Raw genomic sequence first — 56865 nt, 5'->3', positions numbered from 1 at the left:
CCCCGTCACCCCCGCCTTGCCCGGCCAGTACATCAGCGTCAAGGTGGCGCTCCCCGACGGACTGCGGCAGGTGCGGCAGTACTCGCTTTCCGGCGATGCCGGCACCAGCCGCATCTTCACCACCAAACTCGACGACGGCGGCGAGGTCTCCCCCGTGCTGCACCACACCGTCCAGGTGGGCGACGTCGTCGAGATTTCCAACCCTTACGGTGAGATCACGCTCAAGGACGGCGACGGCCCGGTGGTCCTGGCCTCCGCAGGCATCGGCTGCACCCCCACCGCGTCCATCCTGCGGTCGCTGGCCGAATCCGGCTCTGACCGGCAGGTGCTGGTGCTGCACGCGGAAAGCACCCTGGACAGCTGGGCCCTGCGCAGCCAGATGACCAGCGACGTCGAGCGTCTGGACGGCGCGGAACTGCAACTCTGGCTGGAGCAGCCGGTGGACGGCACCAGGCAGGGTTTCATGTCCCTGCGCGAAGTGGACCTCCCGGCCGGTGCGTCCCTCTACCTCTGCGGCCCGCTGCCGTTCATGAAGAACATCCGCAACGAAGCCATCAACGCGGGCATTCCCGCCACCAGGATCCACTACGAGGTCTTCGGCCCGGACATCTGGCTCGCGAGCTGAATCCACCCACGGCCCGCTCCCGGGCCCACAGTACGACGACGGCCCCGCACCTTTGGGGAAAAGGTGCGGGGCCGTCGTCGTACAGATAAGGGGGCAGCTCAGCCCAGGCGGGCCTTGAGGCCTGCCAGTTCGGACTGCAGGGCTTCGGGCAGCGAGCCCCCGAAGTTGGCGAACCAGTCTTCAATGGAGGCCAGCTCGGTAGCCCACTCGGCGGGATCGACCTTGACGGCCTCCTCAACCTGCGCAGCCGTCATGTCCAGGCCTTCGAGGTCGATGGCCTCGCCGGTGGGCACGTAGCCGATGGGGGTTTCGACGGCGTCCGCCGTGCCTTCGAGGCGCTCGATGGCCCACTTGAGGACGCGGGCGTTGTCACCGAAGCCGGGCCAGGCGAAGCCGCCTTCGGAGTTCCGGCGGAACCAGTTGACCAGGAAGATCTTGGGCAGGCGTTCCGGGTTTGCCTTGGCGGACAGGTTTACCCAGTGGTTCAGGTAGTCGCCTGCGTCGTAGCCGATGAACGGCAGCATGGCCATGGGGTCGCGCCGGACCACACCGACCGCGCCGGCGGCGGCAGCGGTGGTTTCGGAGGACAGGGTGGAGCCCATGAAGATGCCGTTGGACCAGCTGCGGGCCTCGGTGACCAGGGGAATGGTGGTCTTTCGGCGGCCGCCGAACAGGATGGCAGAGAGCTCCACGCCGTCCGGGCTGAAGTACTCCTCGGCCAACATGTCGATCTGGTCGATCGGGGTGCAGAAGCGTGAGTTCGGGTGGGCCGCGGGCTTGTCCGAATCCGGCGTCCAGGAGTTGCCCTGCCAGTCGGTAAGGTGCGCGGGCACCTCCTCCGTCATGCCTTCCCACCACACGCCGCCGTCGTCGGTCAGCGCCACGTTCGTGAAGATGCTACTGCCCTTGGCGATGGCCCGCATGGCGTTGGGGTTGGTGCCCCAGCCGGTACCGGGTGCCACGCCGAACAGGCCGGCCTCGGGGTTGACGGCCCGCAGCTCGCCTTCCTTGCCGAACCGCATCCAGGTGATGTCGTCACCGAGGGTTTCAACCTTCCAGCCCTTGATGGTGGGATCCAGCAGGGCGAGGTTGGTCTTGCCGCAGGCGGAGGGGAAGGCCGCGGAAATGTAGTACGTCTTCTGCTCGGGGGAGGTCAGCTTGAGGATGAGCATGTGCTCTGCCAGCCAGCCTTCGTCGCGGGCCATGACGGAGGCGATGCGCAGGGCGTAGCACTTCTTGCCCAGCAGCGCGTTTCCACCGTAGCCGGAGCCAAAGGACCAAATGGAGCGCTCTTCGGGGAAGTGGACGATCCACTTGTCCGGGTTGCACGGCCACGGGACGTCATCCTGGCCCGGTGCCAGCGGCGCGCCCAGGGAATGCAGGGCCGGGACGAAAAAGGCGTTGGTCTCGGTGATCCGGTTCAGGACATCCGTGCCAATGCGGGCCATGATGCGCATGGAGGCAACAACGTAGGCGCTGTCAGTGATTTCCACGCCAAACTTGGGGTCCTCGGCATCCAGGTGGCCCATGACGAACGGGATGACGTACATGGTGCGGCCGCGCATGGAACCGGCGAAGAGCCCGCGCAGCTTGTCCTTCATCTCGCGCGGGTCCATCCAGTTGTTGGTGAAGCCGGCGTCACGCCTGTTTTCCGAGCAGATGAAGGTCTGCTCCTCGACGCGGGCAACGTCGGCGGGATCCGAGAACGCGGCGAAGGAATTGGGGAACAGGTCCTGGTTGAGGCGCGTGAGCGTTCCGGCAGCAACGAGTTCGTCGGTCAGGCGGGTGTTTTCCTCTTCGGACCCGTCAACCCAGTAGATGCGGTCCGGCTGCGTAAGCTCAGCAACCTCTTCGACCCATGCCAGCAAGCCGGCATGTGTGGTGGGTGCTTTCTCAAGCAGCGGCTTCTGCGCCAGATCGCCCATTGCAGTTCCCTTCCTCGGGTTCATCGGTGTGAGCTAAATGCTATGGTCCGGACCACTGGAGTTTTTTGGGAGCTTGACTGACATCTCCGGTCACGAAAAGTGAATTCCGCGGAAATCCAAGGAATTTTTGCCGCAGAATCGCGGATTAAGTGACAAAGGTCACCTATACCGGTCTAGTTGCCGAGATTACAAGGGTTTCGATTTGGCACTACGGCCCCGCCTCGCGTAAAGTAATTCGAGGTTCGGGGAGAGCGGTTCTTCTCCCGGGACGCGGAATGCGCCCATAGCTCAGCTGGATAGAGCGTCTGTCTACGGAACAGAAGGTCAGGGGTTCGAATCCCTTTGGGCGCACCAACAAGGTCCGCACCGGCTCGCCGGTGCGGACCTTTTTTGTACCCTCCAGGCGCCGCGTCCCGGCTAGGCTGTGCACATGATGCCCGAGGCCGCTGAGCGCGAATTTGATGTTGTTGTTATCGGCGCAGGCGCCGTAGGGGAAAACGTGGCGGGCCGCGTGGTCCAGGCGGGCCTGAGCGCCGTCATGGTGGAAGCGGAACTTGTTGGCGGTGAATGCTCCTACTGGGCATGCATGCCATCTAAGGCACTGCTCCGGCCCGGCACCGCCCTGCATGGGGCGCAGACCACCCCCGGCGCCAAGGAAGCCGTCACCCGAACCCTGGACGCCGCAGCCGTCCTGGCCCGCCGCAATTACTTCACATCCAACTGGCAGGACGACAGCCAAGTCAGCTGGGCGGAGGACACCGGCATCGAGCTGGTGCGCGGCCACGGCTGGCTGACCGGGCCCAAGGCGGTTGAAGTGGCGGGCCTGGATGGGGCGCAACACCTGCTGCGGGCCAGGCACGCGGTGGTCCTGGCCACCGGGTCCACCCCCAACAACCCTCCCATCGAGGGGCTGGAGGACGTGCAGGTCTGGGGCACCCGGGAAGCGACCTCCGCGGCTGAGATCCCCGAACGCCTCACGGTCCTGGGCGGCGGAGTCGCCGGCACGGAGCTCGCTCAGGCCTTCGCCCGCCTGGGCTCGAGCGTTACCCTGGTGGCGCGCAGCGGCCTGCTGGGCACCTTTCCGGAGGAAGCGGCGGCGCTGGTTGCGGCGGGATTGCGGGCAGACGGCGTGACCCTCCGGCTGCATACGGCCACCGAACGGATCAGCGCAAACGAGGACGGCACCCTCACCGTCAGCCTGGGCGACGGAACCACCGTCACGGCAGAAAAGGTCCTGGTCTCCACCGGCCGGCACCCGGCGCTGGAAGGCCTCGGCCTGGAAAGTGTCGGCTTCGAGCCCGGAGAATCGGGCCACCTGAGCCTGTCCACGGACACCACCGGCCTCGTGGAAGGGACCCCCGGCGACGACGACTGGCTGTACGCCGTAGGGGACGCCGCCGGGAAGAACCTCTTCACCCACCAGGGCAAATACGAGGCCCGCGCCACCGGTGACGCCATCGCCGCCCGGGCCAAGGGCGGGCTCAAGGGAGCCCCGGGCGACTGGACCAGCTGCGCCCAGACGGCCAACCAGCACGCCGTACCCAGCGTCGTCTTCACGGATCCGGAACTGGCCAGCGTGGGGCGCACGCTGGAAACTGCCAGGAAAGACGGCTACAACGCCTCGTCCGTGGAGCTGCCCATCCAGGTGGCTGGTTCCTCCCTGCACTCCGAGAACTACGAGGGGTGGGCGCAGCTGGTGGTTGACGAAGACCGCAAAGTCCTCCTGGGCGCCACCTTCGCCGGGCCCGATGTGGCCGAGCTACTCCACGCCGCCACCATCGCGGTAGTGGGCGAAGTTCCGCTGGACCGGCTATGGCACGCAGTCCCTTCCTACCCGACCATCAGTGAGGTCTGGCTGCGGCTGCTGGAGAAGTATGGCCTGTGAGTCTTATTTGAACTGACCGGTCAGTTTTGTTAGTCTTGATGCAGACTTCTTCTGCGAAAGGCAAGCCTTGCTCTCAGCACACCAGCTCCAGGCCAAAGGACGCCGGGACCCGCTGCTTCCTCCCACGTCCCTGACGGTTGCGCGTGGCGAGCTGCTGCTCGTTGCCGGCGACCGGCAGGACCAGCGCACCGCGCTGGCACTCCTGCTCAGCGGCAGGATGAAGGCCACCGGCGGCGGGCAGCTCAGCTGGGACGGCAACTCCCGGACCAAGCAGCTCCGCCTCGCCGCGGCTCTGGTGGACTCCCCCGGCGTCAATGAGCCGGAAGAACACCTCAGCGTCCGTGACCTGGTCACCGAGGACCTGGCCCTGATCCCCCGCCGCTACCGTGGCGCCCTGCTCAGCCGGCCCTGGCTCAAGGTCAACCGGTTCGAAGACATCGCGGACCTGTGGACCGAACAGCTCGAGCCGCGGCGGCGGCTTGAGCTGCTCACGGCGCTGGCCCTCGCCAACCCGGGCACCGACCTGCTGGTGGTCGACTCCCCTGACCGGCACAGCGCGGATGACCTCACCTGGCTGCCGCGCCTCCAGGCGTTGGCATACGACGCCGGGCGCCCCCTCGCCGTCGTAGCGGCCGTCAGTGCCGTCCCCGCCTCGTGGGACGGACCGGTCGCCCACATCGGCAACGATGCACCCGAACCCGCGCCGGAACGGATACCCGAAACCGAACCCGATGCCCCGGCCGGCAAGCACTCAGCGGAGTCCGCGCCTGACCGGGAAAACCAGGAAACCGAACTCGAAACCGAGGTTGCCAAGTGACTGTCCTGCGGCTGGCCCGCTCCGAACTCAAGCGCATGACCGGCGGTCTGCTGCCCAAGCTGACCATCCTGGCGCTGACCATGGTCCCGCTGCTCTACGGTGCGGTGTACCTGTACGCGAACTGGGATCCTTACGGGCACCTCAACAGCCTCGACGCCGCACTGGTGGTCGAGGACTCCGGCGCCACCGCTGCCGACGGCACCCGGCTGGAGGCCGGAACCAAAGTGGCGGACAGCCTGGTGGAGGGCAACGTGTTCCACTGGGTTCCGGTGTCCAGCTCAACGGAGGCCGACGCCGGAGTCAGCAGCGGCCAGTACGCCTTCGCCCTGAAGATCCCCAAGGATTTCTCGGCAAACCTGGTCTCACCGGGCAGCTTTGATTCCGCGAGCCAGGCCATGCTGAACGTCACCACGAACGATGCCAACAACTACCTGTTGAGCACCATCGTGGACAAACTGACCACGGCCGTCCACACCACGGTGGCCAAGGAGGTTGGGGAGGAGACCGCCAACCAGCTGCTCACCGGCTTCGGCACCATCCACAGCAAGATGGTCCAGGCCGCGGACGGCGCCGCCCAGTTGGCCGACGGAGTGGCCACCCTCAGGGACGGAACGGTCACCCTCCACGAGGGCACCACCGCCTTGAGCAGCGGCGCCGACCAGTTGTACGCCGGCCAGCTGAAGCTGCGGGACGGCGCCAACCAGCTGACCGACGGCGCGGGGCAGCTCAGCAACGGATTGTCCACCCTGAAGGACAAGACCGCCACGCTGCCCTCCGATACCCAAACGCTTGCCTCCGGCGCGGCTCAGGTGGCTGCCGGGAACGCCCAGCTGAACACCAAGGTCCAGGATGTGGCGTCCCAGCTCGAGGCAGCCGACCAAGGACTGCGCGCCCGGGTGGTGGAGTCCAACAGCAGGCTGGTCGCCTCGGGTGTCCTGACCCAGGAACAGGCTGACAAGGTATTGGCTGATTTCGATGCCGCCGCAGCGTCCAGCCCTGTGGCAGCAGCCAAGGCCAAGATCCAGACAGACGCCGAACAGGTCCAGCAGCTGGCCGACGGCTCCCAGGCGGTCAGCGTCGGCGCAGCCCAGCTGGCTGCCGGGATGCCGGCCCTGAAGGACGCCATCGGGCAGGCATCGGCCGGGGCGAACCAGCTGCACACAGGGGCCGCAGCGCTGGCGACCGGTGAGCAGTCTGCCGTCGACGGCGCCTCCGGCCTTGCGGACGGGGCGCGGAAAGTGGACGCCGGCGCGGCCCAGCTCGCCGATGGTGCGGGCCAGGCCGCCACCGGCTCCCGTACCCTGGCCGACGAGATCGGAAAGGGTGCCGGCCAGGTTCCCAACCCGGACGACACGCAGAAGAGCAACCTCTCCCAGGTGATGGCCGATCCTGTGGCGGTCAGCAATGTCTCGCAGGCCAAGGCCGGTTCCTACGGCGCAGGGCTGGCACCGTTCTTCCTCACGCTCGCCCTGTGGATCGGGATCTTCATGCTGATCCAGGCGATGCGGCCCATCACCCAGCGGGCCCTGGCCTCGAACGCGCCCTCGTGGAAGATCGCGCTGGGCGGCTGGCTGCCGTTCCTGCTGGTCTCGGTGGTGCAGGCGTCCCTGCTGACCCTGGTGGTGGATGTGGCGCTGGGGTTGAACCCGGCGCACCCGGTCCTGATGTGGCTGTTCCTGCTGGCCGCGGCGATGGCGTTCAGCGCCCTTATCCAGGGGATCGTGGCCTTGTTGGGCTCCCCGGGCAAGCTCGTGGTGCTGATCCTGCTGGTCCTGCAGCTGGTGTCCTCCGGCGGCACGTTCCCGTGGCAGACCACCCCGGAGCCGCTGCATGCTGTGCACCAGGTCCTTCCCATGGGCTACGTGGTGACCGGGATGCGGCACCTGATCTACGGCGCGGACCTGTCCATGATTGTTCCCACCCTGGTTGGCCTGCTCGGGTACACGGTACTGGGCGCCGCCCTGTCCACCCTGGCGGTGCGCAAGAACAAGTACTGGACACTCAAGACGCTGAAACCGGAGATTGCCGTATGACCACCGAACCCCAGGCCGGGGCAAAAGCGCTCCGGCCTGCCCGGACCAACGCCACCCGCCAGAAACTCTTCGACGCCTCCATGGAGCTCATCGGCGAACGCGGGGCGGCCAACGTCACGGTGGACGAGATCGCCGCGGCGGCCGGAGTGTCCAAGGGCACGGTCTATTACAACTTCGGCAGCAAATCCGAGCTGATCGCCCAGTTGCTGCGGCACGGGGTGGACATCCTCAAGGCACGCCTGCTTGAGGCCGCTGACGGCGGCAGCGGCCGGGACCCGCTGCTGGCCATGGAAGCGATGATTGGCCAGGCCATGGACTTCATGGCCGAATACCCTTCCTTCGCCCGCCTGTGGGTCAGCGAGAACTGGCGGATCCCCAGTGAATGGCAGGGCACCTTTGCGGTCCTGCGCGGGGAGCTCCTCGCGGTCATCGGCCAGGCCGTGGAAAGCGTGGCCGCGGCGTATCCGGTGGATGGCTCGGTGTCCCGGGGCAGCCTGGAGACAGCCATCTTCGGCGCCTGCTTCGTGGTGGGCCTGGACCGGCAGACCTACAATCCTGAGCGCACCCGTGACCAAAGTGTTGCAGCAATCATGGCCATCATGCGCGGCTACGTCCTGGGGGAGGCCGCTCCTCGGGGATGATGGAGCACATGCGCCATACCGGAAAGAGCGGAAAATTTGCGGTGATCTGCGGCGTCGTCGCCGCCGGGCTCCTGGTGCTCACGGGGATGACCCTTGCGGAGCCGGTGTTCGTCGCGTTCCTTGGCGTGCTGGCGCTGGCGTACCTGGCTGCGGTGGCCGAAATCGTGGTCCGCCGCCGGCGCTTCGCCCTGCTCGCTGCGGGGACCGGAACTGCCCTTGCCCTCGGCTTTTCCCTGGCGTTCCTCAGCACCTGGACGCTGGCGTACGACGACCAGTCCTCCTTCCTGGGCACCCCGCTGCCCACCCGCGACCCGGACAACTACTTCCTGGGCGCCGGGGTTGCGGCCGTCGCGACTTTCGGAATCCTCTTCCTGGGCGCGCTCTGGCCGGGCCGGCGGCGCACAGCACCGGTCCGCAGGCCGGCCGGAACCACCAGGCGCCCGGCGGCCGCACCACGGGCGGGCACCCGGGCCACAACGCAGGGCACCGCACCGCAGCGCAACCCATCGCAGCGGTCCAGTCCTGCCCGCAGCCCGCGCGGTGCCGCACCACGGGCCGGCCAGGCGTCCGGGCCCCACGCATCCGGCATCCAGGCGTCCCCCGGTCAGCGGACGTCGGCCTCCCGCGCTCCCGCCCGCGGGACATCGGCGGCAGCCAAGCGCCCGTCGTCGTCCGCGTCTCCGGCCCCCAAACCGGCACCACGGCCCGGCAGCGGCTCAGCCCCGCGCCGCTGACGGCGCCCGCCCGTTCCGGTGATCACCGCGGTCGCGACGCCGCCCAGGAGAAGCAGTCCGCCCGCCAGTTCCGTTGCCGACGGCACCTCTGCGAGGACCAGCCACGCGGCGCTCATGCCCACCACCGGGACCAGGAGCGTGAAGGGCACCACGGCCGACGACGGGTGGCTGGCAAGGAGCCGGTTCCAAATGCCGTAACCCACCAGCGAGGCAAAGATTGCCGTGTACAACGCGCTGAACACGGTGGGCATCTGCAGGGTGGCCAGCGACTGCCACACCGTATCCGGGCCGTCCACCAGCACGGACAATGCGCCCAGCGGAAGCGGGACCACAGCCCCGGACCAGACCACCAGCCCCAGGCCGGAGGCGGCTTTGGCCTTCCGGGCCAAGACATTCCCGGCGGCCCATGACAAGGCCGCAGCCAGGACAATGACCAGCGGGAGCAGCGGCGCCACAGCGCTGCGTCCTGCCGCCACGACGGCGAGTCCGGCGACGCCCAGCACGACGCCCGCCAGCTGCCGCCGGATGGGGCGTTCGCCCAGGAAGCCCGCGGCTAGGAGGACTGTCAGCAGGACCTGCGCCTGCAGGACCAGGGACGCGAGCCCCGCGGGCATGCCCAAGGCCATGGCCAGGTACAGGAGGCCGAACTGACCCGCGCTCATGAAGAGTCCGACGCCGAGGATGGCCTTCCAGCCGACGTCCGGTTTCCTGATGAAGAAGATCCACGGGAACACCACCAGGACGAAGCGCATGGCGACGAACAGCAGCGGCGGGAAGTCGTGGCCGCCGGCGTGCAGCCCGAGGTCGATGGCAACGAAATTCAGGCCCCACAGCAGGGCGACAAGGACGGCAAGCAGGGAATCGCGCAGGTTCACAATCCATACTCTGACAGGACTAGGGATGAAGCACCAGCGCTGGTTTATACCGCGAATCATGTACCTTTGCTTCATGATTGATATTGGCTCCCTGCGGGCCCTCGCAGCGGTGGAGCAGCACGGTTCCGTCATTGCGGCTTCGGAGGCCATGGGGTTCAGCCCATCGGCCGTGTCCCAACAGGTGAAGAAGCTGGAGAAGGAAGCCGGCTTCGCGGTGCTGGAGCGCCGGGGCCGCGGCGTCCTGCTCACGGAGCGCGGACTGGCCCTGGCGGCATACGGCCGGCGCATCCTGGCCGAACTGGAGGAACTGCAGTCCACGCTCCTGGCAGATCCGGCCAAACCCAGCGGCAGCCTCCGGGTGGTGTCATTTTCCACGGCCTGCCGCGGACTGGTGGGCCCGCTGCTGGCACAGCTCGAAAAGTCAGGGGTGCCGTTGGGTATCTCCGTGCTGGCCGAGGATCCGCGGGAAGCCGTGGCCCGGGTGGCCAATGGGGAGGCGGACCTCGGCCTGGTGCACAATTGGAATTCGGTGCCCTTGGTGATCCCGGAGCATCTGACGCTGGAGTGGCTGTGCGAGGATGTGGCGGACGTCCTGGTGCACCGCAGCCATCACCTGGCGGGGCGCCCTGCGGTTGCACCGGCGGAGCTTGTTGACGAACGCTGGATCAGCACGCCGGCGGGGGCAATCTGCAACGAAGCCCTGCTGCGGATTTTCGCGGATTTGGGCCGGGTGCCGGACATCCGGGTGTACGATCCCGATTTCGCGACGCATATTGCGATGGTGGAGCAGGCGGTGGCGGTGGCGCTTGTTCCCCGGCTGGGGCGGCCGGCACTCCCCCGGGATGTGGTGGCCGTTCCGGTGGTCAACCCGGTCCAGGCCCGCCAGGTTGGGCTCATCCATCGCAAGACCATGACGGCCAGCCCCGGCATCAGGCACGTCGCGGGCCTGCTGCGGGAGATTGCCGCAGGCAGGGTTGCCGCTAGTGGGCCCGGGGAACTTTGAACCGGGTAATCCTGGCGTCCTGCCCATCCAGTTCCGCCCAGGGTTTCTCTGTCTCCAGCACGGTCAGCGCATTGGTGGGGAAGCGGGTGGCGGCATCCATGTAGGCGTCGTGGTCGGAGTCCCGGGAGGCGAGGTGCATTGCCAGGTCCTGCACGCCGGGCAGGTGCGCGATCAGCATCAGCGTGGTCACGGTGTCCGGCACGTGGTTGACCACGGTGAGCATCCGCTGCGCTGAGGCCGCATACAAGCCGTCTTCAAGCTTGGGCGTGGGCGCCTTGTCCCCCAGTTCGGAGCAGACCCAGGTGCACGTCTGCCGGGTGCGCAGGGCGCTGGAGCACAGGATGAAGTCGGGGACGATGTTGTGCTTGAGCAGCCACCGCCCGGCGAGCGGCGCTTCCCGGTGTCCGCGTTCCTCGAGCGGCCGCTCATGATCGGCCACCCCGCCCGGCCAGTCAGCCTTGGCATGGCGCATGATCACGAGGCGTCGAACGTGGTGCGAACTCATGGCCCAAGCCTAGCCAATCCCGTGGGCCCCTAAGATGGTCCCGCAAATTGCTCCCCGCCCGGTGGGGCAGGACGGGTGGAACCCGACGCTAGATGGAGTACTCGGGAGCGGCCCAGACAACAACTTCGGGGTGCTCGTAGAACCGGTAGCCCTGGCCGCGGACCGTGCGGACGGTATTGGCAAGGCGGCCCAGCTTGGAACGGAGGCGCCGGATGTGGACGTCGATGGTGCGCTCATTGGGCACCTCTTCGGCGTTGCGCCACAGCCCTTCGAGCAGTTCGTCGCGGCCCACGGTGCGGGTGCCGTTCTCAACGAGGTAGTTGAGGAGTTCAAATTCCTTGAAGGTGAGGTTCAGGGATTCACCATCGAGGTGGACTTCGCGGCGCGCGAGGTCGATCAGGACACCGGAGGGGCGCGGTTCCTGCGGCTGCGCAGGACGGGCGGCCTCGGTGCGCTGGCGGGAGTTGACCGTGGGGTCGCCGAACGTGGAACGGACGACGTCGAGTGCGGACCCGGGGGTGCCTGCCGGAGCTACCGCAACGGCGGCGTAGCTCTCGGCACCGGAAACCAGCGACTGGGCGTAGGCACGGATTTCCTGGGCGAGCTTGGCGATGGAGGTGCCGGCTGCTGCCGCGGTTTCCTCATCGATCCCCATGTACAGGACGAACCCGCGGGCCACATTGTCATTGGCCACCGGGCGGACAGCATTCGGACCGGCCACCACGGGCGTGGGGGCCGTGACGGGAGCGGCCTCGGCGGGCTGGACGGCGCGGAGCTGGCCGTAGGAGTTCGGGTTGTATCCCTGCGGGGCGTAGCCCTGCGCGGGGAAGGCGCTTCCGGAGGTGGGAGCGAGCGCCGGGCGGGGTCCGAAACCGGGGCGCAGGCCGGAGGGCTGGCCTGCCTTGGCGGCGTTACGGACGGAGATGTGGACGTATCCGGATGCAACTGACATGGAATGCTTACCTCAATGTGAATGGCCGCGTTCGCGGCTCGAATGCTGGATTCCCCGTCAACGCGGACCGGGGAGGGACGCCCGACGCTGGGCTGGGGGGCGAATGCCTAAGAACTTCAGGGGTGCGAAGGTCAGGCGTGCATTCGACAACAGCGCACGTCGGCAGCAGCGGATGTGCTGGGCCAATATTCTGCGGCTGCAGGTGCTGTTGAGTTCTTGTTCACATTGGAAGTGTGCAGCGTAACAATGCCAACTTGCAAGTAACAATGGACCAATTCGTCCACATGGTGAGACAAAACCGTCGATTGTGTTTTAGATCACTATTTCGAGATGGGGAAATAATAACGTTCGTTATCCGGAGGAAAGCCCCGGATAGCCGCCCACCCGGAAGATAATTCGACGGAACGCTAATTCTCCGAATCTCCCTGAAATTCAATCGCTTGACATAGAATCGACTGGACGACGGGAGTCCATGTCCAGTCCCGGTCCTGCCGGCGGCAGATTTTTTAGCCCTGACGGCGGGCGTGGGCCGGCGGCAGGACCTGCCTGGGAGTGGTACGGCATGCCGGGATCAGTTGCTGCTGGTTCCGGCACCTGCCGAGGTACCGGAACCGGCGGTGGCAAGCTGGATGGCTTGGACGGTGTAAGTGTCGCCGTCCTTGAGCGCGGTCACCCGAACGCTGGATCCCGCGGTCACGTTGGACAAGCTAAGCGTGCTACCAGTGGATGTGCCCCCGCGCTGCCTCATCCCCTGGGTGATCTGCACATCGGAGCCCACGGCATAGGTCCGGGAGAAGCCGTCCTCGCTCTTGACCGTCAGCGACGTGGCCGACACATCCGTCACCGTGCCCGCCTGGCCCGCCATGGTTACGTAGTTGGAACCTTCCAGGACCACATACTCGGAGTGGATGGCAGCGTTCAGGCCGGCCGCCCCCATCCCCAAGCCACCGGGGCCCCCGTCCATGCCCATGCCGCCGGCCGTGCCGCCGTTGGTACCGGCCTGGCTGCCCGGCCCGGCCATGCCGTTCTGCCCGCCGGGACCGAACTGGCTGACCGCGCCGGCGCCTTGGGCGTTGGCTGCTGAGCCCGAGCCGTTTCCGGCAGCGTAGGCGCCGGCGCCGGCCGCTGCGCCCAGGACCACGGCCGCGCCGCCAACCAGGAGTCCCTTCTTCGCCGTCCACGCACCTTTCGGCCCGCGGGACGCCGAGGTGGAAGCGTACTGCTGCGGTGCGCCCCAACCAGTGCCGCCGCTGTGCACCTGGCCGGTTGCCGGCGGAGTACCCCACCCTGCCGATCGCGGACCTTCCACGGGCGTTCCCCAACCCTGCGAAGGCTGCTCCTGCCCGACCGTTTCGTATGCTTCCCCGCCCTGGTTGGCCGGGAACTCCCGGTCGTGGGCCGCCGCGCCGTGGCCGCTGCCCTCTGGTGAGCCTCCCCAGACGGGGGCCGGCTGCCGGTTCTGCCCTGATGTGCCCGGGGCTGGCTTGGTGTTGTGCTCGTCCATTGTCATTCTCCAAGAAGGTCGAAACTGCTGGTGGTGATGCTGTCTGTTCCAACAGGCTCTGCCGAATTGCTGTGCAGAGGCTGTGCAGCAGGCCACCACGGCCTGTGACCTGCACGCTTCCGCCTGCACGGGCAGGCTCCTGGCCTCGGGTCCAGGTGGCTAGGCTGGAGCTCACAGCTGGAACACAGCAACGGCAAAGCACCGGCACACCGGTAGATCGGAGAGTTGTCCCATGGCATCCCCGCACTCCATGACCAACAACCTGCCCCAGCTCTCCCATCCCGACGGCTCTCCGATCCGGGCCCTGGTGGTCGATGACGAACCCAGCCTGTCGGAGCTGATGAGCATGGGCCTGCGCATGGCGGGCTGGTCCGTGGCCGTAGCCGGGGACGGGCCCACGGCCGTCAAGCTTGCCAAGGACTTCCATCCGGACGTCCTGGTGCTCGACGTCATGCTGCCGGGGTTCGACGGCGTGGAGCTGCTGGGCAGGATCCGCGCCTTCGCGCCGGAGGTGCCCGCGCTGTTCCTGACCGCAAAAGACGATGTCCAGGACCGGATCGTGGGGCTGGCAGCCGGCGGCGACGACTACGTGACCAAGCCCTTCAGCATGGAGGAAGTCCTGCTGCGCCTGCACCGCCTGGTCCAGCGCTCCGGCGTGGCCGCCATGGATACGGCCGAACTGGTGGTTGGCGACCTGGTCCTCAATGTGGACACCCGGGAGGTCACCCGGGCCGGGGAGGAAATCCAACTGACGGCCACGCAGTTTGAACTCCTCCGCTACCTCATGGAAAACCCCAAGCGCGTGGTGAGCAAGGCCCAGATCCTGGACCACGTGTGGGACTACGACTTTGGCGGCCAGGCGAACATCGTGGAGCTTTACATCTCCTACCTGCGCAAGAAGCTCGAAGCCAACCATCCGCCCATGATCCATACCGTGCGCGGAGCCGGCTACGTCATCAAACCCGCAGACTAGCCAAAGGAAACGCGTGTCTCTTTCCGGGGTTCCCCGGCCCACCGGCCGCTCGTGGTTCAACCCTGCCACCTGGCATCTTCGGACCCGCCTGATCCTGCTCTCCATGGCCCTCCTGGTGGCCATCTCGAGTGCGATCGGCGTGGTCAGCTACGCCTCGATGGACGTGGTCCTCTCCAAGCAGTTGGACGAGCAGCTGACCATGGCTTCACGCGGCCGCCCGCCCGAGGGCAATCCCTCGGGCCGACCGGATCCGCTCGACGCGCGGGGTCAAAGCGTGGGAACACTCAACGCCAGGGTGGTGGGTGGCCAGATCACTCGGGAAGCGGGTTTCCTGTCCGCGGATTTCACCCGCACGCCGCTGACTTCCCGGGACACGGCCACCCTGCAGGCCCTCCCCCGTGACGGCAGCCCGGTTGACCGGGAACTGTCCAACGGCGACTACCGGCTCATGGCGACACAGACCCCTTATGGCGACGTGGTGATCACCGGGCTGCCGCTGGCAACCAAGGAAAGCACCGAGGCCTCGCTGGTGTTGACGATGGTGCTGGTGTCACTGGGCGGCCTTGTCCTGATCGGGCTGGCCGGCACGGCGTTGATCCGCCGGACCATGCGGCCGCTGGAGCAGCTCTCCGACGTCGCCACCAAGGTTTCCAAGCTGCCGCTCGACGCCGGCGAGGTAGCCCTGGCGGTGCGTGTCCCGCCGTCGGCAGCGCATCCCACCACGGAAGTGGGCAGCGTGGGGCACGCGCTGAACCTCATGCTGGACAACGTCTCCAGCGCTCTCGAAGCCCGGCAACGGAGTGAGATGAAAGTGCGCCAGTTCGTGGCGGACGCCTCCCATGAGCTCCGGACCCCATTGACCGCCATCCGCGGATACACCGAGCTGATGCGCATGACCGAAACCCTCACCGAGGACGGCCAAAAGTCGCTGGGCAGGGTGCAAAGCCAGTCTGAGCGCATGACCGCCCTGGTGGAGGACCTGCTGCTGCTGGCCCGGCTGGATGAGGGCAAGGCGACCGAAACCACCGATGTGGACCTCACCCAGCTGGTGATCGAAACCGTCAGCGACGAAAAGGTCATGGCACCGGACCACACCTGGCAGCTGACGTTGCCCGATGAACCGGTAACCGTCCGCGGTGACACCACCCAGCTCCACCAGGTCCTGGCCAACCTGCTCTCGAACGCCAGGAAGCACACGCCGGCCGGCACCACCGTCACCACCGGGGTCATGCGCTCCGCCGACGGCAGCGTGGTGGTCACGGTCACCGACGACGGCCCCGGCATTCCCGCCGAGTTCCAAGGCAACATCTTCTCCCGGTTCACCCGGGCCGATGCCTCCCGCTCAGGCTCCGAAGGATCGTCCGGGCTGGGGCTTTCGATCGTCGAATCCATCGTCGCGGCCCATGGCGGCACCGTGGAACTCGCCTCCCGTCCGGGCAGGACCGAGTTCGCCGTCCGCCTGCCGGCAGCGGCAACCGCCACCTCCTGACTGCGAGCGCCGGCCGCACTTACACAGGCACGTCACAGGTTGCGCCTAAAGCCCTCAAATACGGCGGCGCCACTCTTGAGTCATGACGCTCACCGACTCCACTTCAGGAACCCTGCCGGACGCCGCGGTGGCGCCGGTGGGCATTCCATCCCGGGGGCGCGCCGGACGGCGCGCCCCCGTGGACACCCGCACCACCGCGCCGATCCTGGATGTGACCATCCCGGTCTTCAACGAGGAACGCGACCTGGAGGAATGCCTCCGCAGGCTCCACGCCCACCTGCTCGATTCCTTTCCGCACTCCTTCCGGATCACCGTGGCCGACAACGCCAGCACGGACGGCACCTTGAAGATCGCCGAACGCCTGGCCCGGGAGTTCCCCGAACTCGCGGTGGTCCACCTCGACGAAAAGGGCCGCGGAAATGCACTGCGCAAGGTGTGGCTGGCGTCGCCGTCGCCGGTTCTGGCCTACATGGACGTGGACCTCTCCACCGACCTTGCGGCCCTGGCACCACTGTTGGCGCCACTGATCTCCGGCCATTCGGACCTTGCCATCGGCACCCGGCTGACCCGCAACTCCCGCGTAGTCCGCGGACCCAAGCGGGAATTCATCTCGCGCGGCTACAACCTGATGCTGCACTCCTTCATGGGTGCCCGGTTCAGTGACGCACAGTGCGGGTTCAAGGCGATCCGCGCAGACGTGGCCCAACAGATCCTTCCGTACACCGTGGACAACTCCTGGTTCTTCGACACCGAGCTCCTGGTCCTGGCGGAGCGATGCGGCCTGCGCGTCCATGAGGTTCCCGTGGACTGGATCGACGACCCTGATTCAAGCGTTGACGTGCTGCGGACGGCGCTGGCGGACGTCCGGGGCATGGCACGGCTCACCCGCGACCTGCTCTACGGCCGCATCCCGGTTCCGGAGCTGCGGGCAGCCCTGGCGCGGGGGCCGCTGCCCGCCTCGTCCCGGGCGGCCGAGCAAACCCGCGGCAGCAGCCTGTTTGGCCAGTTGGTGCGCTTCGCCGCCATCGGTGCCGCGTCGACCCTGGCCTACCTGGCGATTTTCGTGTCCTGCCGCAGCTTCATGGATCCCCAACTTGCCAACTTCCTGGCCCTGCTGATCACGGCCGTGGCCAACACGGGAGCCAACCGGCGCTTCACGTTCGGCATCCAGGGTGGCAACCCGGTCCGCCACCACTTTGAGGGGCTGATCGTGTTCGGCATCGGCCTGGTGCTCACCTCGGGTGCGTTGGCACTGGTGCACAGGACGACGACGCCGGACCGGTGGGCGGAGATCCTCACCGTCGTGGCGGCGAACCTCGCCGCCACCGCCGTGCGGTTCCTGCTGTTCCGGCTCTGGGTCTTCCGGGAGCGGGCGCCGCGTACAGCACCCTCCACGCGCCCCGGTCCTTGGACGGGCCCTGGACCGGCAACACCAGCCGCCGGAACCCCCGCAGCTTCGTCCGCCGACGACACGACCGCCACCGCCCCCACAGAAACGGCAGCATCATGACCTCCACCTTTTCACCGGCAGGCGCCGGATCGACCACCGAATCAACCGACGGTCCACAGCACCCGTCAGGTGCCGCGGCTTCCTCTGCCGGCCCCGCACGCACCGGACCGCGCTGGACCCGCTACGCCTTCGGCGGCCAGCCCCGCTGGGTGCGGCCCTCGGCCGCCGGCCTCCTGGTGGCCACGGCAATCCTGTACCTCTGGAACCTGGCCGCCACCGGCTACGGAAACTCCTTCTATGCCGCTGCCATCCAGGCGGGCACCAAGGACTGGACGGCATTCCTCTTCGGATCGCTCGACGCCGGAAACGCCATCACCGTGGACAAGCCGCCCGCCGCGCTCTGGATCCCGGCCCTGGCGGGCCGTATCTTCGGCTTCTCGTCACTGAGCATGCTGGTGCCCGAAGCGCTCATGGGAGTGGCCGCCGTCGGCTTCCTGTACCTCGCTGTGAAGCGGGTTTCCGGTCCGGCGGCAGGCCTCCTGGCCGGCGGCGCCCTCGCACTGACGCCCGTGGCGGCGCTGATGTTCAAATTCAACAACCCGGACGCCATGCTCACCCTCTGCCTGGTGCTGGCGGCGTACTTCACCACCCGGGCCATCGAACGGGCCGGATGGAAGTGGCTGGTGGCGGCGGGGGCCGTGATAGGCCTGGCGTTCCTCAGCAAGATGCTGCAAGGCTTCCTGGTGGTTCCCGCGCTTGGACTTGCCTACCTGTGGGCTGCCCCCACACCGCTGGGACGCCGGCTGGTCCACCTGCTCGGCGCGCTGGGCGGGATCATCGTGGTGGCCGGCAGCTACGTTGCACTTTTCCAGCTGACGCCGGCCTCCGAACGGCCGTACATGGCCGGGTCCACCACCAACAGCTTCCTGGAACTGACCTTCGGCTACAACGGCCTGGCCCGCATCACCGGTTCGGGTGAAGGAATGCCCGGAGGTGGAGCCGGCGGCCCGGGCGGCGGTGCGGCGGGCGGCTTCGGCGGCGGAAATGCGGGATTCGGCGGCGCGGCCGGCCTGCTGCGGATGTTCGGGACCAGCTTCGGCGGCGAGGTGTCCTGGCTGCTGCCTGCCGCCCTGGTGCTGGTGGTGGCAGGCTTGTGGTTCACCCGCCGCGAAACGCGCACATCCCGGAGCCGCGCGGCCTTGATCCTGTGGGGCGGCTGGCTGCTGGTCACGGCGGGCGTCTTCAGCTTCATGAGCGGCATCGTCCACCCCTACTACTCGGTGGCACTGGCACCGGCCATCGCCGCGCTGGTGGGCATCGGCGCGGCGGAACTCTGGCGCGGCCGCGCGTACTGGCCGGCACGGACCACTCTTGCCGTCGTGGTCTTAGGCACCTCCATCTGGTCCTCGGTGCTGCTGGGCCGCGACGCGTCGTGGCTGCCGTGGTTGCGCATCGCCACCATCGTCCTTGGTGTCCTTGCCGCGGCCGCCATCCTCCTCCGCCTTGACGGCAAGGGCGCTGCGGGACGGTTCCGGCGCTCCGGGACGGCCGCCGTCGTCGTCCTCTCCTTGCTGGCCGGGGGCCTTGGAACGGCTGCCTGGACCTTGGCCACCGCCGCGTCCGCCCATTCGGGATCCATCCCGACGTCGGGGCCCGCAGGTTCGTCGGCGGGCGGTTTCGGCAACAGGGCTGCCGGCTTCCGGGACGACGCCGCGCTCCGTGACGACCGGACCGACGGAACGGATGCGGCAGCCGGTGCCGGCGGTTTTGATCCCGCGAACGGAGCAGGCGGCTTCACCGGGGCCCCCGGAGCCGGCGGGGCGGGTGGTCCAGGCGAAGGCACCGCCGATGCAGCCGTGACCGCACTGCTCACCGGCACCACCACGAAGTGGTCGGCGATTGTCTCCGGGGCCAGCCAGGCCGCCAGCCTGGAACTGGCCACGAACACCAGCGTCATTGCCCTGGGCGGCTGGAACGGCGGCGACCCCTATCCCACGCTCGCCGAGTTCCAGGCCATGGTGGCCAGGGGTGAGATCAGCTACTTCATCGAAGGCGGCATGGGCGGCGGCATGGGCGGCCGGGGCGGCAACTCCGAGGTGGCCGCCTGGGTGCAAGCCAACTTCCAGGCCCAAACCGTGGGTAACTCCACGGTGTACCAACTCACCAAGTAGGACCCCATGGCCAGCTCTAACTCCACTCCGGTGCAGGCTCCCTCCGCTCCCGCTGCCCCCGGCCCTGCTGCCTCCAGCCCTGCTGCCGCGGCCGGCGTGCGGCGGGAGCCCCCAGCCCTCCGGCACCGCCTGGAACTGGCAGCCGTGCTGGCAGCTACCGCCGTGCTGTACCTGTGGAACCTCGGGGCATCGGGCTGGGCCAACGCTTTCTACTCCGCCGCTGCCCAGGCCGGATCGCAGGACTGGGCGGCCTGGTTCTTCGGTTCCTCGGACGCCGCCAACTCCATCACGGTGGACAAGCCACCGGCGTCCCTGTGGATCATGGGGTTGTCGGTCCGGATTTTCGGCCTGAGCTCCTGGAGCATCCTGGTTCCTGAAGCCCTGATGGGCGTCGGCACCGCCTGGCTGCTGTACCTGGCCGTCCGGCGGGCCGCGGCACCGGCCACCGGTGACCCGCGCCTCGCCCACCGGGCAGGGCTGCTGGCCGCCGTTGCGCTGGCACTGACGCCCGTGGCCACGCTGATGTTCCGGTTCAACAACCCGGACGCCCTGCTGGTGCTGCTCATGACCGCCGCCGCCTATGCGGTGCTCCGCTCCGTGCAGGAGGACAGGCTGCGCTGGCTCCTGCTGGCAGGGGTTTTCCTGGGCTTCGGGTTCCTTGCCAAGCAGCTGCAGGTCCTGCTGGTGGTTCCCGGGTTTGCCCTCGCCTACCTGGTCGCGGCGCCCGCCAGGCTGGGCCGGCGGCTGCTGCACCTGCTCGCCGCCGGTGCCGCGATGCTTGCCGCGGCCGGCTGGTGGCTGGCCGTCGTGGAGCTCATCCCGGCTGCGGACCGTCCGTTCATTGGTGGTTCGCAGGACAATTCCATCCTGGAACTGACCCTCGGCTATAACGGCCTGGGCCGGCTGACAGGCGACGAGACAGGGAGCGTGGGCGGCGCCAACGGCTGGGGCGTTCCCGGGCTGTTGCGGATGTTCAACAGCGAATTTGGCGGCCAGATCGCGTGGCTGCTGCCCTCCGCACTGATCCTTGCTGCCGGCTTGCTGTGGGTGGGACGCCGGGCGCCGCGGACTGACGCCGTCCGGGCGTCGGTGCTCATCTGGGGTTCCTGGGTCCTGGTGACCGGCCTGGTCTTCAGCTTCATGGCGGGCATCATCCACCCCTACTACGCGGTGGCATTGGCGCCCGGGATCGCAGCCCTGGCCGGCCTGGGCCCGGTACTTCTCTGGCAGCACCGGCGGCAGGCCGCAGCGGCGGTCTTCCTGGCCGCCGCAGTGGCCGCGGCAGCCCTGATGGCATTCACCCTGCTGGGAACCACATCCGCCTACGGCCCGTGGCTGCGCTGGGTGGTGCTGGCGGCAGGCCTTGCGGCCGCAGCAGGAACAGGGTTGAACAGGTTCATCCGCCTGCGCTCCGTGCAACGGACGACGACGGCGCTCGCCATTGCGGCATCGCTCGCCGGCCCGCTGGCCTTCTCCATGTCGACGGCGGCGACGGCGCACAGCGGGGCCATTGTCAGCGCCGGACCGGCGACGTCGTTCGGCGGCCCGGGCGGGTTCGGCGGAAACCGGACCGGCGGGTTTGGCGCGGGCGGCACGTCCCGGCAGTTCAACGGCCAGGCTGGACAAGGCATGGGTGCCGGCCAGGGCGGGGCAGCGCAGGGCGGTCAGGGTGCCACCGGTGGCCGCGCCGGCGGGATGGGCGGCCTCCTGGGTGCGCCCACGCCGTCGGCCGGGCTCGTGGCCGCATTGAAGGACGGTGCCTCAAACTACACCTGGGCAGCGGCAGTAGTCGGTTCGAACAATGCCGCAGGTTACCAACTGGCCACGGAACTGCCGGTGATGGCCGTGGGCGGCTTCAACGGCACCGACCCCTCCCCCACGCTGGAACAGTTCCAAGCGCTGGTCTCCCAAGGCCGGATCCACTACTTCATTGCCGGCGGGACCATGATGTCCAGCAGCGGCTCTGACGCCTCCACCCGGATTGCACAGTGGGTGGAGTCCACGTTCCCGGCGCAAAACATTGGCGGGACCACGGTCTATATCCTGGCGGGATAACCCGGCGCCGGGGATCCGCCTGCAGCAAATCGACGCGCCATGATTCGTGACTTCCGTTACCCAAATGTGACTAATGCGCAATCTTCCTGTACCGTCGATTAGGTGCGGTCCCCGTTCGGGCCGCATATCCCGGGTTGACGCCAAGCTCTGCCGCTTCCCGGATTCCGCTTGAGCAACGGCAGAGGCGGGGGACCCACCGTCCCGGGCAATGATTGCCCTTGGGGTTAAGCCAGCACGTGTTTTTTCCGTGCGGCCGGATGCCCTCATCCGAACCCGACAGCTAACTCCGCAGGTGTGAGAGGCGATCAATCATGTCTAAATCCATGGCAAAACCATGCCTGCAAACCAAGGCAAAACATCGGGCCAAACCCCAGCCCGCCAAAAAGACCACCGTGGGCCGGCGTGTTGCGGTCCTCGCTGCATCATGCGCGGTGCTGGTTGGCGTTGGCGCGGCAGGCCAGGCGACCAACAGCATGACCCAGGCGTCGTCCACCGGGTCAAGCGCTTCCACGTCGGCGGCGGATGCCCAGATGAGCATCGAGAAGAGCGAAATCCGGTCCAACCCGGCCGCAAATCCTGCTCCTTCCGCCATCAGCGTGGCACCGCAGGCCGCGGAGCCGGCCCCCGCGCCCGCTCCCGCCGCCCCGCCGGCTGAAGCACCCGCACCTGCGCCGGCCCCCGCGCCTGAGCCTGCTCCCGCCGTCGCGGTTAACGATCCCGCGGGCGCCCAGGCCTACGCCGCCAGCCAGCTGTCCTCCTTTGGCTGGGGACCGGACCAGATGCAGTGCCTGCAGACGCTGTGGACCAAGGAATCCGATTGGACCACCACCGCCACCAACGCCAGCAGCGGCGCGTACGGCATCGTCCAGTCGCTGCCGGCGGAGAAGATGGCCAGCGCAGGCGCCGACTACCTGACCAACTACCGCACGCAGATCAACTGGGGCCTGGACTACATCAAGAAGAGCTACGCCTCGCCCTGCGGTGCGTTGAACTTCCACCTGGCACACAACTGGTACTAGGCACCACCAGCACCGGGCGCAACGCAAACCGCGGGCCGCATCATGTCGATGCGGCCCGCGGTTTGCGTTAACCGGCGCCCTGGACGTCGCCCGGCCCGGCGTTCCGCCAGGGGATGTACTGGACAGACCACTTGTTGCCGTCCGGATCGGCGAAGTACAGGAAGTGGCCCCACTGCTGTACATCCACGTCGCTGACGTCCACGCCGTTGCCCTTGAGCTGGCGGTGGGCAGCCTCGATGTCGCTGACCACCAGCTGGAGGTTGGATCCTGTGCCGGGCGGAGCGTCGGTGAGCCCTTCGCCGATGCAGATGGAGCAGGCGGAGCCGGGTGGCGTCAACTGCACGAAGCGGATCGACTCCGACGGGCGTTCGTCGTAGTCGGCGTTGAAGCCAACCTTGTTAACATAGAAATCCTTGGCGCGGTCCACATCGGATACAGGGACAAAGACGAGTTCTAGTTTCCAGTCCATCCGCACAGGCTAGCGGCGGGAACGGTTTTGAAAAAGGGTGGAACCTACCCGGCGATCCCGTACAGGCGGTCGCCGGCGTCGCCGAGGCCGGGAACAATGTAGGACTTCTCGTTGAGCTTCTCGTCGATGGAGGCCAGGACGATGTGCACGTTCGCGTCGCCCAGTTCCTCCTCCAGCTTGGCCAGGCCCTCCGGGGCTGCCAGCAGGCAGATGCAGGTGACGTCGGAGGCGCCGCGCTTGAAGAGGAACTTGATGGCCTCACGCAGGGTTCCGCCGGTGGCCAGCATCGGGTCCAGGACGAAGACCTGGCGGCCGGTGAGGTCCTCGGGGAGGCGCTCGGCATACGTGATGATGTCCAGGGTTTCCTCGTCCCGGGCCATGCCCAGGAAGCCCACCTCGGCGGTGGGCACCAGCTTGGTCATGCCTTCCAGCATGCCCAGGCCGGCGCGCAGGATGGGAACTACCAGCGGCGTGGGCTTGGTGAACGCGGTGCCGACCGTGGTGCTGACGGGCGTTTGGATGGTGACGGGCTCGGTGCGGACCTCCCGCGTGGCCTCATAGGCCAGGAGGGTCACCAGCTCCTCCGTCAGCTGGCGGAAGACCGGCGACGGCGTGTTTTTGTCCCGCAGGACGGTGAGCTTGTGGGCGACCAGGGGGTGGTCAACAACGAGAGTGCGCATCCCCTAAAACTATCATCCGGCGCTGCCTTTGCCGGGTCCGTAGTGTTCGCCGTCGTGCAGCTCCTCGGCCACCACGTCCCGGACGATGGGACGGTCGAACGACGGCGCCGCACCCACGTGTTCCCGCCTGCGGACAATGTGGAACAGCCGGTGGGCCATAATCACCACACCCACCCAGGTGAGCCCCAGCAGCCAGCCCGCCATGACATCCGTGAGCCAGTGGTGGCCCAGGAAAACCCTGCTCAAACCCATGGCGATGATGAACACCGCGCCCGCCGTGATGGCCAGGACCCGGACGCGCATGGCGTGGAACTGGAGGCAGATCAGGTACACCACCAGGCTGATCACCACGGTGGTGTTCAGGGTGTGCCCGCTCGGGAACGACGGGGAATCCTCATACGGCGGAACGGCGTCTGCGTGATCCGGGCGCGTGCGTCCCACCAGCTTCTTGCCGAAGGTGGTGGCGGTAATGGACACGGCAGCGGCTCCGCCGATCAGGACCAGCGGACGCCAGTTGCGGCTGAGGAAGGTCAGCCACGCGGTGAGGATGCTGGCCAGGATGGGCATTCCGATGCCACCGCCGATATTGGTGAACCCGGTAACGAACGCGTCGAGCCCGGGGCTGCGGAGGCTCTCGGACAGGGCCAGCGCCGGCTTGTCCAGGTTGGCCAGCCCGGCGGAGTCCACCACGTCGTCATACACCTCGGCGCCCAGCAGGGCGAGGGAGACGATGACAACACCGCCCACGAGGATGGTGAGGACCAGCGCCGCGTAGGGTTTGAACCAGGTCCCCAAGCGGTCCCGAAGCGTATCCATGGTGCCTCCCGGCATCGGTAAGTAACCTGAGTATCCCCGAAACTATCATTGAGCCATGCCGTTGCCCGAAAAGAAACACGACGCCTGGATGGGCCTTGCCATCGCGGAGGCGCACCGCGCCCTCGCCACGGAGGACGTGCCCATCGGCGCCGTGGTCATTGGGCCCGATGGCGGGGTGCTGGGTTCCGGCCGGAACCAGCGGGAGGAGCTGGGTGACCCAACAGCCCACGCCGAGGTGGTGGCCATCCGGGAAGCTGCCGCCCGGTTGCAGGAACGGCCCAGGCTCGACGGCGGCCGGGGCGACGGCTGGCGGCTCTCCGACTGCACGTTGGTGGTCACCCTGGAACCCTGCGCCATGTGCGCGGGCGCGATCGTCCTGGCCAGGATCCCCCGGGTGGTTTTCGGGGCGTGGGACGAGAAAGCCGGCGCCGCAGGATCCGTGTTCGACATCCTGCGCGAACGACGGCTCAACCATTGGGTTGAGGTGTACCCGGGCGTCCGCGAGGAAGAGTGCGCCCGGTTGCTGCGCGAGTTCTTCGCGGCGCACCGCAGCAGCCTTTAGCGCGTCCGGCGGCGGGCATCTTTACCGCGGCCGGCTTCGGACAGTCCGCGGCCCGTTTCAGGCAGTCCGCGGCCCGTTTCAGGCAGGCCGCGGCTGCCCGTTCCCTCGGTCGCCCGCTGCCACTACGGCCAGCAGGCCCTGGGCCGTGCTGCTCCAGCCGGGGAGGTCCCTCCGCGCCTCGGCTGCGGCTGCGCGCCAGCCCTCGCGGACCCGTGCGTCCCCGAGCCACCGCCGCAGGACCGCAGCCAGCCGGCCGGGACTCTCCTGGCCCCCGACGGGCAGGGGAACCGCTGCCCCCGGAAGTCTTGGCCCGCCGTCGGACGTTTCCAGTCCGGCGAGGGTAAGCGCCTCCACCGCGCCCGTGCCTGCCCTGACCAGCGCTGGGATGCCGCGGGCCAAGCTCTCGGTGACGGCCATCCCAAACGCTTCCGTCCGTGACACCAGCAACGTCAGGTCGGTCCGGGCCCACTGTGCTTCCAGCGGCTCGCCGGTGAGTTCGCCGGTCAGCCACACCCGCTCCTGCAGACCGTTCCCGGCAACCGCAGCCTGGACTGCCTGCGCATACACCGGATCGGCCCGGTCCGACCCCACGAACGATGCAGTCCAGTCAAGATCCCTGATCCGGCCCAGGGCCTCGACCGTGAGCAGCTGGTCCTTGTTGGGCAGGAGCGCCGCAACGACCGCCAGGTGGGGCGGCGTGGAACCGGCCGCCAAAGGTGCCGGCTCCACGCCGGGGAGTACAACCCGCGCTTGCGGGAGCCCCCGTTTGCGGAGCACGTTTGCCGCCGACGTGCTGGTGCAGATGACCCCGGTTGCGGCGCGCAAAGCCCTGGCTTCGCGTTCAAGGGCCTGCGTGCCTGCATCTTCCGGCACGGGCATATGCACCAGGACCCATGTTTGCCGGCCGGCTTTCGCAGCGAATTCCAGTTCGTCCGGAGCGCCCACGGCCACCAGTCCATCCACGATCGCCACCGGCTGCCCGGGATGTGTTTCCGGGTCCCACGCCCCGATGAGGGCGCCCAGCCGGCGTCGTTCGTGTGCGCCGGCATCCGGCCAGGTGCCCTCCACGGCAATGACCTCAACCCCTGCACCCAAGGCCTGGAGGCCGGCAACCAGGCGCGCGTTGTAGACATTGCCGCCCGAGCTGTGGCGGATATTGCCCGGGACGAGCAGCCGAAGGGGGCGCATGGTCAGTCGGACAGGTCCAAGGCGTAGGTGGCCCAGGCGTCCGGATTTTCCCGGAGGGTGACGTCGATTCCCGCCAGCTCGGGGCCGTCTGCCGTGTCCTTGATCCTGGCCGCCACCTTCTGGGCGATGTACTCGGCCAGCGCCTCCGTGGTGGTGAGCTTGCCCTCGAAATCCGGGTGCTCGTCCAGGTTTCGGTAGTTCAGGCCGCCCAGCACGTCCTCGATGATGGTCCCGGCGGCTCCAATGTCCAGCACAATCGCGTCCGAGTTCAGGGCAGGACGCCGGAAGCTCACCTCGGCGACGAAAGTTGCGCCGTGCAGTGCTTGCGCAGGCCCGAATGCTTCGCGCGGAAGGCTGTGGGCGATCATGAAGTGGCGGCGGACGGTCAAGCTGAACATGGGCTACCTTACGTTTCGGAGTTGTGGGTTGCTTGGCTGGGGGCCGGGTTGCCGGAAGGGTATTCGACCACGTGGCACAGGGCTTCCAGCGTGCCGTCGGACAGGCTCTGGACCACCTCGGGAAGGTCCTCGAACCGGGACGAACCGGTCAGGAACGCATCGAACACGGGGTCCTTGAGCAGCGATACGGCAAGGTTGAGGCGGTCCGCATTGGTGCGGCGGTGGCGCCGGGACCGGGCCACCATGCCTACCTGGCTGGCCCTGATGGACAGCCTGCGCGCGTGAAAATCCTCGCCCAACGGTATGGTCACCGTCCGGTTGGCGTACCAGGACATCTCGATGACATCACCGTCGTCGCCGACGAGCTGGAGGCTGCGTTCCAGCCCTTCCTGCGAGGCCGAGCAGTGGATGACAATGTCGCAGTCGGCCAGGGCCTCGTCGGGGTGGGCGAAGTCGACACCGATCGCATCGGCCAGCTGCTTCCTGCCCGGATCCAGGTCCACCAGTTGCAGGCGCTGCAGCGGGAATGTGCGCAACAGGGTGGCGACCATGCCGCCCACCAGGCCCGCGCCGACGACCGCAACCCGGTCCCCCAGGCGCGGCCCAGCCTCCCACAGGGCGTTGACTGCGGTTTCGACCGTGCCGGTCAACACCGCGCGCCGGGACGGGACATCGTCCGGGATCCGCGTCAGGGACTCCACCGGCACCACATAACGGTCCTGGTGCGGGCTCAGGCAGAACACGCGTGCGCCCTTCCAGTCCTGGGGCCCCTCCTCCACAACGCCAACAGAGAGGTAGCCGAATTTTACGGGCCCGGGGAACTCTCCTTCCTGGTGCGGGGCGCGCATCTGCTCAGCGACCCGGGGCGGAACAGCGCCGGCGTGGACCACCATTTCGGTGCCCCTGCTGATGCCGGAGTAGAGGGCACGGACCAACACCTCGCCGGGACCGGGTGCGGGCATTTCTTCGGGCCTGAGCTCGCCGTGCTGCTTTGCGGTGGTCCAGTATGCGGTTGCGTGGATCGGAGGCTGTGGATTCATCATCTTGCTGATGAATCTAGCCGGACGGGCAGGCGCTGGGAAAGTCCGATGGCGGCCGGCGGCGTTTCCGGTCACCGTTCCGTTTGGGAAGAGGCGGGTGAACGGCCCGGCGGACCGAGTGCGCACAGAGTGCGCACCGCAGCTTGGGCGTGGGGCCGCTTGCTGCCTAAGCAGAGGGCGGGTGGAGAATGCGGTCCAGGCACGCTTCGGCCAGCGAGTAGCCGATTCTGCTCAGGTCCGCGACGCCGAAGGGCATTCTCTGCAGGGGCCTTGGCTCTGCTCTTTCCAGCTCCGGCGCCGTCCTGTCGTGGTCGACGAATCCCGGTGGCCACACGGGTGGTTGCCAGTCTTGGTGTTCGCTGTGGTAGTGGCGGCCGGCCGGTGAGGTCCAGCCCGGTGGTTCGGTTTTGCTGGCCGGGGTGGGTTTCCAACCGGTGGTATGCCGGAGCCGGTGGTGTTTCGGGCAGGGCTGTCCCAGGTTGCTGACTCCGGTGGTCCCGCCGTTGGCCCAGGCCAGGATGTGATCGGCCTCGGTATCCAGTGAGGAGTTGCTGCAGCCGGGGAACGGGCACTTACCATCCCGGAGCCGGAGCCAATACCGCATCGCCTTGCCCACCCGGTAACTCTTCCTGCCGATCTCCAACGGTGCCCCGTCCCGCGGATCCACAAGCACCCGGTAAAACGAGCCCGCCCCCTCAGCGACCAACCGGCGCGCCATCGAAGCCGGAATCGGCCCATACCCATCCAGCACCGCCGCCTCATCCGTCACCCCCAGCAACGAAAACACCGGCACCGTCACCAACACCTGCGCCCGGACCGCATCAGGCGGGACATCGGCAGGCCTCTCGAGGTCATCGGGGCTGGTGCAACCTTCGCCTGGCCCCGCGTTCCTCCCGGCAGCCTGTCCCGTGCTCAGACCGACGGTCAGAAGGGACGTGGCAAACACATCCGCCCGGAGCTGGGTGAGGGTCCTGGCCTCGCCCGGGCCCTGCACGCCCCGGGCAACAGCGGTCAGCCGGTTCCACCCCGCCGCCGCCTGGTCCGCGGGCAGATACGCCCCCAGCCAGGCCATCCCGTCCCGGTCCGGCCGGAACTCCACCCGCCGGTCCACCACCCCCTTGGCGTGACGCTGCTCAATACTCCCGGCATGGTGGCGTTCCCGCCAAACCCTGGCCTTGGCCCGGAACCGATGCGCCGGCAACTCCCCCACCGCACACCCCCGCACCGCATCCGGTGCACCGGGGTCCAGGAAATGAGCCTCCAACCCCGCCGCCCCCGCAGCATCCAACCCGGCCGTTTCATCGGCCAACACCGTGGCGTGCTGCCAGGAGATCACCCCCGCCTGCAACGCCGACAAGGTCAACGGCAACCCCTTGACCACAGCCTGCGAGGTGGCCAGGAACGCCCCCGCAGCCCGCGGACCCAGAGCCAGCACACACCCAACCTCCGCCGCGACCGCCATCTCCTGCGCCACCACCGGCACCCCCGGCCCCGCCACAACACCGGCAGCATCCGCAAACGCCACCGCAGCCCGCGCCTTCAAACCCGCGACCCGGGCCTCCACCTCCCGGACACCGGCCAGAACATCAAGGCAACCATCCGCCAACCCAGCCAACGGATCAGCCACCGAAAACGGCTCCGCACCACACCCGTCCACCTCGGCAACCAACACCGCAAGGGCAGCACGAATATCCGCCAACGCCCCCACCACCGCCGCTTTCCCCATAAACCCATCATCACAAGGGGGTACGACATTCAAGGGGCCGGTCACGACAACCGGTCACCCAAAGAAGGCAGATTGAGTTTCGACAAACCAAACCACCGGCAGGCCCGGCCACCGACAAGCGCAACGACCGGCGCGCCCACCCACCCACAGCCCACCCACCGGGCAAACCGACCGGATCCGGCTTCGTTTTGGGGATGACGGCCTCGCTCCGGTACCCTATTGAGGTTGGTGACGTGTCCGAGCGGCCGAAGGTGCAACACTCGAAATGTTGTTTGGTGTAAAAGCCAACGTGGGTTCAAATCCCACCGTCACCGCCACGTAAAAAGGCCCGGGTTCCCTGGAAACAATGGAACCCGGGCCTTTCGCTTGCCCCGGCCGGGAGGGGGTTCAAATCCTCCGGCGGGAACGACTCACCCGTACCGGCAGCTGAAGCTCCGCACCCCGAAAAAGCGTCAGCGGCTCGGATCGATCATGGTCATGCCCGCGACGTTTGCGCTGTCCAGCCGGGGCAGCATCTCTGCGGCCTCTTCCAACCCGATGACGCGTTCAATAAGCTTCTGCGGCTGGAGTGCGCCGGATTCGATCAGGGCGAGCATTCCAGGGTAATCCGCCGCGGCCATCCCGTGGCTTCCGAAAACGTCCAATTCCCACGCAATAACCCGGGCCATCTGAACGCGCGGGTGGCCCTCAACCGGCGGCAGTAGCCCGATCTGGACGTGCCGGCCACGTCGCCGGAGGCTCAGGATCGCGTCGGCGCAGGTCTGCTCGCTGCCGACGGCGTCGATGGAGACATGGCTTCCTCCCGTCAGGGCCTGTACCTTCGACGGAATATCAGAACCATCGGCGACCACTACGTGATCGGCCCCGAGGGAAGCCGCCACATCAAGGGCGGCCGCGTTCCGGTCCACGGCAATGACGTTGCCGCCCAGTGCCTTGGCGATCATTACGGCGCTGAGGCCAACACCGCCCACGCCAACAATGGTGACCCATTCACCGGCGGCCAGGCGTGCCCGGCTTGTCAGGGCCCGGTAGGCGGTGGCAAAACGACAGCCCAGGCTGGCCGCCGCTTCAAAGCTGACCCCCTCGGGGATCGCCACGAGATTGGTGTCCGCCGCATGGATCACCACGCGCTCAGCGAACGACCCCCAATGCGTGAAGCCCGGCTGCTGCTGGTCCGGGCATACCTGTGCATTGCCGCCCAGGCACCACTCGCAGGTCCCGCAACCCTCCACGAAGGGCGCCGTCACCCGGTCACCCACCGCCCAGCCGGTTACTCCGGGACCAACCTCAACAACGACGCCGGCGAACTCGTGCCCGGGAACGTGCGGCAGGGCGATGTCATCGTGTCCGGCCCACGCGTGCCAGTCGCTGCGGCACAAGCCCGTGGCGATGACGGAGATCACCACGCCTCCTACCGGGGCCTCAGGCTGGTCTACGTCCTGGACGGTCAGCGGTCCGGCGATCTGGCGCATGACAAGGGAACGCACGGGCTCTCCTTCGGTTTGATTGTCCAGCCCAGTCTAGGTGGGGGCGAGGGTGAACCGGGCGCGCCTTCATCGTTGCGCCAAAGGTCCCTGTGGCCCCCTCCCACGGCCGGTACGCGTCCCGCGACTGAAGCGAACCGCCAGGAGATGTGCGTTGTGCAACATTCATGCAGAATAGGGTTTCAATCAGGCATCTGCGCCTGGAAAACAGGCCTAAGAGCGGAGCGGGGCACGGATGAACGAGTTTTTCGCGGCGTCCTGCGAGCGCGGGGTTCTGCGGCTGCGTTGGGCCCCGGACGTCCACATAACGTACGAGATCGCCGTTCGGGCGGCGCGGACCCTGGAAGGCTTCAGCGACGGGTGGGTGCTGCCACTCCTGGTTGACCTGAACGGAGTGGCAGGGTTGACGCCCGAGGCCAGGGCGGGCATGAATGCTTACCGGGGATTCTCGGCGGTGGCCCTCATTGGCGACGGACCCATGGGCAAGGTCGTGGCGGCGTTTTCCCAACGGTCGCTGACTCCCACCGCGTACTTCACGAACGAGGGCGAAGCCCTAGATTGGTTGTCGGGCCAGGGCAGCAGGACCGCGAAGTAGCGCAGAGGCCAACATTCGGGGCCGTTCCCTTCAGTGGGGGGCGGACGACGGCGGCCCGTTGGCTCCCCCTTCGGCGCGCTTTTTGATGCCCAGCAGCATTGCCCGGTCCATCACGAGATAGCCGGGCCGGAGGAGGAAGTCCATCACACGCAGCCCTGCAGGCCGGCCCGCGCCGTACCGTGTCCTGAGCAGGAGCCTGGTACCGGAAGGGCCGGCGTCGTGCAGCACGAACTGCCACGTACCGGTCACTGTTCCGGGCGGGGCTCCCGGGCTGGAATCCAGGACGAGGTGGCGGTCCTGAGCCAGGTCCACGACGCGCGGCCCCCGCCTACCGCCAGGGTAGCCACCAGGTGTGAAAGCGATGATGTCTCCCACCTTCAGGTCCTGCCACTCGGGATGGATGCGGTCCGCGTTGGTGACCCCCAGACGGAGCAAGCCGTTCTCCACCGCCGTATAGGAATACAGGCCGGCCCGGTCCACTCCCATTTGCACGAGCCATGGCCAGACCTGACCGGGGCGTGCGGCGACGGTAACCGCCATGGTCCAGACGTCGTCGGCGTCGGGAATCAGTTCGTCGCCCGGAAGCGGCGCAGTCTTTTCGGGCCCGGTGGCACCCCATGTCCGCAGCACCCGCGGCAAGAGGCCATGCGTGGACAGACCGGCTGCGACGGCGGCCGCAAGGAAACCGCGAAGCCGGCGCCGCCGGGGGCCAGGCCCGGATTGTGGACCGGAACGGACACCGGGACCCGACGCTGTGCCACCCATGGCACACCTCCTCCTGGTTCCAGGGATGCCTCGAGGCTACAAACCGACACCCCAAGGCCCCCAGAGTCCAAAGCCCCTACAGCCGCGTGTCGAAGGATCCGCAGAAAACGTTCTCGTTAAAGGTGCCCTGGAAGCCGGACTTGCCCTGGATCTTTTCCACAGTGGCCCGGATGGCCTCCCGGGTCCCGGCGTGCGCGTGGATTGCCGTCTTGACCATGGGCACGTCGATGAGGTGGTTCGGCTGGTTCAGGGACACGAACACGGTGGGCACCTCGGTTACGTACCAAGGGATTTCCGCCGCCATGGGCGAGGACCACTTGATCCGGATGGCGGCCTCCTGCGCGAAGCCCTTCACGTTGGCGAACACGAAGGCGGCGTCGTACTTCTCCGCATAGTCCCCCGTGGCCTCCTCGGAGATGACGGACATGAAGTTGACCCCGGTCTCCCCGGCCGCCTCGCGCTGTTCAGCCGTCCGGTACAAGGACACCTGGAAGCCGGCAGCCTCGAGTTCCTCCTTCACCACATCCAGGTAGGCCAGCGGATCAGCCCGCGTGAAGTCGGCGCCGCCGGAGATGCCGTAGAGGCGGATCCGGGGATGGGTTCCGGGTGTGATGGGCAGGTTCCCCGCGGTGTCCTTGACCAGGGTCACGGTCTTGTCGGCGATCTCCGCAGCCACCGAACGGTGCGCAGCCGATCCAATGACGGCAAGCGCCTCGGCAGGCGGCACCAGTTGGCCTGCAGCCTTCAGGTGCAGCCCCAGCGATGCCTTCAGGCCGAGGATCCGCCGCAGCGCGTCGTGCAGCCGCTGCTCGGTGATAACGCCCGACTTGTAGCCGTCCAGCATGTACTGGAAGTCCTCGGCCGGGTTCCGGAAGAACAGGAACATGTCGCAGCCGGCGGCGATCGTGGCAGGCACCAGGTCCTTCCGCTTCATCGCCTGCGTCAGGCCCACCATCTGCGAGGCATCGGTGAGGACCAGCCCGTTGAAGCCGAGCTCTCCGCGCAGCAGGTCCTGCAGGAGCTCCGGGGACAACGTGGCCGGCAGGATCTCTGCGTCGGCCAGGCCGGGCCGGAAGTGCCGCGAAACTTCCGGCGCTCCAATGTGGCCCACCATGATCGACTGGACCCCGTGGGCAATCATCTCCCGGTACACGTGCCCGTAGGTACGGTTCCATTCCTCGTACCCAAGGGTGTTGTAGGAGGTGACCACATGCTGGTCCCGCTCATCGATGCCGTCCCCCGGGAAATGCTTCATGGCGCAAGCCGTCGGTGATTCGCTGATGCCGTCGAAGTACTCCTTGGCCCGTTCCACCACGATCTCCGGGGTGTTGCCGAACGAGCGGGTGGAGATCACGGTGTTCCGCCAGTTGTAGTGGATGTCCACGATCGGCGCGAAGGCCCAGTTGCAGCCCAGGGCCGCGGTCTCCACCCCGGCCACCTGCCCCATTTGCCGGGCAATATTCTTGTCCGGGTGGGAACCGGCCTGCAGGTGCGTGGAGACAAACGTGCCGTCGTCGCAACTGCCTGCACCGCCCATTTCCGGGTTGGACGCAACCAGCAGCGGAATCCTGGACCTGGACTGGGCGTAGCGGATGTGTTCCTGCACGGCGGCTGACGGTCCGGGCCGGTAGCGCATGCCGCCCACGTGATAGTTGTCCAGCACGCCGTCGAGGTAGCCGGGCGAGTAGTCGTTGTTGTGGTTAATGAACAGTTGCCCGATCTTTTCCTCGAGCGTCATCCCCGCAAGGGTGCCCTCCACCCAGGCGATGGCCCCGGCGTCGAGGTTGAACGGCGCGGCCGCAAGGTCGACGTCGAACTGCCGCGGCGGGGTGCCCCCGGCCGTCCGCTCGGGAGGTACGACGCCGGCGATCCCCTTGACCGCCTGGGCCACGACGTCGGCGACGGGCACGGCAATGTCCACCACCACGCCGGTCTCGTCGTCCTGGAGCGGCTCAAGGGTGGCGAGCTGGGAATCCAGCAGCGCGGGCGGCATGAAGTGGCCGCTGCGGCCTTCCGTCCGCGCCTTCAGGACTTCCTTGCTGCCGTTCAGGTGCAGGAAGACCGTGTCCGGCGCCTGGGCACGGATGGCGTCGCGGTACGTGCGGCGCAGCGCCGAGCAGGCCAGGACCAGGCCGCCGTCGGCCGCGCCGGCAAGCCTGCTGCCCACGGTGGCCAGCCAGGGCCAGCGGTCCTCGTCCGTCAATGGCGTGCCGGCAGCCATCTTGGCGACGTTTTCCACCGGGTGCAAGGAATCGCCGTCCAGGAACGGGACGCCCAGTTCGCGGGCCACGAGATCGCCGATGGTGGTCTTGCCGCAGCCGGAGACGCCCATCACGACGATTCGGATCTTGCTCATCGGGTGCTTTCCTTACCAGTCGTGGCCAGCCTCACCAGTCATGCACCGTGCCGTCGACCAGGCGGTTGTAGGGCAGGTAGGCCTGCTGGTAGGGGTACGCAGCGGCGGCTTCCTCGTTGAATTCGACGCCGATGCCGGGCTTGTCGCCGGGGTGCAGGTAGCCGTCCGTAAACGTCATGGACTGTTCGAAGACCTCGTTGGTCTTGTCCGAGTGCTGCATGTACTCCTGGATACCGTAGTTATGGATGGCAAGGCCCACATGCAGCTGCGCGGCGAAGCCCACGGGCGAAATATCCGTGGGGCCGTGGAAACCGGACTTGATCTGGTACTGCGCCGCGAAGTCCATGACCTTCTTCAGCGGCGAAATCCCGCCGAAGTGCGTGGACGCTGCCCGGACATAATCGATCAGCTGTTCCTTGATCAGCGTCTGGAAGTCGAACACGGTGTTGAAGATTTCACCGATCGCCAGCGGTGTGGTGGTGTGCTGGCGGACCAGGCGCAGGCCCTCCTGGTTCTCCGCCGGAGTGCAGTCCTCCAGCCAGAACAGGTCATACGGCTCCAGGGCCTTGCCCAGTTTCGCGGCCTGGATGGGCGTCATCCGGTGGTGCCCGTCATGCAGCAGCGGGATCTCGGGGCCGAACTCGTTCCGGACAGCCTCGAAGACCGTGGGCAGGTGCCGTAGGTAGGCGCGGGTGTCCCAGTCCTCTTCCTGCGGGAACGCTCCCCGGCCGGCGGGCTCGTAGTCATACCGCTCCCCCGATGCCTGTGCCTGGGCAGCCACGCCGTAGACCGCTTTGATCCCCGGGATGGCGGTCTGGATCCGGATGGACTTGTAGCCGAGCTCCAGGTGCTCCCGCACGGAATCGAACAGCGACTCGATGTCCGAGCCGGACGCGTGGCCGTAGGCGCGCAGCCCGTTCCGGGACGCCCCGCCCAGCAGCTGGTACACGGGAAGCCCGGCAACCTTGCCCTTGATATCCCACAGCGCCATGTCCACGGCGGCGATGGCCGCCATGGTGACCGGGCCACGGCGCCAGTACGCGCTCCGGTACAGGAACTGCCAGGTGTCCTCGATCCGGTGCGGGTCCTTCCCGATCAGCAGCTGCGCGACGTGCTCCTTGAGGTAGGCGGCGACGGCGAGCTCGCGGCCGTTCAGGGTGGCGTCGCCGATACCCGTCACGCCGTCGTCCGTGGTGATCCGGAGGGTCACGAAGTTTCGGGTGGGGCTGGTAACAAAGACATCGGCGGCAATGATTTTCATGGGACTAACTGTTCCTTCCGGAAGTAAAAGCGGGATTCAGGTACGTGCGGGGGTGGCGGCCGGGGCCGCTTCGAAGGATCCGAGCAGCCGGGAAACAAGGGCGACAACGTCAGGGTCCTCTGCGAGGGCAGCGCTGACGAGGCGAAGCAAACCCTGTACCCGATTGGTTCCGTCAAGTGCCACGGCAGCCTGGATGTCGGCGGCGAGCGGATCCTGGAAGTCGTTTCCCGCGGTGACGTAGTCAATCCAGGCGGCAATCATCAAAGCGCTGCCTGCGCCACTGCGGCCGTCGGCCCGTTCCGCCGCCATCACGGGTACCGCGCGCATGCGCAGCTTGGTGGTGGCATCGGCCGCGATCTGTGCGAGCCGGTGGGCGATACGCGCGTTTCCGAAGCGGTCCAGCAGGGCCCGGCGGTACGTCGGAATGTCCAGCCCTTCCCCCTGCAGGTGACGGGCTGCCTCGTCCCAGAAGTCCTCCACCGCTTTCCGGCAGAGGGGGTCTGCCAGGGCGTCCGCCACGGTGGCATGCCCGCGGAGCTGTCCCGCGTAGGCCAGGATGGAATGCGAGCCGTTGAGGAGCCACAGCTTCCGGTTCTCATAGGGCTCGATGTCACCGACCACGACGGCGCCGGCCTCCTCCCAGCGGGGACGCCCGGCCGGGAAGTCCCCGCTGAGCACCCAGTTCCGGAAAGGTTCAGCCACCACCGGCGAATTGTCGCTGTAACCGCATTGCTCTTCCACCTCTGCGATGTCCGCCTCGGTGGTCCGCGGCGTAATCCTGTCCACGGACGTGCTGACAAAGCTGACGTTCGCCTCGATCCATCCGGCCAGCCCGGAACCCCATCCGGAGGCCAGTCCCAGGACGGCCCGGCGGGCAACTTCACCGTTTGCGGACAAGTTGTCGCAGCTGACGACGGCGATGGGTCCCGCGCCGCTGGCCCGGCGCCTGGCAAGGGCCAACACCAGGCGGCCCAGCGGAGTGCCGGGCACTCCGGCCTCCCCGGACGCTGCTGCCGACAGCGCCCGGAGATCATCCGCCGTGCCTGGAGCGCCGGCGTCGAACGTTCCATCCGCGGCCAGCCCGTAGGCTGCCTCGGTGATGGTCAGCGTGACCACCGCTGTCTCCTTCGCCGCGACAAGCTCGCAGAGCCGTGCGGTGTTGGCGCCATCCACCGCTTCCACAATGCTGCCGATGACTTCGAAGCTGTCCCCGCGGGCCGACCGCTCCACCAGCGTATAGAGGCAGTCCTGGCGGGACAGCGCTGCCGCGGCGTCGGGCCGGCGGCCCGTGAACGCCGCGATCCCCCACTCCGCCGCGTCCGGGGCGTGCTGGGTATACCAGGCCTGGTGGGAGCGGTGGAACGCCCCCAGCCCAAGGTGCACGATGCGCACCGGAGGCTTGGGCAGCGGCTTCAGGCTGCGGTTGAGTGCAGGCAGCGCGGCGTTCACAGCTTGAACACCCTCCGTGGCGACCCGTCCACGATGTCCACGATAAGTTCGTGTGCCCGTTCCTCGGTGACCCGGTGTTCGGCCACGAGGCGGGCCAGGAAGGACGCCTCGATCCGCCGGGCCGTGTCGTGGCGGGCCGGAATGGAGCAGAAGGCGCGGGTGTCATCGATGAACCCGGAGGACCGCGAGAAGCCCGCGGTCTCCGTCACCGCGGACCGGAAGCGCAGCATGGCGTCCGGGGCGTCCAGGAACCACCAGGGCGCACCGAGGTAGACCGACGGGTAGAACCCGGCCAGCGGCGCCAGTTCGCGGGAGAAGACGGTCTCATCCAGGGTGAACAGGACCAGGTGGAAGTCCTTTGCCGTGCCAAAGTCCTGAAGCAGCGGCCGGATGGCTTCGGTGTAGTTCACCGCCACCGGGATGTCGTGCCCGGTATCGGCGCCGAAGGCCTCGAACGTGGGTGCGTGGTGGTTCCGGAAGGAGCCCGGGTGGATGGTCATGACCAGCCCGTCCTCCACCGACATCCTGGCCATCTGGTACAGCATGTGGGCTTCGAAGGCGTCCCTGTCCCGGGCGCTGGCCTGGCCCGTCCTGCCACGCTCAAAAAGCCGCTCCGCCTCGCCGTCGTCAAGTTTCAGGGTGGCAGGCGTGAACACGCCGTGGTCGGCGGAGACGGCGCCGCGCTCCACGAAGTGCCGGCGCCGCGACTCAAGTGCCTTGATGTACCCGGCGTAGCCGGTGGCGCCCTCCCCCGCAGAGCCGAGGAGGCGTTCCACGTTCTCCTGCCAGGCCGGATGTGCCATGTTCAAGTACTGGTCCGGCCGGAAGGTGGGCAGCACCCGGCCGGCGAACGCGGGGTCCGCGTGCAGCGCAGCGTGGCTGTCCAGCGAATCCAGCGGGTCATCCGTGGTGGCGAGCACCTCGATGTTGAATTCCTTGAACAGTTCCCGTGGCCGGAAACCGGGCTCGGACAATTTGGCCTGCAGGGCATCATAGAGCTGGTCGGCGTTCTGGCCGGACGGTTCCTCGGCCAGGCCGAAGACATGGGCAAACTCCTGCCGGATCCAGTACCCGGAGGCGGTTCCCTCGAAAGCCGGCCATGCTTCACAGAAGTGCCGCCAGACCTGCCGCGACTCTGCGGGCTGGTTGCCCAGGCCCAGCTGGTCCATGGTCACCCCGCCGGCGTGGATCAGGCGGGTGACGTAATGGTCCGGAGTGACCAGGAGCGCGGCCGGGTCAGGGAACGGCGTGTTCTGTTCGATGACCGCGGCGTCGACGTGCCCGTGCGGGGAGATGATGGGGAGCCCTTCCACCCGGGAGAAGAGCGAGCGGGCAATGTCCCGGACCGCGGGATCGGCGGGCAGGAGCCGGTCCGGGTGGTCCGCTATGGTCTGCGCCATGGCTCAACGCCTCCCGGCTGCGACATTGAGCCCAGCCAAGGCGGCCGTGGCGCGGAGGTACTCGAGGTTCCCGGCGGTCCGTTCGGCCAGCGGGAGCTCAGTGGAAAAGTCCTCCACGGTCACCCAGCCGTCGTATCCGAAGGCGGCGAGTGCCTTGAAGTACTGCAGGACGCTGCCCTGGCCCGCGCGCAGGGGCGCCCACTCGTTCTTGAAAATGGCTGCCCCTGACTCGTCGGTCTCGCCGCTGTCCACCCACACCGCGTTCTTCACGTGCACGTGCGCCAGGTAGTCGCCGAGGAGCTCGAAGGCGGGCAGGTAGTCTTCCTGCCCTTCGATCAGCAGGTTGCCCAGGTCGTGGATGACGCCGACGTGCCGGGGGTCCAGTCCGTCCAGGAGCCGCAGCGCCGATGATGCCGACGCGGTGATGGTGCGGTGGTGCAGCTCCACGAGCGCCTTCACTCCGTGGTGCGCCGCCCGCTCGGCGATCCATTCGAAATCGCGGCGGGCAGCGGCGAAGAGTTCCGGGTAGGGGGTGCCGCTGGCCGGTTCGTTGCCCCAGGCGGCGGTTCCGAGCGGCGGCGTGGTCACCCGCACCTGGCCGGCGCCGAGCTTGGCGGTGGCGGCGAGCATGCGGTCCACATCGTCATGGTTGTCGCACCGCGCATACCCGCCGACGCCGGAGAACTCCAGGCCGGCGTCGCTGGTAATGGCGGCGATCCGGTCCAGGTGGTCTTCCATTCCGGCCAGCGGCACGGTGGCTTTGTTCCCGGCCCAGAAGCCGGGCTCGGGGGCGTCCCCCTGGTCCGTGATGCGCCATTCGACGCCGTCCCAGCCCTGTCCGGCAAGCTGCTGGACGGCATCCTCGGGGGTCCACTCGGGGGTTGATGCGGTAAATACTGAAAACTTCATGGTGTCAGGCGCTTTCTGCCGTGCTGCCGGTGCGGACTTCGAGGTCGTTGTACTTGCCGGCCAGGACATCCTCGAAGAGGACGGGCTGGCCGAGGGTGGCCGAGACGTATACCGAACGCACCGCGGCAAGGGCATTGACGGCGTCGCTGACCGTGACTCCGGGCTGCTTCCCACCGGCGATCGCGGCCAGGATGTCCCGGTACTGACGGACATGGCCGGCCGGGTACACGGTGGGGTCGGCTGCTTTGTAGTCTTCCTCGGGGTACTTGGCGAGTTCTTCCTCCGACTGGTTGCCGCCGCCCTGGAGTCCCATGTCCGCCGAGGCGCCGCCTGCGGCCCTGCTGTGGAAGTACTCCAGCCGGTCGTTGTCCACCACGGCCGAGCCCTCGGAGCCCATGAGCTGCACGCGCACGGTCAACCCCGGGTAGGCGGCAGTGGTGGCGTGAAGGACAGCCAGGCCGCCGTTCTCGAAGGTCACGGTGGCTACCGCCGTGTCCTCCACTTCGATGCGTTCGTGGGCGAGGCGGGCGGTGTGCGCAAAGATCTCCACCGGCCGTCCCATGAACCACAAAAGCAGGTCCACGGTGTGCACGCCCTGGTTCATGAGGGCGCCGCCGCCGTCCATCGCCCACGTGCCGCGCCAGTCGCCGGAGTCGTAATAGCCCTGGCTGCGCCACCATGCCACCGAGGCGATGGCGGAGGTCAGCTTGCCGAACCGGCCATCGGCGATGGCGCGGGACACGGCGACGCTGGACTGGTCGAACCGGTGCTGGCTGATGACCGAGGCAACGATGCCTTTGCCCGCCGCTTCCTTCGCGGCTGCCTCGATTTCCTGGGCGCGGCTGAGGTCCACGTCGAGGGGCTTTTCGATGACCACGTGCTTGCCTGCCGCCAGCACCTCCAGGCTCTGCTGGATGTGCAGGCCGCTGGGAGTCGCCAGTGCCACGAGGTGGATGTCTTCGGCAGCGAAGGCCTCGGCCTGGGTGGTGTACAGGGCCGGGCGCGTACCGCCCTGCTGTTCGATGAAGTCCGCGAGTGCTTCGGCGGCCGCCGGGATGGCATCGATGAGGGCGACGATGCGGACTTCCGGGAATTCGCGGAGGGCTACGGCGTGGGTGCGGCCAATGACGCCGCACCCGGTGATGGCTGCATTCAAGGTGCTCATGCGGTCTGGACTCCTGCTTCTGCGGTGACTTTGGCGAAGGCGCGGGCTGCGATTCCGAAGGCCGTGGGGCCGGAGAATCCGCCCAGGCCGTGGGCACCGGCGAGGTGCGGCTCGAGGGAAGCGAAGCCTTCGTAGCCGTCCGCCTTGAGCGCCTCCACGGTCTTCAGGACGTCCCCGTCGCCTTCGCCGGCAGGCACCACGTGGCCGTTGGCGAAGAGGGCATCCTTGACCTGGAGGTATTCCAGGTGCGGGCGCAGCTTGGCGTATCCCTCGTCGAAGGGCTTGACGCCCACCTGGACGAAGTTTGCAGCGTCCCAGGCCACTTTCAGGGCGGGCGAGTCCACGGTCTCGATGATGTCCAGGACACGGTCCGGGACGTCTCCGAAGATGTCCTTCTCGTTTTCGTGCAGAAGGATCACGCCGGCTTCCTCGGCCACGCCGGCCAGGGCGCGCATGCGCTCGATGACGTCATCGCGGATGCTGTCCACCTGGACTGACTCGCCGTAGTAGAAGGAGAAGATGCGGATGTACTTCGCGTCCAGGACCTTGGCGGCATTGACCGCCCGGCGCAACCGCTCCACCTCATGCTCCACCGGGAGGCTGACGTCCACTTTTCCAATGGGCGAGGCAATGGCCGAGACCTTCATGCCCTTATCTGCCAGCAGGGCGGCGAGTGCCTGGAGCTGTTCGTCGCTGAGGTCCACAATGTTGGTTCCCCATGCGCTGCGGACCTCGATGTGGTTGGCGCCGAGGGCCTGCAGCACGGCGATCTGGACTGCGGGGTCGTCGTCGATTTCGTCGCCGAAACCTGACAGCTGCCACGTGACCTGGGTGGTCGAGACCATGGTTATTTAACTCCTCCGGCGGTCAGCCCGCCTACTAGGTAACGCTGGAAAATCAGGTAGAGAATGACCACTGGCGCTGCACACACCAGGGCTGCGGCCATCATCTGGCCGTAGTAGGGAATGGCGCCGCCTTCCTGCGAGGCACCAAAGATTTGCAGGGCGACGGCGGCGGTCTGGCTTTCGGGGCGCGTCATCACCGAGGCGAAGAGTACGTCGTTCCAGCCGAGCAGGAAGGCGAAGATGCCGGAGACGACGATGCCGGGCCAGCTCAGGGGCAGCACGATGCGGAAGAGGACGCCGAGGTTTGACGCGCCGTCGATCTTGGCTGCTTCCTCCAGTTCCTTGGGGAGCCCGCGCAGGTAGGTGACCATCACCCAGGTGGAGAACGGCATGGCGAAGGTCAGGTAGGTCACGAACAGGCCCCACTGGGTCCCGATCACCTGGATGCCGAGGTAGGTTGCCGCCGAGGAAAAGAGCACGAACACCGGCAGCACCATCAGGGTTCCGGGGACGGACTGCAGTGCCAGCAGGCCGCGCAGGATGCTGAGCCTGCCACGGAAGCTGTACCGGACCAGGACGAACGCGGTGGAAACGGACAAGGCCGCGGATACGACGGCGGTTGATCCGGCCACCAGGACACTGTTGGTCAGGCCGGTGGCCAGGCCCACGCTGGTCCAGATCTTCGAGTAGTTCTCGAAGGTCACCGACGACGGCCAGAACTCGCCGTTGGCAACGCCGATGTCAGAATTCACCGAGGCCAGGAAGATATAGAGCACCGGAATCAGGACGAGTGCACCCAGGAAGACAAGGATGATGACCAGCAGGGGGCCGGGCAGGAGCCGCAGCACCTCGTGCTGGCGGTGCGAGCCCGGACGGTCGACGTCCGCGGTCGGCGCACTGCGGCGACCGGCGATGGTGGCGCTCATTTCTTCGCTCCTGGGGTGTCGGCGTCGTCAAGCTTCACGGCGCGGAGGTAGACGAACAGCGGGATGGCGATGAGCACCAGGGAAATGAAGGCCATCGCAGCACTCAGGCCAAAGCGGAAGCTCTGGAAGCTGGTGACGTAGGTCAGGATGGGGAGGACTTCCACGTCCGACGGCGCCGGGACCCCGAACAGCACGAACGGAAGCGTGAAGTTGTTGATGTGGTGCAGCATTCCGATCAGGAAGGCCAGGGCCAGCGGGCCCTTCAGGTACGGGAAGATCACGTAGCGGAGCTTGTTCCACCACAGCGCCCCGTCCAGGGCTGAGGCCTCGTGCACCTCATGGTCCACTGACTGCAGGCCGGACAACGCCAGCAGGTAGATGAACGGCCAGGAAGCCCAGATCTGGACCAGGACCAGCGTCCAGAACGTTTGTGGTCCGTTGAGCCAGAGTCCCACGTGGATTCCCACGGTGGCCAAGGCCTCGTCCACGATGCCGCCGGGCTGGAGCATGGTCCGCCAGACGGTGGCCACCACGAAGGACGGCAGGACATACGGGATGAGGAACACCGAGCGGATCAGTGCGCGGCCCTTGAATGCATTCTGGGTTGCCACTGCCGCGGCAATGCCCAGCGGCAGGGTCACCACCATCGCAAGCAGCGAGTAGCTGACGCTGAGCCACACGGCGTGCAGCAGCGGCGAGTTGGTGACGGCTTCAACGAAGTTTTCGACTCCGATGATTGGTGCACTGACCCACTTCCGCAGCGTGTACTGGTCCAGGTTGAGGATGGACATGTAAATGCCCAGCAGCAGCGGCACCACGATGATGATGATCATCAGGACCCCGCCGGGGATCAGCATCCAGAGCGGACGGTTCCGCTCGCTCAGGCCCTTGCGCCGCGGGCCGTCCTTGGGGCCGGGCTGCTGCCCGGCGTCATTGGCGGTCCGGGGCGCCCGGCCTGCGGCGGATTCCACCGCAGGCCGTACTTCATGAGAGGCGTCGGTTGACATCAGGACTTATCCTTTGGAGGCCCGGTCCAGGGAAGCCTGGCCCTTGTTTTGGGCGTCTTTGATCCGCGTATCGAGGGCGGATCCGTCCACCTTGCCGGCGGCCAGGTCCGGGATCGACTGGACAGTGACGTTGAGCAGGCCCAGCTGGATATCGCCCCAGGCGCCCGTGAACGGGGTGGCCTTGGACTTGGCGGCGGCATCGGCCAGTGGCTTGAGCTTGGCATCGGTCAGGGTGGCGAGGGCCTCGGCGTTGGCCGGGAGGTCACCGAAGACCTTCTGGTAGTTCAGCTGTTCGTCCTTGGAGGTGATCAGCTTGATGTAGGCGAAGGCCAGGTCCTTTTGCTTGGAGTAGTCGGCCACCACCAGGTTGTCGCCGGAGAGGATGCTGGCGGCGTCGCCGTCGGACTTGGACTGGGTCTGGCCCGGAGCGATCGTGGGCATCAGGGCGTATTCGTACTTGCCGGCGACGGCTGACTTGTCCAGGGTGGGAATCGAGCTGGACGTGGTCATCATCAGGTATCCGGCCTTGCCGCTGGCGAAGGCGGCCACGGCGTTGCTGTTGCTCCAGCCAATCGATGCGGGGTCAACCACTTTGTCGTTGGTGAGCCAGCCGAAGTACGTTTCGTAGGCCTTCTTGACCGTGGGGTCATCCATCTTCAGCTTGTTGCCGTCCACCAGCGGGTTTCCGGCCTGGACGGACATGGCCCAGATGAACTTCCAGGGATCGAAGCTGTCCTTGTATCCCGTGGCGATGCCGTAAGTGCCGTCCTTGGTCATCTTCTTCGCCTGCGCGGCCAGGTCATCCCAGTTGGTGGCAGGCTTGTCGATGCCTGCCGCAGCCAACAGGTCCTTGTTGTACGCCATGACGAACGGCCGGCTGACGAACGGGATGCCGGCAAGGTGGTCCTTGTCCGGTCCGGAGATTCCCAGGGTTGCCGGGTTGAAGCGGTCCTTGCCGCCCACCTTCTTCCAGTCGTCGTCGGAGAGGGTCACGAAGGCCTTGGTGGCATATGCCGTGGGGGTGAACGTGGTTCCCAGGCTGTAGACATCCGGGCCCTGGCCGGAGACCACGGATGTTTGGATGCGCGTGAGTTCATCATTGGCCGAGGCGAAAGTTTCGAACTTCACGTCGGCGCCGGTCTCGGCCTTGAACTTCGCGGCAATATCGGACTGCCACTGCTTCTGCTGTTCCGGGTACTGGCTGGAAACGTTCACCAGGACGCTCAGCGTCTTGCCGGTGCCGTCCACTTTGCCGTCCGAGCTGGTTGAGCCGCCCCCGTTGCCGGAGCTCGATCCACACCCGGTCAAGGCGAGCGCTGCAGCCGTGACGATCGCCGCAAGCCCAGTAGTCGATTTAAACCTCATTGTTTTTTCTCCTCTAGGACACCCGCATGGCCACATCCGTCTTGTGGCGGAAATCACTGCAGGCGACTCGAGAGTCAGTCTAGGAAATTGGAAAGCTTGCGGCAAGCGGTTGCCAAAAGTTGCCATGAATGATGTCATTGGATCATCCAAAGTCGGGGAAACGCCGGTCGGAATGCTGCCGGCGGATTCCCCAAGCCAGCGATGAAAGGTCGGCAACTATGGCTAATCCATCGGTGGAAGCCGCTCCGCAGGGTGCCGGGGACGCGAACGCCCGGCGGGACCGTCCGCCCACCATCCGGGATGTCGCCGAGCTCGCCGGCGTCGCCACGTCCACGGTCTCCAGGGCCCTCTCTCGGCCCGAGCGGGTGAATCCCCGGACGCGGGTCCGGATCGAAGAGGCAGCCGCTGAACTCAACTACATTCCCAGCTCCCAGGCGCGCGGCCTCAGCTCGGGGCGGACGAACGCCGTGGCCGTACTGGTGCCCGACATCACCAACCCGTTCTACTTCGACATCATCCGGGGTACCCAGCACCAGCTCAAGGCAGCCGGCGTGACACAGCTCCTGGTGGACACGGAGGAGTCCAGCGAGATGGAACTGGATGCGCTGCACAAAATGCGCAAGTCGGCCGATGGCTTCATCCTGGCAGCGTCCCGCCTGACCGACGCCCAGCTGACGGAGGTCTCCCAGACACAGCCCCTGGTCACGTTCAACCGCGCGTCCACCAGCGCTCCCACCGTGATGATCGATACGCCGTCGGCCATCATCCAGGCGCTGGAGCACCTGGCATCGCTGGGCCATCACAAGGTCTGCTACGTTGCCGGGCCTCCCACCTCCTGGTCAAACCAGATGCGATGGAAGGTGTTCGAAGAGGACGCCACGAAGCGGGGGATGGAAGTCCACCGGATTGGCCCCTACGCGCCAAAGACAACGTCCGGGGCGGCCGCGGCGGATGCCGCTGTCCGCACCGGGGCCACCGCCTGCATCGTGTTCAACGACCTGCTCGCCATCGGCATGCTCCAGCGCCTGAAGGCCCGCGGGATCCGGGTGCCTGCGGACATGAGCATCATCGGCTCGGACGATATCTTCGGCGCCGATTTCTGCAATCCGCCGCTGACCACCATCTCCAGCCCCATCGAGCAGGCGGGCAGGGTGGCGGTGTCCATGCTCCTGGCCCAGCTCAATCCCCTGCCGGGAAGCGCCACCCGGAAACTCGCCGTCATGCCCACCCACCTGACGGTCCGGGAATCGACGGGACCGGCCCCCGCCTGATCAGCCCACGGTAAACGGCAGCACCAGCCGGTGTCCCGGGGTGAAAGTAATTGCTAAAGGCGCACCACATACGACTCGACGAAGGCTAGTCCAACTGGAAGCGGTCCACGGCCTCCCGAAGCATGCGGTGGCCTTGCCGTTCAAAGTTCCCATCCCCCACCTGGTACGCCCAGACCGCCGTGCCGATCGCTTCCCGGAGCAAGTCGATGCGCCACACCTCCATGGACCTGGGGTCAGTTCCGTATCCCCCCAGGAAGGCCTTCTCGAGCTCCGGCCTTCCCCGCCATTGCTGCACCGCCAACCGGCACAGATCAGTGGCGGCCGGCCTGAAATCGAACCTGCCGAAGTCGATAATCCGCAGCTCGCCATTGTGGATGAGCCAGTTCCGCGGCTGCCAGTCACCATGGGTGGGAACCACTGCGATGGGGGCAGGCCGGTACTCCGCAAGGCGACTCCGTGCCTCCAACTCGATGGATGGATCGATGCGATGGTCCCGGTCCAACCACGCAAACGCCTTCGCCGTGGCCCGCGCTTCGCAGGTGTCATCGCAGCGGCGCTCCTGGCTGTGAAGCACCTTCAACAGTTCTCCGGCCTGGGCGTAGGTCTCCGGGACCAGCTCGGCCGGGATCCCCTCCACCAGAACGCCCTCAAGGTACTCAGTCACCAGGATGTTGGCGTCCGGGTTTGAATGAAGCAGGCGGGCTGCCCGGCCGCGCCCGGCAAGCGGCCGTGTGTAGGCGTTGTGGGCCGCGATCTCGCGGCCCAGGTGGTGGTTCGAAGGTCCGGCAGCCTTGATGATTACCTGCCCGGTGGCCGCCTGGACCCTGAGGACCTTCGTGTCCACGACTCCCCAGGACAGGTCGGCGATAAGTTTCGGCGAGCCAAGCCACTCCTCAGCGAGCCTGGACTGTTCGGCGCTCAGCAGCCCGCCATCCCACTGCCCTGCCCCCGAACTTTGCCCCATGATCTGAAGCCTAGCAACGGGCGGTCCACGGAGGATCCGGCTGACCCGGCATAAAGGCGCGCGGACGACGCCGGGAGCCACCCGTCGTCGTACGCGCGCCTTTATATCGCGCTGCTTAGGCTTCCACGAGCTTGGCCCCGGCCGGCACCTCCGCCGGAACGCCGGGCTCGCCGCGGCCGTACAGCCAGTCGTTGTACTGGAAGTTGTTGTCGCCACGGCTCTTGAACAGCATGTTCCGGAGGACCCGGGCCACGCCGCCCACGTGCCAGGACTCGCCCCAGGTCCTGGCGGTGCGCTGCACGCGGGCGGTGCGGGCTGCGCGGGTTTCATTGAACTCGCGGAAGGCGTCCTCCCACGAGCCGGCGTCGATCCCATCGGGGGTGAAGACCTGGTTCCGGGACACATCCTGGAGCACTGCCGCGTCCTCCAGCGCCTGGCACGCACCCTGGGCCAGGTACTGCAACATCGGGTGGGCGGCATCGCCGATCAGCGCCATGCGGCCGGACACCCAGTTGTCGATCGGGTTGCGGTCGTACATGGGCCAACGGATGCCGGTGGCCAAGTTCTTCAGGGCCTCCTGCACCGCGGGGACGCAGCCGGCGTAGGCCGCCTCGAGCTCGTCCACGCCGCCGTATTGCTCTTCGCCGCGCTCGAAGGATGCCGACTTGAACACGGCAACCGTATTGAGCAGTTGGCCCTTCCGCAGCGGATACTGGACCAGGTGGCAGTCCGGCCCGAGGTAGACGATGACGTCCTCCAGGTCCGCTGCCGGGGTCTCCTCCGTGATGGGCACGGTTCCCCGGTATGCCACGTAGGCCGAGTTCACCGGGCCGTCGTTGGCAACGGTCCCGCGCAGGGTGGACTTGAGCCCGTCCGCGGCCAGGATGGCGTCGGCTTCGAAGACCTCGCCCTTGGCGGTGTAGGCACGGGCCCGGTCGCCGTCGGTTTCCACCTTCTGCACCAGGACATCGTTCACCAGGGTGACGCCCGCCGCCTGGCAGGCCTCGAGCAGGATCCGGTGCAGGTCGCTGCGGTGGATCACCACGTAGGGCGCCCCGTAGCGCTCCTCGAACTCGCCGCCCAGTGTCTGGCGGGTCAGTTCCTCCCCCGTAACCGCATCGCGGAACACCAGGTGCTTGGGCTGGACGCCGATTTCCAGGGCTTTCTCCAGCAGTCCCCAGCGCTTGAGGACCCGGGAGGCGTTGGGGGCCATCTGCAGCCCGGCTCCCACTTCGCCGAAGGCCGGTGCCACTTCAACCAGCGTGACGTCGGCGCCGTTTTCGCGCAGGGCGAGCGCTCCGGCCAGTCCGGCCATGCCGCCGCCCACCACGAGGATATCGGTGGACTCTTTGACGTTAGACATTGGTAGCTCCTACTGCTGTTGATTTCTTGATTTTGGTGCCGACGGCTGCGATCAGGACCGCCGCCGCGGCTGCTGCTCCGGCGAAGGCCAGGAAGTTGCAATTGACGCCCAGCCCCGCCGCGAGCAGGAGCCCGCCGGCCTGCGGCGCGGCCACGGCGCCAATCCGGCCGACGCCCAGCGCCCAGCCGAGGGCGGTGCCGCGCAGGTGCGCCGGGTAGTGGCTGGCCACGGCGGCGATGATCAGGCACTGGGTGCCGTGCGTTCCCACGCCGGCCAGCACCAGCATGAAATAGACGACGGCGACCGGCGGTCCGGTCACCAGCACCACCAGGGCGACGGCGGCCACGCCCGCTGCCGCGATGGCCGTGGGAATGGGACCGAACCGGGTGCCTGCCCAGGCCGTGAGCACTGACCCGGCCACGGCGCCCAGGTTGAGCGCCAGGGCGAAGGTCAGCGCAGAGCCCAGATTGTAGCCGGCCAACTGCATCAGGTTGGGCAGCCACGTTCCCAGGCCGTACCAGGCAAACAGGGTCACCAGGGTGGCCACCGCAAACAGCAGGCTGGTGCCGAGGTAGGGCGCCCTCAGCAGGCTCCCAAATCCCGCGGACTCCTTCGCGGTGCTGCCGACGGCTGCCTTGGGTGCCAGGGTTTCCGGCAGGTAGCGGAGCGCCAGCGGGATCACCACCACCAGGGCCACGACGGCCACCAGGAACATCGCCGGCCAGCCGAAGGCCGGGATCAGCGGAATACCCACGAGCGCGGCGATCGAGCCGCCAATGGGGACACCGGACATCATGAGGGTGGCGATGGTGGACCGCCACTTTTTCGGAACGAGCTCGGCCACCAAGGCGTTGGCCGATGGCACCAGGCCGCCCAGGCCAATGCCTGCCAGCAGCCGGAGGCCGCCGAACACCGGCGCGCTCGGGGCAAACGCACAGAGGATGGTGAAGAGGGAGAACACCACGGCGCAGCCGATGATGGTGCGGCGGCGGCCCCAGGTGTCGGCCATCCGTCCGGCAAAAACGGCTCCGATCATCATGCCCACGAAGGCCATGGATCCGATGGTTCCAGCCGTCGCCTTGGTCAGGCCCCAGCCGGTGTCGCTGATGAGCGAGCCTTGGACGGTGCCGTAGACGATCAGGTCGTAGCCGTCGAAAACGACCAGCAGCCAGCACACCAGGACGGCGAGCATGGAACGCCGGGGAAACCCGGAAAGGCCTGCGCCCCGGGCGGGGGCGGCCGTGCGCTGCGGCACTGCAGCGGAAGTTGTGTGATTCATCCCACCACTGTGCTGGCAGTCATACCAGCGCGCCCATAAGATTCTGTCATGCAGAATCTTCCTGCCCGGCGGAAACCCACCTACTCAATCGAGGCGGTGGACAACGCCCTGCAACTCCTCCAGTTGCTGCGGGACGTGGGGAGCCTGCGGCTCAAGGACGCAGCGGCGGAGCTCGGCGTGGCACCCTCCACGGCACACCGGCTGCTGGCCATGCTGGTGTACCGGGGCTTCGCGGTGCAGGACGAAACGCGGCGGTACGTTCCCGGTCCCGCCATGGGGGCGGGGCCCGCAGGGTTCAGCTGGACAAGGCAGCTGCGCGACATCTCCCGGCCGCATATGGAACTGCTGTGCGCCCGCACCAACGAAACCGTCAACCTCATGATCCGGGTGGGCACCAAGGTCCGCTTCCTGGACACGGTGGAAAGCAGCAACATCCTGCGCGTTGGCGACCGCCAGGGCACGCTGCTCCCGGCACACAAGGCCTCCGGCGGCAAGGCCATCCTGGCCGAAATGGATCCCACCATGCTCGAGCAGCTGTTCCACAGCCCGAATGCTGAGCTCGCCGGCGACTACATCCCCAATTCCGAGTACCCGGCGTTCCTGCGCGAGCTTGAATCCGTGCGCGCCAACGGCTTCGCGGCCAACTTCGAGGGCACGGAGGAGGGCATCAGCGCCTTTGGCATGGCACTGCACAACGGGAAGGGAATGGTGGTGGGTGCGCTGAGCGTAGCCACTCCGGTAGCCAGGTTCCGGCCACTGTTCGATGCCGGGCTGGTGGGCGTCATGATGGAAACCCGGCGCCAGCTGGAGCTGGACATCGCTGCCAACCCGGCGGATGGCGCAGCGGGGAGCTGACCCGGGCGCACGCCACTCCGAGGAATATTCTGCCTGCCAGAATATGCTGGGGATCACAGCCCGCTTTCCCTAAGGTCGAATCCACGCCGCAGTCAGTCCGCACGCAAGGAGAAGGCCAGTGTCGATCAGCGCTGAAAACCAAACACATGAATCCGTGGCCCGGGAGCACCATGTCCCCGAGCCCACTCCGGAAGAGGCTGCCCAGTTGGAGCAGCTGTACAAGGATTTCGATAAAGAGAACCTGATTCCGTTGTGGAGGGAGATCGCGGACCTGATGCCCATGGTCCCGTCCCCGAAGGCGGTTCCGCATGTGTGGCGGTGGGATGACCTGTACCCGCTGGCCGCCCGCGCCGGGGACCTGGTGCCCGTGGGCCGCGGTGGGGAACGCCGCGCCATCGCGCTGGCCAACCCCGGCCTGGCCGGCACCCCGTACGCCACCCCCACGCTGTGGGCCGCCATCCAGTACCTGGGCGGCCGCGAGACCGCCCCGGAGCACCGCCACTCCCAGAACGCGTTCCGGTTCGTCGTCGAAGGCGAGGGCGTGTGGACCGTGGTGAACGGGGACCCGGTCCGGATGTCCCGCGGCGACTTCCTGCTCACCCCGGGCTGGAACTTCCACGGCCACCACAACGACACCGACCAGCCCATGGCGTGGATTGACGGCCTGGACATCCCGTTCGTGCACTACGCGGACGCCGGGTTCTTCGAGTTCGGCACCGAGCGCGTCACCGACGAGGCCACCCCCGACATCTCCCGCTCCGAGCGGCTCTGGGCCCACCCAGGGCTGCGCCCGCTCTCCGGGCTCGATGACACCACCAACTCCCCCATCGCCGCATACCGGTGGAAGTACACCGACGCCGCGCTGCGCGAACAGCTGCTCCTCGAGGACGAGGGCCACCCGGCCACGGTGTCCCAGGGCCACGCCGCCATCCGGTACACCAACCCCACCACCGGCGGGGATGTCATGCCCACCATCCGGGCCGAGTTCCACCGCCTCCGTGCCGGCGCCACCACCGAGCCCGTCCGCGAGGTGGGCTCCAGCGTGTGGCAGGTCTTCGAAGGCACGGGCACCGTGACCCTGAACGGCGAAACCAAAGTCCTGGCCAAGGGCGACCTGTTCGTTGTCCCGTCCTGGGCTGCCTGGTCGCTGCAGGCCGACGCTGGTTCACAAACGGAGTTTGATTTGTTCCGGTTCAGCGACGCGCCCATCTTTGAGCGCCTGAACTTCAACCGCACCTACATCGAAGGACGCACCAAGTAATGAAACTCCTCACCCTCCGCCTGAACAACGGCACAGGCAACGGCAAGAGCACGACGGCGGTCCGCCAGGACGGTGACACCCTCACCGAAATCCCGGGGTTCGCCGACGTCGGGGCCCTCCTGAAGGACCCCGCCTGGGAAACCACCGCCAAGGAAGCCAACGGCGCAACCCACGCGCTGGACGGCGCCGACCTCGCCGCCGTCGTACCCTCCCCCGGCAAGATCATCTGCGTGGGCCACAACTACCGCAACCACATCAAGGAGATGGGCCGCGAGGTTCCCGAGTACCCCACCCTGTTCGCCAAGTACGCCGAATCCCTGATCGGACCGAACGACGACCTGGCCCTGCCGCAGGAATCGGACACCGTGGACTGGGAAGCCGAACTCGCCGTCGTCATCGGCAAGGCCGGCCGCCGCATCCCCGAAGCCGAAGCCGCGGACCACATCGCCGGGTACGCCGTCCTGAACGACATCTCCATGCGCGACTACCAGTTCCGCACCATCCAGTGGCTGCAGGGCAAGACCTGGGAAAAGTCCACCCCGTTCGGCCCGGCCCTGGTGACCAAGGACGAGTTCACGCCCGGCCCGCTCATGACCTCCGCCGTGGACGGCGATGTCCAGCAGTCCACCCCCACCTCGGACCTGGTGTTCACCCCCGAATTCCTGGTCTCCTACATCTCCACGATCGTCACCCTCAACCCGGGCGACGTGATCGCCACCGGCACCCCCGGCGGCGTGGGCCACGCCCAGGACCCCAAGCGCTACCTGCAGGAGGGCCAGGTCCTGGTCACCACCATCGAGGGCCTGGGCCGGCTGGCCAACCGCGTGGTCAAGGAAGCCTGATGGTCGCCCGGCACGACCAGGCCACCGATCCCGTCCTACTGGACGGGCTGCTGCAGGCCCGGCGCGGCACCGCGTTCTTCGCCCGCAAGCTCAACGAGCTCATGGACGCGGAACTGGACGCTGACTCGCTGCTGCCGGGCTGGACCCGCCGCCACGTTGTAGCCCACGTGGGCTACAACGCCCGGGCCATCGCCCGCCTGGTCGAGTGGGCCGCCACCGGGGTGGAAACACCCATGTACCCGTCCGTTGAGGCCCGCAACCATGAGATCGACTTCGGGGCGACGCTGTCCCCGATCGCACTGCGGAACCTCTTCGACCACTCCGCCGTGCACCTGAACGTCGAATGGCGCGACCTGCCCGCCGACAACTGGCACCACAAGGTCAAAACCGTCCAGGGCAGGACCGTCCCGGCGGAGGAGACCGTGTGGATGCGCACCCGCGAAGTCTGGGTGCACGCCGTGGACCTGGACAACGGGGCCACCTTCAACGACATCCCCGCCCCCGTCCTGGAAAGGCTCCTCACGGACATCACCGGCGCCTGGCATGCCCGCGGGACCGACGCGGGGCTCCTGCTCACCGTGGACGGTACGGACCTGGCCTTCGGGGACACCGCTGCCCCGTCCCCCACCGTGGTGTCCGGTTCCCTCCCGGCAATCGCCCAGTGGGCCACCGGCCGCGGCACGGACGGAACCACGGCAACGCACGACGCCGGACCCGTCACCCCGGTGCCCGCGGCACCGGCCTGGATCTAGACGTCCCGGCCACACCATCACACCGCACCAATGGCGGGCCGGCCCTGCCGGCCCGCCATTCGCCGTTGCCGCGCGGGCACGCTGTTTCGGCGACAGCGCGTCCGCCTCAGACCGGAAACCAAAAATGGGCCAGTGGACTTGGAACAGATTCCATAATCCTGCCTCCTGCCGCTGGATAGCATGAGGTGACCGGACAGAGCCGTCCGGCGGGATCAACGCAAAAGGACAACCATGGCCGCGGTTACGGTGGATGACATCCTCTCGGATCTTCCCCTTGGCTTCGCCAGCCTCATCCTCCGGCCCGGCCCTTCGGCGCCGGCCATCGAACGGTTCCTGATCGTCGACGCCGACGATGAAGCAGTGGAGGCCGCCAAAGCCTTCGTCCTGCTCATCGGGGTCCGCGGCCGGTCCGCCCTGCCGGCACTCCGGCGCCTCCTGGCGGATCCGCCCCCGGTGGTCGCACTGAAGGGCCGGCGGGACGACCTCGCCGAAGCAGAGGAGCTCCTGCGCGCAGCGGGGTCGGGGCTGCTGCTGGTGGATCCGGCCGCAGACTGGGACCGCCTGCTGTCGATTGCCAAGGACCGGATCCAGCCGCGCAGCTACCAGAGCGAAGTCCTGACATTGCTCGAGGAAGACCTGTTTGCGATCGCCCAGACCACGGCACGGCTTACGTCCAGCCACGTGCTCATTGAGGATGCGGCCAACAAAGTCCTTGCCTATTCCACGGTCACCAATGACATCGATGAGCTCCGGAAGGCGTCCATCCTGGCCCGCCGCGGCCCACGGAAGTACGAACTGCTGCTCAAGGACCTGGGCGCCTACCGGGAACTCCACCGCACCCGGCAACCTGTCCGCGTCCCGGCGAGGCCGCAGGACGGGCTGCGGGAGCGGGTTGCCATCGCGCTCTTTGCCGGCGAGCGGATCATGGGATACATCTGGCTCCAGGAGACCGGTGCAGGCTTCGGGCCCGACGTCGAATATGTCCTGACCGGGTCCGCTGCCCGCGTCTCGGCCGAACTGATCCGCTACCGCAACCAGCAGTCGGTCCACATGCGGGAAGACCGGATTGCGCGGATCCTGTCGGGTCCGGCAGAAGCCGCCGCCGGTGCGCACAGCGGAAAAATCCCGTCCGAAGCTCCTGCCGCGCTCATCCTGATGGGCATGTCCGACGCCGATTCGCGTGCCGACGACGCCGCCCTCAAGCACGGCGAACTGGCCAACCTCGCCTCCATCCACGCCGCCGCGTACAAGGCCTCCGCCGTCGTGGGCCAGTTCAACGGTGACACGGCCATCATCGTGCCGGACCTGCAGTCCAGCACCGCCGAGCCGGGGCTTCGGTCCCTGGCCGAGGCAATCGTCAGGGACGCCCGAAAACACCTCGGCATCACCCCCTTCGCCGCCGTCGGCCCCCTGGTGCCGGACCTGCTGTCCCTCCACACGGTCACCCGGGTGACGGAGGCGCTGCTGGCCTGCGTGGGCACCGCAGAACCGGGCACGGTGGCGGGGGTTGCCGATTTCGAAGCGGAAATCCTGTACCGCGAGGCGGTCCGCAACTTCCAGGCCTCGCCCTTCCGGCACCGCAGCCTGGCCGCGCTCCTGCAGGAGGACGCCGAGCTCGCCGCCACCCTCCGCGCCTACTTCGACGCCGCCTTCGACGTCGCCGAGTGCGCCAGGGGCATGAACCTCCACAAGAACACCGTCTACTACCGGGTGGCCAAGGCCGCCCGGGTGACCGGCCTCAACTTCGGCAGTCCCCGGGACTCACTGGTGGCACTGCTCCACCTCCAGGAGTGGGCCGCCGCCAACAACACTTCAGGCAGGAAATGACCACGACCCTCAGCGCACCGCTCCTGGACATCCTCCTTGAGGAAATCGTCCGGGAACACCGGCCCCGGAAGGAAGCCGGTGCCGTGCCCGGCAACATCCCGGTCCTGGCCGCCGTCCCCTTCAACCGTTTTGGCATCGCCGTTGCCACCACCTCCGGCAAGGTCTTCAGCTCCGGCGACGCGGACGTCCCGTTCTCCATTCAGAGCATCTCCAAGGTGTTCACCCTGGCCATGGCGCTGCAGGGCGGCCGGTCCGGCCTGCTGTGGTCACGGGTGCTGCGCGAACCATCCGGAACGGCTTTCAACTCACTGGTCCAGCTCGAAGCCGAGCACGGCATCCCGCGCAATCCCTTCATCAACGCCGGCGCCCTGGTGGTCACGGACCACCTGATGGAAGAGACGCCCGACGCCGCCGGGCACCTCCTGCAGTTCCTCACCCGGCAGGCGGGTACGGGACGACAACCAGGCCGGGAGGGAGATCCGGCACCGTACATTGACGAGGCCGCTGCTGCCGGTGAACTGGCCGGCAGCAGCCGCAACCTGGCCCTTGCCCACTTCCTGAAGGACTTCGGCAACCTCACCCAGCCGGCCGCGGCAGTGGTGGAGAACTACGTCCGCCAGTGCTCCGTCATGATGACCTGCGTCCAGTTGGCCAAGGCGGGCCTGTTCCTCGCCAATAACGGCCAGGGGGCCCCGGGGGCCGTGTTGTCCCCGAGCGAGGCCAAGCGGATCGGCTCCATCATGCTGACCTGCGGCATGTATGACGCCGCGGGCGAGTTCGCGTACCGCGTGGGCCTGCCCGGCAAGAGCGGAGTGGGCGGCGGCATCCTGGTCATCGTCCCGGGCCAGTGCGCCATCTGCGTCTGGAGCCCCCGCCTGGACGCCAAAGGCAATTCCCTCGCCGGGACGGCGGCCCTTGCGGACCTCTCCGACCGCACCGGCTGGTCGGTCTTCTAAGTTTCCCCAACCAACAAGATCTTTTCCGGATCGAAAGGAATCCCCATGCCCAACAACCCCAATGACGAGGTTGAGCCGGACCATGTAATTGATGGTGGTCACGCGCATGCGTCCGAGACTTCCCTGCATGCGGAGGACAAGGGTTACCACAAGAACCTCAAGCCGCGGCAGATCCAGATGATCGCGATCGGCGGTGCGATCGGTACCGGCCTGTTCCTGGGCGCCGGCGGCCGGCTGAACGCCGCGGGCCCGTCCCTGGTCATCGCGTACGCGGTCTGCGGGTTCTTCGCGTTCCTGATCCTGCGCGCCCTGGGCGAACTGGTCCTGCACCGGCCCTCCTCAGGCTCCTTCGTCTCCTACGCCCGTGAATTCTTCGGTGAGAAAGCCGCGTTCGTCTCCGGCTGGTTCTACTGGATCAACTGGGCCACCACCA

The 56865-nt window shown here is 67.3% G+C and carries 49 protein-coding genes, 2 tRNA genes and 1 riboswitch (1 of these 52 only partly in view); of the genes, 24 read left to right on the top strand and 27 right to left on the bottom strand.

Features of this window, described 5'->3' with window-relative positions:
* Positions 1 to 625 carry the 3' portion of a globin domain-containing protein gene (locus tag QRM96_RS18830; RefSeq protein ID WP_285320564.1) on the top strand. It extends 536 nt beyond the left edge of the window, so only the last 625 of its 1161 coding nucleotides appear in the window; its start codon lies beyond the left edge, outside the window; its stop codon occupies positions 623 to 625.
* A gap of 98 nt (positions 626 to 723) precedes the next feature.
* Here the strand turns inward: QRM96_RS18830 and QRM96_RS18825 are convergent, their stop codons facing one another.
* Positions 724 to 2550, bottom strand: coding sequence for a phosphoenolpyruvate carboxykinase (GTP) (locus QRM96_RS18825; protein WP_285320563.1), 1827 nt, complete (start codon positions 2548 to 2550; stop codon positions 724 to 726).
* Positions 2551 to 2827: 277 nt separating this feature from the next.
* Between QRM96_RS18825 and QRM96_RS18820 the strand changes: the two genes are divergently transcribed.
* From QRM96_RS18820 to QRM96_RS18800, 5 genes are all read left to right on the top strand, one after another.
* A tRNA-Arg gene (locus QRM96_RS18820) sits at positions 2828 to 2904 on the top strand.
* 76 nt (positions 2905 to 2980) lie between these two features.
* Positions 2981 to 4435: a dihydrolipoyl dehydrogenase family protein gene (locus tag QRM96_RS18815; protein WP_109044748.1), complete on the top strand. Its 1455-nt coding sequence runs from the start codon at positions 2981 to 2983 to the stop codon at positions 4433 to 4435.
* A gap of 67 nt (positions 4436 to 4502) precedes the next feature.
* A complete protein-coding gene (locus QRM96_RS18810; protein WP_285320562.1) occupies positions 4503 to 5252 on the top strand; it encodes a P-loop NTPase family protein in 750 nt (249 codons plus the stop codon).
* Entirely contained in the window at positions 5249 to 7285 is a 2037-nt protein-coding gene (locus QRM96_RS18805) for a YhgE/Pip family protein (RefSeq protein WP_285320561.1), read from the top strand. Before QRM96_RS18810 ends, QRM96_RS18805 begins: the two co-directional genes overlap by 4 nt.
* Positions 7282 to 7926, top strand: a complete 645-nt coding sequence (locus QRM96_RS18800; protein ID WP_285320560.1) for a TetR/AcrR family transcriptional regulator — start codon at positions 7282 to 7284, stop codon at positions 7924 to 7926. Before QRM96_RS18805 ends, QRM96_RS18800 begins: the two co-directional genes overlap by 4 nt.
* 604 nt (positions 7927 to 8530) lie before the next feature.
* On the opposite strand, the gene QRM96_RS18795 is transcribed toward QRM96_RS18800, so the two are convergent.
* Positions 8531 to 9535, bottom strand: coding sequence for an EamA family transporter (locus tag QRM96_RS18795; RefSeq protein ID WP_285320559.1), 1005 nt, complete (start codon positions 9533 to 9535; stop codon positions 8531 to 8533).
* A 73-nt stretch (positions 9536 to 9608) separates the two neighbouring features.
* On the opposite strand from QRM96_RS18795, the gene QRM96_RS18790 reads away from it, so the two are divergent.
* Complete coding sequence (locus tag QRM96_RS18790; RefSeq protein WP_285320558.1) at positions 9609 to 10538, top strand: LysR family transcriptional regulator; 930 nt, start codon at positions 9609 to 9611, stop codon at positions 10536 to 10538.
* On the opposite strand, the gene QRM96_RS18785 is transcribed toward QRM96_RS18790, so the two are convergent.
* From QRM96_RS18785 to QRM96_RS18775, 3 genes are all read right to left on the bottom strand, one after another.
* A complete protein-coding gene (locus QRM96_RS18785) occupies positions 10516 to 11043 on the bottom strand; it encodes a SixA phosphatase family protein (protein WP_026264758.1) in 528 nt (175 codons plus the stop codon). The two genes, QRM96_RS18790 and QRM96_RS18785, sit on opposite strands and share 23 nt — an antisense overlap.
* Before the next feature lie 88 nt (positions 11044 to 11131).
* Positions 11132 to 11995, bottom strand: a complete 864-nt coding sequence (locus QRM96_RS18780) for a winged helix-turn-helix domain-containing protein (protein WP_133832681.1) — start codon at positions 11993 to 11995, stop codon at positions 11132 to 11134.
* Positions 11996 to 12566: 571 nt separating this feature from the next.
* Positions 12567 to 13499 (bottom strand): hypothetical protein, encoded by a 933-nt coding sequence (locus QRM96_RS18775; RefSeq protein WP_285320557.1) that lies wholly within the window; start codon positions 13497 to 13499, stop codon positions 12567 to 12569.
* A 232-nt stretch (positions 13500 to 13731) separates the two neighbouring features.
* On the opposite strand from QRM96_RS18775, the gene QRM96_RS18770 reads away from it, so the two are divergent.
* The 6 genes from QRM96_RS18770 to QRM96_RS18745 all read left to right on the top strand — a co-directional run bounded on the left by QRM96_RS18770 (position 13732) and on the right by QRM96_RS18745 (position 22656).
* Entirely contained in the window at positions 13732 to 14472 is a 741-nt protein-coding gene (locus QRM96_RS18770) for a response regulator transcription factor (protein WP_018762397.1), read from the top strand.
* A 13-nt stretch (positions 14473 to 14485) separates the two neighbouring features.
* The gene (locus QRM96_RS18765) at positions 14486 to 15961 is read left to right on the top strand and encodes a sensor histidine kinase (protein WP_109044753.1); all 1476 of its coding nucleotides are present in this window, start codon (positions 14486 to 14488) and stop codon (positions 15959 to 15961) included.
* 82 nt (positions 15962 to 16043) lie between these two features.
* On the top strand, positions 16044 to 17471 hold the full coding sequence (locus tag QRM96_RS18760) for a bifunctional glycosyltransferase family 2/GtrA family protein (protein WP_285320556.1): 1428 nt from the start codon (positions 16044 to 16046) through the stop codon (positions 17469 to 17471).
* The gene (locus tag QRM96_RS18755; protein ID WP_285320555.1) at positions 17468 to 19582 is read left to right on the top strand and encodes a glycosyltransferase family 39 protein; all 2115 of its coding nucleotides are present in this window, start codon (positions 17468 to 17470) and stop codon (positions 19580 to 19582) included. Before QRM96_RS18760 ends, QRM96_RS18755 begins: the two co-directional genes overlap by 4 nt.
* Before the next feature lie 6 nt (positions 19583 to 19588).
* Positions 19589 to 21637: a glycosyltransferase family 39 protein gene (locus QRM96_RS18750; protein ID WP_285320554.1), complete on the top strand. Its 2049-nt coding sequence runs from the start codon at positions 19589 to 19591 to the stop codon at positions 21635 to 21637.
* A 145-nt stretch (positions 21638 to 21782) separates the two neighbouring features.
* Positions 21783 to 21943: riboswitch (cyclic di-AMP (ydaO/yuaA leader) on the top strand.
* Between the two features lie 5 nt (positions 21944 to 21948).
* Entirely contained in the window at positions 21949 to 22656 is a 708-nt protein-coding gene (locus QRM96_RS18745; RefSeq protein WP_026264763.1) for an aggregation-promoting factor C-terminal-like domain-containing protein, read from the top strand.
* A gap of 67 nt (positions 22657 to 22723) precedes the next feature.
* Here QRM96_RS18745 and QRM96_RS18740 read toward each other — a convergent pair whose 3' ends face one another.
* The 3 genes from QRM96_RS18740 to QRM96_RS18730 are packed head-to-tail and all read right to left on the bottom strand — an operon-like array spanning position 22724 to position 24621.
* Complete coding sequence (locus tag QRM96_RS18740; RefSeq protein ID WP_109044757.1) at positions 22724 to 23125, bottom strand: glyoxalase superfamily protein; 402 nt, start codon at positions 23123 to 23125, stop codon at positions 22724 to 22726.
* 44 nt (positions 23126 to 23169) lie between these two features.
* Positions 23170 to 23805, bottom strand: coding sequence for a uracil phosphoribosyltransferase (gene upp / locus QRM96_RS18735; RefSeq protein WP_109044758.1), 636 nt, complete (start codon positions 23803 to 23805; stop codon positions 23170 to 23172).
* 12 nt (positions 23806 to 23817) lie between these two features.
* Positions 23818 to 24621, bottom strand: a complete 804-nt coding sequence (locus QRM96_RS18730; protein WP_043424129.1) for a phosphatase PAP2 family protein — start codon at positions 24619 to 24621, stop codon at positions 23818 to 23820.
* A 55-nt stretch (positions 24622 to 24676) separates the two neighbouring features.
* On the opposite strand from QRM96_RS18730, the gene QRM96_RS18725 reads away from it, so the two are divergent.
* A complete protein-coding gene (locus QRM96_RS18725) occupies positions 24677 to 25183 on the top strand; it encodes a nucleoside deaminase (RefSeq protein ID WP_285320553.1) in 507 nt (168 codons plus the stop codon).
* A 78-nt stretch (positions 25184 to 25261) separates the two neighbouring features.
* On the opposite strand, the gene QRM96_RS18720 is transcribed toward QRM96_RS18725, so the two are convergent.
* From QRM96_RS18720 to QRM96_RS18705, 4 genes are all read right to left on the bottom strand, one after another.
* Positions 25262 to 26371 (bottom strand): glycosyltransferase family 4 protein, encoded by a 1110-nt coding sequence (locus QRM96_RS18720; RefSeq protein WP_109044760.1) that lies wholly within the window; start codon positions 26369 to 26371, stop codon positions 25262 to 25264.
* A gap of 2 nt (positions 26372 to 26373) precedes the next feature.
* A complete protein-coding gene (locus QRM96_RS18715) occupies positions 26374 to 26769 on the bottom strand; it encodes a 6-pyruvoyl trahydropterin synthase family protein (protein WP_285320552.1) in 396 nt (131 codons plus the stop codon).
* Between the two features lie 8 nt (positions 26770 to 26777).
* Positions 26778 to 27812 (bottom strand): zinc-dependent alcohol dehydrogenase, encoded by a 1035-nt coding sequence (locus tag QRM96_RS18710; RefSeq protein ID WP_043424115.1) that lies wholly within the window; start codon positions 27810 to 27812, stop codon positions 26778 to 26780.
* 163 nt (positions 27813 to 27975) lie between these two features.
* Positions 27976 to 29535 carry an HNH endonuclease signature motif containing protein gene (locus QRM96_RS18705; protein ID WP_285320551.1) on the bottom strand — a complete coding sequence of 520 codons (1560 nt, stop codon included), beginning with the start codon at positions 29533 to 29535 and terminating at the stop codon, positions 27976 to 27978.
* A gap of 227 nt (positions 29536 to 29762) precedes the next feature.
* Here QRM96_RS18705 and QRM96_RS18700 point away from each other — a divergent pair.
* A tRNA-Ser gene (locus QRM96_RS18700) sits at positions 29763 to 29852 on the top strand.
* 135 nt (positions 29853 to 29987) lie between these two features.
* On the opposite strand, the gene QRM96_RS18695 is transcribed toward QRM96_RS18700, so the two are convergent.
* Positions 29988 to 31022: a zinc-binding dehydrogenase gene (locus QRM96_RS18695; protein ID WP_018762433.1), complete on the bottom strand. Its 1035-nt coding sequence runs from the start codon at positions 31020 to 31022 to the stop codon at positions 29988 to 29990.
* A 232-nt stretch (positions 31023 to 31254) separates the two neighbouring features.
* On the opposite strand from QRM96_RS18695, the gene QRM96_RS18690 reads away from it, so the two are divergent.
* Positions 31255 to 31614 (top strand): DUF7793 family protein, encoded by a 360-nt coding sequence (locus tag QRM96_RS18690; protein ID WP_285320550.1) that lies wholly within the window; start codon positions 31255 to 31257, stop codon positions 31612 to 31614.
* Positions 31615 to 31644: 30 nt separating this feature from the next.
* Here QRM96_RS18690 and QRM96_RS18685 read toward each other — a convergent pair whose 3' ends face one another.
* The 11 genes from QRM96_RS18685 to QRM96_RS18635 form a co-directional block, all read right to left on the bottom strand.
* Positions 31645 to 32379, bottom strand: a complete 735-nt coding sequence (locus QRM96_RS18685) for a hypothetical protein (protein WP_285320549.1) — start codon at positions 32377 to 32379, stop codon at positions 31645 to 31647.
* 76 nt (positions 32380 to 32455) lie between these two features.
* Positions 32456 to 34735 (bottom strand): gluconokinase, GntK/IdnK-type, encoded by a 2280-nt coding sequence (locus QRM96_RS18680; RefSeq protein WP_285320548.1) that lies wholly within the window; start codon positions 34733 to 34735, stop codon positions 32456 to 32458.
* 31 nt (positions 34736 to 34766) lie between these two features.
* Positions 34767 to 35996 (bottom strand): D-mannonate dehydratase ManD, encoded by a 1230-nt coding sequence (manD, locus tag QRM96_RS18675; RefSeq protein WP_109044767.1) that lies wholly within the window; start codon positions 35994 to 35996, stop codon positions 34767 to 34769.
* A gap of 36 nt (positions 35997 to 36032) precedes the next feature.
* Positions 36033 to 37445, bottom strand: a complete 1413-nt coding sequence (locus QRM96_RS18670; protein WP_285320547.1) for a mannitol dehydrogenase family protein — start codon at positions 37443 to 37445, stop codon at positions 36033 to 36035.
* Positions 37442 to 38845, bottom strand: a complete 1404-nt coding sequence (gene uxaC, locus QRM96_RS18665; RefSeq protein ID WP_285320546.1) for a glucuronate isomerase — start codon at positions 38843 to 38845, stop codon at positions 37442 to 37444. The genes QRM96_RS18670 and uxaC overlap by 4 nt, the downstream gene beginning before the upstream one ends.
* A 3-nt stretch (positions 38846 to 38848) precedes the next feature.
* A complete protein-coding gene (locus QRM96_RS18660) occupies positions 38849 to 39754 on the bottom strand; it encodes a sugar phosphate isomerase/epimerase family protein (protein WP_285320545.1) in 906 nt (301 codons plus the stop codon).
* 4 nt (positions 39755 to 39758) lie between these two features.
* Positions 39759 to 40919 (bottom strand): Gfo/Idh/MocA family protein, encoded by a 1161-nt coding sequence (locus QRM96_RS18655; RefSeq protein WP_109044771.1) that lies wholly within the window; start codon positions 40917 to 40919, stop codon positions 39759 to 39761.
* Complete coding sequence (locus tag QRM96_RS18650) at positions 40916 to 41764, bottom strand: sugar phosphate isomerase/epimerase family protein (RefSeq protein WP_109044772.1); 849 nt, start codon at positions 41762 to 41764, stop codon at positions 40916 to 40918. The genes QRM96_RS18655 and QRM96_RS18650 overlap by 4 nt, the downstream gene beginning before the upstream one ends.
* Before the next feature lie 2 nt (positions 41765 to 41766).
* Positions 41767 to 42690: a carbohydrate ABC transporter permease gene (locus QRM96_RS18645; protein WP_018762443.1), complete on the bottom strand. Its 924-nt coding sequence runs from the start codon at positions 42688 to 42690 to the stop codon at positions 41767 to 41769.
* Positions 42687 to 43697 (bottom strand): carbohydrate ABC transporter permease, encoded by a 1011-nt coding sequence (locus QRM96_RS18640; protein ID WP_018762444.1) that lies wholly within the window; start codon positions 43695 to 43697, stop codon positions 42687 to 42689. Before QRM96_RS18640 ends, QRM96_RS18645 begins: the two co-directional genes overlap by 4 nt.
* A 6-nt stretch (positions 43698 to 43703) precedes the next feature.
* Entirely contained in the window at positions 43704 to 45062 is a 1359-nt protein-coding gene (locus QRM96_RS18635) for an ABC transporter substrate-binding protein (RefSeq protein WP_208294436.1), read from the bottom strand.
* A 218-nt stretch (positions 45063 to 45280) separates the two neighbouring features.
* Here QRM96_RS18635 and QRM96_RS18630 point away from each other — a divergent pair, with 218 nt between their 5' ends.
* Entirely contained in the window at positions 45281 to 46333 is a 1053-nt protein-coding gene (locus QRM96_RS18630) for a LacI family DNA-binding transcriptional regulator (RefSeq protein ID WP_043424119.1), read from the top strand.
* An 85-nt stretch (positions 46334 to 46418) separates the two neighbouring features.
* Here the strand turns inward: QRM96_RS18630 and QRM96_RS18625 are convergent, their stop codons facing one another.
* The 3 genes from QRM96_RS18625 to QRM96_RS18615 all read right to left on the bottom strand — a co-directional run bounded on the left by QRM96_RS18625 (position 46419) and on the right by QRM96_RS18615 (position 49939).
* A complete protein-coding gene (locus QRM96_RS18625) occupies positions 46419 to 47297 on the bottom strand; it encodes a phosphotransferase (RefSeq protein ID WP_285320544.1) in 879 nt (292 codons plus the stop codon).
* 115 nt (positions 47298 to 47412) lie between these two features.
* The gene (locus QRM96_RS18620; RefSeq protein WP_285320543.1) at positions 47413 to 48660 is read right to left on the bottom strand and encodes an FAD-dependent oxidoreductase; all 1248 of its coding nucleotides are present in this window, start codon (positions 48658 to 48660) and stop codon (positions 47413 to 47415) included.
* Positions 48653 to 49939, bottom strand: coding sequence for an MFS transporter (locus tag QRM96_RS18615; RefSeq protein WP_285320542.1), 1287 nt, complete (start codon positions 49937 to 49939; stop codon positions 48653 to 48655). Before QRM96_RS18615 ends, QRM96_RS18620 begins: the two co-directional genes overlap by 8 nt.
* Positions 49940 to 49987: 48 nt before the next feature.
* Between QRM96_RS18615 and QRM96_RS18610 the strand changes: the two genes are divergently transcribed.
* From QRM96_RS18610 to QRM96_RS18580, 7 genes are all read left to right on the top strand, one after another.
* Positions 49988 to 50794: an IclR family transcriptional regulator gene (locus QRM96_RS18610; protein ID WP_285320541.1), complete on the top strand. Its 807-nt coding sequence runs from the start codon at positions 49988 to 49990 to the stop codon at positions 50792 to 50794.
* 118 nt (positions 50795 to 50912) lie between these two features.
* Positions 50913 to 52055, top strand: coding sequence for a cupin domain-containing protein (locus QRM96_RS18605; protein ID WP_285320540.1), 1143 nt, complete (start codon positions 50913 to 50915; stop codon positions 52053 to 52055).
* Positions 52055 to 52897: a fumarylacetoacetate hydrolase family protein gene (locus QRM96_RS18600; protein ID WP_285320539.1), complete on the top strand. Its 843-nt coding sequence runs from the start codon at positions 52055 to 52057 to the stop codon at positions 52895 to 52897. Before QRM96_RS18605 ends, QRM96_RS18600 begins: the two co-directional genes overlap by 1 nt.
* Complete coding sequence (locus tag QRM96_RS18595) at positions 52897 to 53649, top strand: maleylpyruvate isomerase family mycothiol-dependent enzyme (protein WP_285320538.1); 753 nt, start codon at positions 52897 to 52899, stop codon at positions 53647 to 53649. The genes QRM96_RS18600 and QRM96_RS18595 overlap by 1 nt, the downstream gene beginning before the upstream one ends.
* A 231-nt stretch (positions 53650 to 53880) precedes the next feature.
* A complete protein-coding gene (locus tag QRM96_RS18590; protein ID WP_109044781.1) occupies positions 53881 to 55476 on the top strand; it encodes a PucR family transcriptional regulator in 1596 nt (531 codons plus the stop codon).
* Positions 55473 to 56432, top strand: coding sequence for a glutaminase (locus QRM96_RS18585; RefSeq protein ID WP_285320537.1), 960 nt, complete (start codon positions 55473 to 55475; stop codon positions 56430 to 56432). The genes QRM96_RS18590 and QRM96_RS18585 overlap by 4 nt, the downstream gene beginning before the upstream one ends.
* 45 nt (positions 56433 to 56477) lie before the next feature.
* Positions 56478 to 56865, top strand: a 388-nt coding sequence (locus tag QRM96_RS18580; protein WP_285320536.1) for an amino acid permease, incomplete at its 3' end; no start/stop codon positions are given.

The organism is Pseudarthrobacter sp. lyk4-40-TYG-27 (assembly GCF_030209295.1).
In the GTDB taxonomy this organism is placed as follows: Bacteria; Actinomycetota; Actinomycetes; order Actinomycetales; family Micrococcaceae; genus Arthrobacter.
Note: the sequence above shows the minus strand (reverse complement) of the source record. Positions and strands in the feature narration are given on the sequence as shown.

What these genes read in the sequence shown, in the direction of transcription:
- QRM96_RS18825 (WP_285320563.1), bottom strand. Translation starts at nt 2,550, where the DNA reads ATGGGCGATCTGGCGCAGAAGCCGCTGCTTGAGAAAGCACCCACCACA.
- QRM96_RS18815 (WP_109044748.1), top strand. Translation starts at nt 2,981, where the DNA reads ATGATGCCCGAGGCCGCTGAGCGCGAATTTGATGTTGTTGTTATCGGC.
- QRM96_RS18800 (WP_285320560.1), top strand. Translation starts at nt 7,282, where the DNA reads ATGACCACCGAACCCCAGGCCGGGGCAAAAGCGCTCCGGCCTGCCCGG.
- QRM96_RS18790 (WP_285320558.1), top strand. Translation starts at nt 9,609, where the DNA reads ATGATTGATATTGGCTCCCTGCGGGCCCTCGCAGCGGTGGAGCAGCAC.
- QRM96_RS18785 (WP_026264758.1), bottom strand. Translation starts at nt 11,043, where the DNA reads ATGAGTTCGCACCACGTTCGACGCCTCGTGATCATGCGCCATGCCAAG.
- QRM96_RS18780 (WP_133832681.1), bottom strand. Translation starts at nt 11,995, where the DNA reads ATGTCAGTTGCATCCGGATACGTCCACATCTCCGTCCGTAACGCCGCC.
- QRM96_RS18775 (WP_285320557.1), bottom strand. Translation starts at nt 13,499, where the DNA reads ATGGACGAGCACAACACCAAGCCAGCCCCGGGCACATCAGGGCAGAAC.
- QRM96_RS18770 (WP_018762397.1), top strand. Translation starts at nt 13,732, where the DNA reads ATGGCATCCCCGCACTCCATGACCAACAACCTGCCCCAGCTCTCCCAT.
- QRM96_RS18760 (WP_285320556.1), top strand. Translation starts at nt 16,044, where the DNA reads ATGACGCTCACCGACTCCACTTCAGGAACCCTGCCGGACGCCGCGGTG.
- QRM96_RS18755 (WP_285320555.1), top strand. Translation starts at nt 17,468, where the DNA reads ATGACCTCCACCTTTTCACCGGCAGGCGCCGGATCGACCACCGAATCA.
- QRM96_RS18750 (WP_285320554.1), top strand. Translation starts at nt 19,589, where the DNA reads ATGGCCAGCTCTAACTCCACTCCGGTGCAGGCTCCCTCCGCTCCCGCT.
- QRM96_RS18745 (WP_026264763.1), top strand. Translation starts at nt 21,949, where the DNA reads ATGTCTAAATCCATGGCAAAACCATGCCTGCAAACCAAGGCAAAACAT.
- QRM96_RS18740 (WP_109044757.1), bottom strand. Translation starts at nt 23,125, where the DNA reads ATGGACTGGAAACTAGAACTCGTCTTTGTCCCTGTATCCGATGTGGAC.
- upp (WP_109044758.1), bottom strand. Translation starts at nt 23,805, where the DNA reads ATGCGCACTCTCGTTGTTGACCACCCCCTGGTCGCCCACAAGCTCACC.
- QRM96_RS18730 (WP_043424129.1), bottom strand. Translation starts at nt 24,621, where the DNA reads ATGGATACGCTTCGGGACCGCTTGGGGACCTGGTTCAAACCCTACGCG.
- QRM96_RS18725 (WP_285320553.1), top strand. Translation starts at nt 24,677, where the DNA reads ATGCCGTTGCCCGAAAAGAAACACGACGCCTGGATGGGCCTTGCCATC.
- QRM96_RS18720 (WP_109044760.1), bottom strand. Translation starts at nt 26,371, where the DNA reads ATGCGCCCCCTTCGGCTGCTCGTCCCGGGCAATATCCGCCACAGCTCG.
- QRM96_RS18715 (WP_285320552.1), bottom strand. Translation starts at nt 26,769, where the DNA reads ATGTTCAGCTTGACCGTCCGCCGCCACTTCATGATCGCCCACAGCCTT.
- QRM96_RS18710 (WP_043424115.1), bottom strand. Translation starts at nt 27,812, where the DNA reads ATGATGAATCCACAGCCTCCGATCCACGCAACCGCATACTGGACCACC.
- QRM96_RS18705 (WP_285320551.1), bottom strand. Translation starts at nt 29,535, where the DNA reads ATGGGGAAAGCGGCGGTGGTGGGGGCGTTGGCGGATATTCGTGCTGCC.
- QRM96_RS18690 (WP_285320550.1), top strand. Translation starts at nt 31,255, where the DNA reads ATGAACGAGTTTTTCGCGGCGTCCTGCGAGCGCGGGGTTCTGCGGCTG.
- QRM96_RS18685 (WP_285320549.1), bottom strand. Translation starts at nt 32,379, where the DNA reads ATGGGTGGCACAGCGTCGGGTCCCGGTGTCCGTTCCGGTCCACAATCC.
- QRM96_RS18680 (WP_285320548.1), bottom strand. Translation starts at nt 34,735, where the DNA reads ATGAGCAAGATCCGAATCGTCGTGATGGGCGTCTCCGGCTGCGGCAAG.
- manD (WP_109044767.1), bottom strand. Translation starts at nt 35,996, where the DNA reads ATGAAAATCATTGCCGCCGATGTCTTTGTTACCAGCCCCACCCGAAAC.
- uxaC (WP_285320546.1), bottom strand. Translation starts at nt 38,845, where the DNA reads ATGGCGCAGACCATAGCGGACCACCCGGACCGGCTCCTGCCCGCCGAT.
- QRM96_RS18660 (WP_285320545.1), bottom strand. Translation starts at nt 39,754, where the DNA reads ATGAAGTTTTCAGTATTTACCGCATCAACCCCCGAGTGGACCCCCGAG.
- QRM96_RS18655 (WP_109044771.1), bottom strand. Translation starts at nt 40,919, where the DNA reads ATGAGCACCTTGAATGCAGCCATCACCGGGTGCGGCGTCATTGGCCGC.
- QRM96_RS18650 (WP_109044772.1), bottom strand. Translation starts at nt 41,764, where the DNA reads ATGGTCTCGACCACCCAGGTCACGTGGCAGCTGTCAGGTTTCGGCGAC.
- QRM96_RS18645 (WP_018762443.1), bottom strand. Translation starts at nt 42,690, where the DNA reads ATGAGCGCCACCATCGCCGGTCGCCGCAGTGCGCCGACCGCGGACGTC.
- QRM96_RS18640 (WP_018762444.1), bottom strand. Translation starts at nt 43,697, where the DNA reads ATGTCAACCGACGCCTCTCATGAAGTACGGCCTGCGGTGGAATCCGCC.
- QRM96_RS18635 (WP_208294436.1), bottom strand. Translation starts at nt 45,062, where the DNA reads ATGAGGTTTAAATCGACTACTGGGCTTGCGGCGATCGTCACGGCTGCA.
- QRM96_RS18630 (WP_043424119.1), top strand. Translation starts at nt 45,281, where the DNA reads ATGGCTAATCCATCGGTGGAAGCCGCTCCGCAGGGTGCCGGGGACGCG.
- QRM96_RS18625 (WP_285320544.1), bottom strand. Translation starts at nt 47,297, where the DNA reads ATGGGGCAAAGTTCGGGGGCAGGGCAGTGGGATGGCGGGCTGCTGAGC.
- QRM96_RS18620 (WP_285320543.1), bottom strand. Translation starts at nt 48,660, where the DNA reads ATGTCTAACGTCAAAGAGTCCACCGATATCCTCGTGGTGGGCGGCGGC.
- QRM96_RS18615 (WP_285320542.1), bottom strand. Translation starts at nt 49,939, where the DNA reads ATGAATCACACAACTTCCGCTGCAGTGCCGCAGCGCACGGCCGCCCCC.
- QRM96_RS18610 (WP_285320541.1), top strand. Translation starts at nt 49,988, where the DNA reads ATGCAGAATCTTCCTGCCCGGCGGAAACCCACCTACTCAATCGAGGCG.
- QRM96_RS18600 (WP_285320539.1), top strand. Translation starts at nt 52,055, where the DNA reads ATGAAACTCCTCACCCTCCGCCTGAACAACGGCACAGGCAACGGCAAG.
- QRM96_RS18595 (WP_285320538.1), top strand. Translation starts at nt 52,897, where the DNA reads ATGGTCGCCCGGCACGACCAGGCCACCGATCCCGTCCTACTGGACGGG.
- QRM96_RS18590 (WP_109044781.1), top strand. Translation starts at nt 53,881, where the DNA reads ATGGCCGCGGTTACGGTGGATGACATCCTCTCGGATCTTCCCCTTGGC.
- QRM96_RS18585 (WP_285320537.1), top strand. Translation starts at nt 55,473, where the DNA reads ATGACCACGACCCTCAGCGCACCGCTCCTGGACATCCTCCTTGAGGAA.